The organism is Streptomyces sp. NPDC048751, assembly GCF_043198595.1.
In the GTDB taxonomy this organism is placed as follows: Bacteria; Actinomycetota; Actinomycetes; order Streptomycetales; family Streptomycetaceae; genus Streptomyces.
On sequence record NZ_JBICUX010000028.1, the window covers coordinates 1 to 55,799 of the forward strand.

At 69.9% G+C, this 55,799-nt stretch carries 51 protein-coding genes and 7 pseudogenes (1 of these 58 running past the window's edge); 27 read left to right on the plus strand and 31 right to left on the minus strand.

The annotated features are described in order from the left end of the window. Window positions 1–359 precede the first annotated feature (359 nt). Window positions 360–1,607, plus strand: coding sequence for an erythromycin esterase family protein (locus tag ACGFNV_RS44590; RefSeq protein WP_393631166.1), 1,248 nt, complete (start codon window positions 360–362; stop codon window positions 1,605–1,607). A gap of 40 nt (window positions 1,608–1,647) precedes the next feature. On the opposite strand, the gene ACGFNV_RS44595 is transcribed toward ACGFNV_RS44590, so the two are convergent. Beyond that, on the minus strand, window positions 1,648–2,136 hold the full coding sequence (locus tag ACGFNV_RS44595; RefSeq protein ID WP_393631168.1) for a hypothetical protein: 489 nt from the start codon (window positions 2,134–2,136) through the stop codon (window positions 1,648–1,650). Between the two features lie 184 nt (window positions 2,137–2,320). Between ACGFNV_RS44595 and ACGFNV_RS44600 the strand changes: the two genes are divergently transcribed. Further along, a complete protein-coding gene (locus ACGFNV_RS44600) occupies window positions 2,321–2,728 on the plus strand; it encodes a DUF6234 family protein (RefSeq protein WP_393631169.1) in 408 nt (135 codons plus the stop codon). A 54-nt stretch (window positions 2,729–2,782) separates the two neighbouring features. Here ACGFNV_RS44600 and ACGFNV_RS44605 read toward each other — a convergent pair. After that, window positions 2,783–3,302, minus strand: a pseudogene (locus ACGFNV_RS44605) (phosphotransferase). A 78-nt stretch (window positions 3,303–3,380) separates the two neighbouring features. Between ACGFNV_RS44605 and ACGFNV_RS44610 the strand changes: the two are divergent. Next, complete coding sequence (locus tag ACGFNV_RS44610; RefSeq protein WP_393631171.1) at window positions 3,381–4,292, plus strand: hypothetical protein; 912 nt, start codon at window positions 3,381–3,383, stop codon at window positions 4,290–4,292. Window positions 4,293–4,311: 19 nt separating this feature from the next. On the opposite strand, the gene ACGFNV_RS44615 is transcribed toward ACGFNV_RS44610, so the two are convergent. Together ACGFNV_RS44615 and ACGFNV_RS44620 are read right to left on the minus strand one after the other, a co-directional pair. Beyond that, window positions 4,312–5,847: an isocitrate lyase/phosphoenolpyruvate mutase family protein gene (locus tag ACGFNV_RS44615; RefSeq protein ID WP_393631173.1), complete on the minus strand. Its 1,536-nt coding sequence runs from the start codon at window positions 5,845–5,847 to the stop codon at window positions 4,312–4,314. 130 nt (window positions 5,848–5,977) lie between these two features. Next, window positions 5,978–6,916, minus strand: a complete 939-nt coding sequence (locus ACGFNV_RS44620) for a LysR family transcriptional regulator (protein WP_393631175.1) — start codon at window positions 6,914–6,916, stop codon at window positions 5,978–5,980. Window positions 6,917–7,005: 89 nt separating this feature from the next. On the opposite strand from ACGFNV_RS44620, the gene ACGFNV_RS44625 reads away from it, so the two are divergent. The 6 genes and pseudogenes from ACGFNV_RS44625 to ACGFNV_RS44650 all read left to right on the plus strand — a co-directional run bounded on the left by ACGFNV_RS44625 (window position 7,006) and on the right by ACGFNV_RS44650 (window position 11,228). Then, window positions 7,006–7,926: a zinc-binding dehydrogenase gene (locus ACGFNV_RS44625; RefSeq protein ID WP_393631177.1), complete on the plus strand. Its 921-nt coding sequence runs from the start codon at window positions 7,006–7,008 to the stop codon at window positions 7,924–7,926. Next, a complete protein-coding gene (locus ACGFNV_RS44630) occupies window positions 7,923–8,915 on the plus strand; it encodes an alpha/beta hydrolase family protein (protein WP_393631179.1) in 993 nt (330 codons plus the stop codon). The genes ACGFNV_RS44625 and ACGFNV_RS44630 overlap by 4 nt, the downstream gene beginning before the upstream one ends. A 66-nt stretch (window positions 8,916–8,981) precedes the next feature. Then, a pseudogene (locus tag ACGFNV_RS44635) lies at window positions 8,982–9,406 on the plus strand (FCD domain-containing protein). Window positions 9,407–9,527: 121 nt separating this feature from the next. Continuing rightward, complete coding sequence (locus tag ACGFNV_RS44640; RefSeq protein ID WP_393631269.1) at window positions 9,528–10,424, plus strand: DMT family transporter; 897 nt, start codon at window positions 9,528–9,530, stop codon at window positions 10,422–10,424. 133 nt (window positions 10,425–10,557) lie between these two features. Beyond that, a pseudogene (locus tag ACGFNV_RS44645) lies at window positions 10,558–10,890 on the plus strand (helix-turn-helix domain-containing protein); the annotation flags it as partial. Window positions 10,891–10,991: 101 nt separating this feature from the next. Next, window positions 10,992–11,228: a hypothetical protein gene (locus tag ACGFNV_RS44650; RefSeq protein WP_393631181.1), complete on the plus strand. Its 237-nt coding sequence runs from the start codon at window positions 10,992–10,994 to the stop codon at window positions 11,226–11,228. 141 nt (window positions 11,229–11,369) lie between these two features. Here the strand turns inward: ACGFNV_RS44650 and ACGFNV_RS44655 are convergent, their stop codons facing one another. Next, window positions 11,370–11,810, minus strand: a complete 441-nt coding sequence (locus ACGFNV_RS44655) for a glutaredoxin domain-containing protein (RefSeq protein WP_393631183.1) — start codon at window positions 11,808–11,810, stop codon at window positions 11,370–11,372. Between the two features lie 31 nt (window positions 11,811–11,841). Next, complete coding sequence (locus tag ACGFNV_RS44660) at window positions 11,842–13,329, minus strand: long-chain fatty acid--CoA ligase (protein WP_393631185.1); 1,488 nt, start codon at window positions 13,327–13,329, stop codon at window positions 11,842–11,844. 151 nt (window positions 13,330–13,480) lie between these two features. Between ACGFNV_RS44660 and ACGFNV_RS44665 the strand changes: the two genes are divergently transcribed. After that, window positions 13,481–14,671 carry a PucR family transcriptional regulator gene (locus ACGFNV_RS44665; RefSeq protein WP_393631186.1) on the plus strand — a complete coding sequence of 397 codons (1,191 nt, stop codon included), beginning with the start codon at window positions 13,481–13,483 and terminating at the stop codon, window positions 14,669–14,671. A 124-nt stretch (window positions 14,672–14,795) separates the two neighbouring features. Here the strand turns inward: ACGFNV_RS44665 and ACGFNV_RS44670 are convergent, their stop codons facing one another. Further along, window positions 14,796–15,557 (minus strand): SDR family NAD(P)-dependent oxidoreductase, encoded by a 762-nt coding sequence (locus ACGFNV_RS44670; protein WP_393631188.1) that lies wholly within the window; start codon window positions 15,555–15,557, stop codon window positions 14,796–14,798. A gap of 45 nt (window positions 15,558–15,602) precedes the next feature. Beyond that, entirely contained in the window at window positions 15,603–16,742 is a 1,140-nt protein-coding gene (locus tag ACGFNV_RS44675) for an acyl-CoA dehydrogenase family protein (RefSeq protein WP_393631190.1), read from the minus strand. Between the two features lie 89 nt (window positions 16,743–16,831). Between ACGFNV_RS44675 and ACGFNV_RS44680 the strand changes: the two genes are divergently transcribed. Continuing rightward, entirely contained in the window at window positions 16,832–17,434 is a 603-nt protein-coding gene (locus ACGFNV_RS44680; RefSeq protein WP_393631192.1) for a TetR/AcrR family transcriptional regulator, read from the plus strand. Window positions 17,435–17,663: 229 nt separating this feature from the next. Here ACGFNV_RS44680 and ACGFNV_RS44685 read toward each other — a convergent pair whose 3' ends face one another. Further along, window positions 17,664–18,146, minus strand: a complete 483-nt coding sequence (locus ACGFNV_RS44685) for a MarR family winged helix-turn-helix transcriptional regulator (RefSeq protein WP_393631194.1) — start codon at window positions 18,144–18,146, stop codon at window positions 17,664–17,666. Window positions 18,147–18,320: 174 nt separating this feature from the next. On the opposite strand from ACGFNV_RS44685, the gene ACGFNV_RS44690 reads away from it, so the two are divergent. The 7 genes from ACGFNV_RS44690 to ACGFNV_RS44720 all read left to right on the plus strand — a co-directional run bounded on the left by ACGFNV_RS44690 (window position 18,321) and on the right by ACGFNV_RS44720 (window position 25,252). Then, complete coding sequence (locus ACGFNV_RS44690; protein ID WP_393631195.1) at window positions 18,321–19,706, plus strand: pyridoxal phosphate-dependent decarboxylase family protein; 1,386 nt, start codon at window positions 18,321–18,323, stop codon at window positions 19,704–19,706. A 214-nt stretch (window positions 19,707–19,920) separates the two neighbouring features. Next, window positions 19,921–20,232 (plus strand): hypothetical protein, encoded by a 312-nt coding sequence (locus tag ACGFNV_RS44695; protein ID WP_393631197.1) that lies wholly within the window; start codon window positions 19,921–19,923, stop codon window positions 20,230–20,232. Continuing rightward, entirely contained in the window at window positions 20,225–21,238 is a 1,014-nt protein-coding gene (locus ACGFNV_RS44700) for a 2-ketoarginine methyltransferase (RefSeq protein ID WP_393631198.1), read from the plus strand. The genes ACGFNV_RS44695 and ACGFNV_RS44700 overlap by 8 nt, the downstream gene beginning before the upstream one ends. After that, entirely contained in the window at window positions 21,235–22,338 is a 1,104-nt protein-coding gene (locus ACGFNV_RS44705; protein WP_393631200.1) for a beta-methylarginine biosynthesis bifunctional aminotransferase, read from the plus strand. Before ACGFNV_RS44700 ends, ACGFNV_RS44705 begins: the two co-directional genes overlap by 4 nt. Before the next feature lie 23 nt (window positions 22,339–22,361). Further along, on the plus strand, window positions 22,362–23,000 hold the full coding sequence (locus ACGFNV_RS44710) for a class I SAM-dependent methyltransferase (protein WP_393631202.1): 639 nt from the start codon (window positions 22,362–22,364) through the stop codon (window positions 22,998–23,000). Between the two features lie 17 nt (window positions 23,001–23,017). Beyond that, a complete protein-coding gene (locus ACGFNV_RS44715) occupies window positions 23,018–23,212 on the plus strand; it encodes a hypothetical protein (RefSeq protein WP_133931230.1) in 195 nt (64 codons plus the stop codon). 177 nt (window positions 23,213–23,389) lie between these two features. After that, the gene (locus tag ACGFNV_RS44720) at window positions 23,390–25,252 is read left to right on the plus strand and encodes a hypothetical protein (protein WP_393631204.1); all 1,863 of its coding nucleotides are present in this window, start codon (window positions 23,390–23,392) and stop codon (window positions 25,250–25,252) included. A gap of 74 nt (window positions 25,253–25,326) precedes the next feature. Here the strand turns inward: ACGFNV_RS44720 and ACGFNV_RS44725 are convergent, their stop codons facing one another. The 7 genes from ACGFNV_RS44725 to ACGFNV_RS44755 form a co-directional block, all read right to left on the minus strand. Continuing rightward, on the minus strand, window positions 25,327–26,586 hold the full coding sequence (locus ACGFNV_RS44725) for an ATP-grasp domain-containing protein (RefSeq protein ID WP_393631205.1): 1,260 nt from the start codon (window positions 26,584–26,586) through the stop codon (window positions 25,327–25,329). Window positions 26,587–26,626: 40 nt separating this feature from the next. Beyond that, window positions 26,627–27,862: an MFS transporter gene (locus ACGFNV_RS44730; protein ID WP_393631207.1), complete on the minus strand. Its 1,236-nt coding sequence runs from the start codon at window positions 27,860–27,862 to the stop codon at window positions 26,627–26,629. A 57-nt stretch (window positions 27,863–27,919) separates the two neighbouring features. After that, window positions 27,920–29,083 (minus strand): DegT/DnrJ/EryC1/StrS family aminotransferase, encoded by a 1,164-nt coding sequence (locus ACGFNV_RS44735; RefSeq protein WP_393631209.1) that lies wholly within the window; start codon window positions 29,081–29,083, stop codon window positions 27,920–27,922. 70 nt (window positions 29,084–29,153) lie between these two features. Further along, window positions 29,154–30,128 carry a CGA synthase-related protein gene (blsF, locus tag ACGFNV_RS44740; RefSeq protein WP_393631211.1) on the minus strand — a complete coding sequence of 325 codons (975 nt, stop codon included), beginning with the start codon at window positions 30,126–30,128 and terminating at the stop codon, window positions 29,154–29,156. 3 nt (window positions 30,129–30,131) lie between these two features. After that, window positions 30,132–31,127: a cytosylglucuronate decarboxylase gene (gene blsE, locus ACGFNV_RS44745; RefSeq protein WP_393631213.1), complete on the minus strand. Its 996-nt coding sequence runs from the start codon at window positions 31,125–31,127 to the stop codon at window positions 30,132–30,134. Window positions 31,128–31,140: 13 nt separating this feature from the next. Continuing rightward, complete coding sequence (locus tag ACGFNV_RS44750) at window positions 31,141–32,346, minus strand: hydroxymethylcytosylglucuronate/cytosylglucuronate synthase (protein WP_393631215.1); 1,206 nt, start codon at window positions 32,344–32,346, stop codon at window positions 31,141–31,143. Next, window positions 32,339–32,782 carry a hypothetical protein gene (locus ACGFNV_RS44755; RefSeq protein WP_393631217.1) on the minus strand — a complete coding sequence of 148 codons (444 nt, stop codon included), beginning with the start codon at window positions 32,780–32,782 and terminating at the stop codon, window positions 32,339–32,341. Before ACGFNV_RS44755 ends, ACGFNV_RS44750 begins: the two co-directional genes overlap by 8 nt. A 484-nt stretch (window positions 32,783–33,266) precedes the next feature. On the opposite strand from ACGFNV_RS44755, the gene ACGFNV_RS44760 reads away from it, so the two are divergent. After that, window positions 33,267–34,040 (plus strand): LuxR C-terminal-related transcriptional regulator, encoded by a 774-nt coding sequence (locus tag ACGFNV_RS44760; RefSeq protein ID WP_393631219.1) that lies wholly within the window; start codon window positions 33,267–33,269, stop codon window positions 34,038–34,040. Between the two features lie 103 nt (window positions 34,041–34,143). Here the strand turns inward: ACGFNV_RS44760 and ACGFNV_RS44765 are convergent. Beyond that, window positions 34,144–34,947, minus strand: a pseudogene (locus ACGFNV_RS44765) (ATP-binding cassette domain-containing protein); the annotation flags it as partial. A gap of 42 nt (window positions 34,948–34,989) precedes the next feature. Between ACGFNV_RS44765 and ACGFNV_RS44770 the strand changes: the two are divergent. After that, complete coding sequence (locus tag ACGFNV_RS44770; protein WP_393631220.1) at window positions 34,990–36,258, plus strand: MFS transporter; 1,269 nt, start codon at window positions 34,990–34,992, stop codon at window positions 36,256–36,258. 79 nt (window positions 36,259–36,337) lie between these two features. Here the strand turns inward: ACGFNV_RS44770 and ACGFNV_RS44775 are convergent, their stop codons facing one another. The 6 genes from ACGFNV_RS44775 to ACGFNV_RS44800 all read right to left on the minus strand — a co-directional run bounded on the left by ACGFNV_RS44775 (window position 36,338) and on the right by ACGFNV_RS44800 (window position 44,483). Beyond that, window positions 36,338–38,191 (minus strand): RICIN domain-containing protein, encoded by a 1,854-nt coding sequence (locus ACGFNV_RS44775; protein ID WP_393631222.1) that lies wholly within the window; start codon window positions 38,189–38,191, stop codon window positions 36,338–36,340. A 71-nt stretch (window positions 38,192–38,262) separates the two neighbouring features. Then, the gene (locus ACGFNV_RS44780; protein WP_393631223.1) at window positions 38,263–39,999 is read right to left on the minus strand and encodes an amylo-alpha-1,6-glucosidase; all 1,737 of its coding nucleotides are present in this window, start codon (window positions 39,997–39,999) and stop codon (window positions 38,263–38,265) included. A gap of 134 nt (window positions 40,000–40,133) precedes the next feature. Beyond that, window positions 40,134–40,964, minus strand: a complete 831-nt coding sequence (locus ACGFNV_RS44785) for a carbohydrate ABC transporter permease (RefSeq protein WP_393631224.1) — start codon at window positions 40,962–40,964, stop codon at window positions 40,134–40,136. Then, the gene (locus ACGFNV_RS44790) at window positions 40,961–41,944 is read right to left on the minus strand and encodes a carbohydrate ABC transporter permease (protein ID WP_393631226.1); all 984 of its coding nucleotides are present in this window, start codon (window positions 41,942–41,944) and stop codon (window positions 40,961–40,963) included. Before ACGFNV_RS44790 ends, ACGFNV_RS44785 begins: the two co-directional genes overlap by 4 nt. Window positions 41,945–41,965: 21 nt before the next feature. Further along, entirely contained in the window at window positions 41,966–43,207 is a 1,242-nt protein-coding gene (locus tag ACGFNV_RS44795; RefSeq protein ID WP_393631228.1) for an extracellular solute-binding protein, read from the minus strand. Window positions 43,208–43,427: 220 nt separating this feature from the next. Then, a complete protein-coding gene (locus ACGFNV_RS44800) occupies window positions 43,428–44,483 on the minus strand; it encodes a LacI family DNA-binding transcriptional regulator (protein WP_393631230.1) in 1,056 nt (351 codons plus the stop codon). A gap of 355 nt (window positions 44,484–44,838) precedes the next feature. On the opposite strand from ACGFNV_RS44800, the gene ACGFNV_RS44805 reads away from it, so the two are divergent. Next, window positions 44,839–45,372 carry a putative immunity protein gene (locus ACGFNV_RS44805; protein WP_393631232.1) on the plus strand — a complete coding sequence of 178 codons (534 nt, stop codon included), beginning with the start codon at window positions 44,839–44,841 and terminating at the stop codon, window positions 45,370–45,372. Between the two features lie 28 nt (window positions 45,373–45,400). On the opposite strand, the gene ACGFNV_RS44810 is transcribed toward ACGFNV_RS44805, so the two are convergent. Next, window positions 45,401–45,943, minus strand: a complete 543-nt coding sequence (locus ACGFNV_RS44810; RefSeq protein WP_393631234.1) for a MarR family winged helix-turn-helix transcriptional regulator — start codon at window positions 45,941–45,943, stop codon at window positions 45,401–45,403. A gap of 65 nt (window positions 45,944–46,008) precedes the next feature. Here ACGFNV_RS44810 and ACGFNV_RS44815 point away from each other — a divergent pair, with 65 nt between their 5' ends. The 4 genes and pseudogenes from ACGFNV_RS44815 to ACGFNV_RS44830 all read left to right on the plus strand — a co-directional run bounded on the left by ACGFNV_RS44815 (window position 46,009) and on the right by ACGFNV_RS44830 (window position 49,587). Next, entirely contained in the window at window positions 46,009–46,725 is a 717-nt protein-coding gene (locus ACGFNV_RS44815) for an SDR family NAD(P)-dependent oxidoreductase (RefSeq protein ID WP_393631236.1), read from the plus strand. A gap of 299 nt (window positions 46,726–47,024) precedes the next feature. Beyond that, window positions 47,025–47,746: pseudogene (locus ACGFNV_RS44820) on the plus strand (FadR/GntR family transcriptional regulator). A 170-nt stretch (window positions 47,747–47,916) separates the two neighbouring features. Next, the gene (locus ACGFNV_RS44825) at window positions 47,917–48,339 is read left to right on the plus strand and encodes a DUF350 domain-containing protein (protein WP_393631238.1); all 423 of its coding nucleotides are present in this window, start codon (window positions 47,917–47,919) and stop codon (window positions 48,337–48,339) included. Window positions 48,340–48,753: 414 nt separating this feature from the next. Then, window positions 48,754–49,587 carry a CAP domain-containing protein gene (locus tag ACGFNV_RS44830; protein WP_393631240.1) on the plus strand — a complete coding sequence of 278 codons (834 nt, stop codon included), beginning with the start codon at window positions 48,754–48,756 and terminating at the stop codon, window positions 49,585–49,587. 25 nt (window positions 49,588–49,612) lie between these two features. Here ACGFNV_RS44830 and ACGFNV_RS44835 read toward each other — a convergent pair whose 3' ends face one another. Continuing rightward, complete coding sequence (locus tag ACGFNV_RS44835; protein ID WP_393631242.1) at window positions 49,613–50,692, minus strand: GDSL-type esterase/lipase family protein; 1,080 nt, start codon at window positions 50,690–50,692, stop codon at window positions 49,613–49,615. Window positions 50,693–51,197: 505 nt separating this feature from the next. Between ACGFNV_RS44835 and ACGFNV_RS44840 the strand changes: the two genes are divergently transcribed. Next, the gene (locus ACGFNV_RS44840) at window positions 51,198–51,455 is read left to right on the plus strand and encodes a hypothetical protein (RefSeq protein WP_393631244.1); all 258 of its coding nucleotides are present in this window, start codon (window positions 51,198–51,200) and stop codon (window positions 51,453–51,455) included. 152 nt (window positions 51,456–51,607) lie between these two features. Here ACGFNV_RS44840 and ACGFNV_RS44845 read toward each other — a convergent pair whose 3' ends face one another. The 6 genes and pseudogenes from ACGFNV_RS44845 to ACGFNV_RS44870 form a co-directional block, all read right to left on the minus strand. Continuing rightward, window positions 51,608–52,345 carry a dienelactone hydrolase family protein gene (locus ACGFNV_RS44845; protein WP_392359908.1) on the minus strand — a complete coding sequence of 246 codons (738 nt, stop codon included), beginning with the start codon at window positions 52,343–52,345 and terminating at the stop codon, window positions 51,608–51,610. Window positions 52,346–52,365: 20 nt separating this feature from the next. Next, window positions 52,366–52,731 (minus strand): annotated as a pseudogene (locus tag ACGFNV_RS44850) (transposase); the annotation flags it as partial. 268 nt (window positions 52,732–52,999) lie between these two features. After that, complete coding sequence (locus ACGFNV_RS44855; RefSeq protein ID WP_393631246.1) at window positions 53,000–54,220, minus strand: esterase/lipase family protein; 1,221 nt, start codon at window positions 54,218–54,220, stop codon at window positions 53,000–53,002. Between the two features lie 216 nt (window positions 54,221–54,436). Then, window positions 54,437–54,556 (minus strand): annotated as a pseudogene (locus ACGFNV_RS44860) (RbsD/FucU domain-containing protein); the annotation flags it as partial. A gap of 228 nt (window positions 54,557–54,784) precedes the next feature. Further along, a complete protein-coding gene (locus ACGFNV_RS44865) occupies window positions 54,785–55,153 on the minus strand; it encodes an MmcQ/YjbR family DNA-binding protein (protein ID WP_393631248.1) in 369 nt (122 codons plus the stop codon). Then, window positions 55,150–55,545, minus strand: a complete 396-nt coding sequence (locus tag ACGFNV_RS44870; RefSeq protein WP_393631250.1) for an MmcQ/YjbR family DNA-binding protein — start codon at window positions 55,543–55,545, stop codon at window positions 55,150–55,152. Before ACGFNV_RS44870 ends, ACGFNV_RS44865 begins: the two co-directional genes overlap by 4 nt. A gap of 249 nt (window positions 55,546–55,794) precedes the next feature. On the opposite strand from ACGFNV_RS44870, the gene ACGFNV_RS44875 reads away from it, so the two are divergent. Beyond that, on the plus strand, window positions 55,795–55,799 hold the 5' end (the start) of the coding sequence (locus tag ACGFNV_RS44875) for a helix-turn-helix domain-containing protein (RefSeq protein ID WP_393631252.1). 826 nt of this gene lie beyond the right edge of the window; only the first 5 of its 831 coding nucleotides appear in the window; the start codon lies at window positions 55,795–55,797; its stop codon lies off the right edge, out of view.

Sequence of the window (55,799 nt, forward strand, 5' to 3'; positions counted from 1 at the left end):
CGGCTTCGCCGCCATGCAGGCCGAAGGCTTCGTCAACCTCGCCCTCCCCATGCCCCGCTTCCTGCGCCGCCGCAAAGCCACCCCACGCGCATGCGCCCATAGCGTCGCTGACGGCGTGTCCGCGCCGCCTGGGCCGTGACATCGAACACCGCGAGCGCGTGGTGCAGCGGGATACCCGCCTCTCCGGCGCTTACGACACCGGGTGGGCCCGGCGGTTGCGTTGTAGGGGGCCCGGTCGGCGTGGGCCGCCATGGTGGCGAGCGACGGCCGGATCGTAGGCCTGCCCGCTCCAGGAAGAAGGTGATCACCCGGGGCATGGGTAACCTCTGCGGACACGGCGGCGACAGAGGGGGATTCACGTGTCGGACGAGGTGACGGGCTGGTTGGCCCGGAGCGCTTTACCGTTGAGCGGCCTGACGGCAGGAGGGTCCACCACTGATCTCCAGCCGCTGAAGAAGGTCCTCGAGGGCGTGCGGATCGTGGGCTTGGGGGAAGCCACGCACGGGACGCGTGAGTTCTTCCAACTCAAGCACCGGCTCCTGGAGTTCCTCGTGACGGAGCTGGGGTTCTCGGTCCTGGCCATGGAGGCCGGCGCGTCGGCCGGCCCAGCCGTCGACGCCCATGTCCGCCACGGCGAGGGCGATGCCGCGAAGGTGCTTGCCGGGCTGGGGTTCTGGACCTGGCGCACCCATGAGGTCCTCGCGATGATCGAGTGGATGCGCGACTACAACCGGGGACGCCCGGAAGAGCGGAAGGTGCGTTTCGTAGGCATCGACCCGCAGCTGTGCGGTGCCTCTCTGGCGGCGCTCGACTCCTTCCTGAGCGAGGTGGCTCCGGAGCACGTGGCAGGGCTCCTCTCCCCGCTCCGCGTACTCGACATGGCACACCCCGGATCGCGACCCGACCCTCAGCGGCGCCTGGTGCGCGCCGCGGAGGAACTGCGGGAGTTCCTCCACCGCCTCGGCCCCGGCCCAGATGCAGCCGACGCGCTCCGGCACGCCCGGATCCTGGTCCGGGCCGCCGACGTCGTGACGCGCCCCAGACAGCACACGGACCCGGAACAGACGGCCTTCGCGGCACGCGACCGGTACATGGCCGAGGCCGTCCGGGAGCTGGCCCACGATCCGTCCACCAAGATCGCCCTCTGGGCACACAACGGGCACATCACCAAGAGCCGCTACGGCGGCGGAACACCGGCACTGGGGCAGCACCTGCACACCTGGTACGGCAACGCCTACTACGCACTCGGCCTGCTGTTCGGCAGCGGTTCCTTCCGCGCTCGTCGGATGTGGCCCGGCCCCTGGTCCCGCCCCCGGCCCGGCGCGCTCGTCAGCAACCGCGTCGGCCCCGCCCACCCCGGCACCGTGGAAGCCCGGCTCGCCACCGCCAACCCGGGCGATCATCTCGTGGACCTGCGCGGCGCGGTCGACGCACCGACGGCCGTACGGGAGTGGATCAGCGGCCGGCATCTCACACGAAGCTTCGGCGCCGTGGTGCCGCGCTGGACCTATCACTTCAACCACAGCCCCGCCTGCCCGGCCGAGGAGTACGACGGGCTGGCCTACGTCGCGGTCTCGACCGACTCCCAGCCCCTGCCCATCTCATGAACGGGCCCCGGACAACCACCGCTTGAGAACTCCAGGCCGGTCACCGTCGGGCCTCCGCCGCGAAAGCGTCGAGGAGCTTGGTCGCGGCCTCCGCCACCTCGGGATCCACGGACTCCGTCAGCCCCTGGACGAGCTGACGACCGGCCAGTACGGCCCGGTGCGCATCGGCCTCCCACTGGGCCTTGCGGACGTAGTTGCCCGTGTACCGGGGGCCGGCGGCCGCCAATGCCTGGCTCCACACGTGTGACACGTAGATGTTCCTCAGGAGGTTGAGCACTTCCGCCTTGCATTGCACATGGGGGGCGCCCGCCAGCTCCAGAAGGAAGGGCACGGTGGGAGCGGTGGCCTCGGCGATGACGAACCCGAGTTCGCACACGAGGTCGGCCACATAGTCCAGGGCCAGATCACCGGCCTCACGGTCCCCCCAGGCCGCCTTGGCCAACAGCGTGGGAATGTCCTTCGCCGAGCCCCGAACCACCTGTAGGTCTCCCCACGGCACCCGCTGGAGCCCCCGTAAGATACTCCCCATACCGCCTCCCCCGTCCCCGAACGTGCCGCCGACGCCCAACCGGTCCAGGATGCGCCGAGACTGATCGCAGAGCCACTGGAATTCCCAGCGTCCCAGCGGGGCTTGCCGCTCTGACGGATGCCGAGCACGGCGTTGAGTACCCGTACTCATGCGCCCGTCCCCTCGCGCAGGCAAGGTGGCGGGCATGGATCTGCCCATGGCGCCGCCGGCCGTCGACACCACCACCGGCCGCGAGCAACGCGCCCACGCCGACCGGGGTGCGGACATCGGAGCCGGCTGTGGTCTGGTGCTTCTTGAACTGATCAGCTTGGTGGTGATTTTCGGGCTCTGGTTCCTGTCCGGGGTCACCCTCGATCCGGGCACGGCCGTCGAGACGGACTCGTTGTGGGGCTACTTGGCCGCCGCCGGCGGAGTCGGTGTCCTCGCCGTCGTGTCGGCCGCGATCGCCGCCCGCGTCGGGGCGACGGTGACGGTTGTCAGCCAGGGCGTCATGGCCGCCCTGATCTGTCTCCTGGTCTTCGGCGGGGCCACGGTGCAGTCCCACGAGGACGCGACGTGCCGTGCCACCCCGGCGGCGGGATGCGACGGCTGACCGTGTGGGAGGCACTGATCAGCCGGGGCCGGCGGTCGCTGCCCTCCCGGTCGTTCAGCGGGCCGTTGCGACGAGTCGTCGCAGCGTGGCCTGCCCTGGTGGGCCCCAAGTGGCCTTGCCGCCGACGCGGCCGTGGACGCCGGCGTCGCCGATGAGGATGCCGCTGAGGGCTCTCAGCACCGCCCAGCTGCGGACGCGGCGCGGGGTCCCAGGGCGTCGGCCGCCTCCGCACCTCTCGTGGCGGGGGCACGGTCGGCGCGCGCCCCGCACCCAGGTGGTGACGATCCAGGGGCGCGGAAACCTCTCGGGGGCTCGCCGAGCCGCTGCGGGACGGGGACGGGCAACGGAAGGCGCGGGGCGAGGGAGGGCAGCCAGGCGTGTTCCTTGCGCAGCAGCGCGTCCGCGGACTGCGTCGTCCCGGGCAACCGGACGGCGAGGTCGTTGCCGTGCCTCCACAAGTGGTTGTTCCAGCCACGCGCGCCAAGACTCACAGGACATCGGCCAGGTCCGGGTGCTGGTCGACGAGCAGTTCCCGGACCAGCTCCGCGATGATCTCGATTTCGGCGTGCGTCATGCGGAGCAACGGTGGCCAAGGCCACAGTGCAGTAGTCCCCGAACGGTCTGACCGGCCGCATCGTTAGGCTCCTTGCTCATGCGCATAGCAACTTGCGGACCCGCCCGCGTCGCCGTCGCTCTCACCGCTGCCTGTCTGACCGCTGCCACCGGCTGTTCGTCCAACTCCGGTGACAGCGACAGCGATTCGAAGGTGCTGAGGCAGCTGGCAATCCTGGCCGACGGCAACGGCACGGGCCAGGTGACCTACCTGGACGTCGCCACGGCACGGAAGCTGGACAAGGAGAAACCGAAGCGGTTCGGTGCCGTCGGGCAGCCCGGTACCAGCCTGCTGACCTCGTACCGGCCCGGGCCGTGGGGACAGCACCTCGAAGTCACCCAGATCGACACCACCGTCGACAGCGCGAAGGCGGGTCGTTGGGAGGGCTCGTTCGACGTGGCGGCGATCACCAAGTCGATGAAGGCGAACGGCTACGCGCAAAGCGAGAAGGACGGCAAGACGATCTGGACGGCGTCTGACGACTCGGGAGTGTCGTTCCAGATCTCGAAGGACGAGATCACCTACTCCCAGGGAGCTCCGGCCATGTCGGGGGTCAAGCCGAAAGAGGGCGCCTCGCTGGCCGACAAGGAGGAGTACCAGCGCGCGGCAGAGTGTCTGGGCGATGTCTACCGCGCCGACTTCGCCCCACTCACCTCCGCCAAGCCCAAGCCCGTGCGGCTGTCCGTCCTCGGCCAGCGGGCCGACTCCGCCGCCGAGAACACCGAGGTGTTGTGCTTCGTGACCAAGGACGAAGCGACCGCCAAGCGTCTCGCGGCCGAGCTGCGCTCGGTCGTCCGTGACAAGTCGCCACGGTACGACGGCGCCAAGGTGACCGTGGGGAACGGCGATATGCCCTTCGTACGAGCAGCCGTCCCGGACACCGCGACGCAGCGTCCCGGCCGACTCGCGACCCACAACGTCGACCTGTGGATGGCGATGCATGATCTTTGACAGGGCGGGGCGCAAAAGTCTACCGGCGTACTTCAGGTGCTCCCAGCGCCTGTACCTCGGCGTAGGAGAGGGGCCCGAAGTCCGTCGGCCGGCCGTCGCGGATGGTGGTCGCGGTGGTCACGGCCGCCGCCAGGGCGCTGCGGTAGAGCAGCGAGCCGAGGCTGATCCTGCGCACACCCAGCGCGGCCAGCTCGGCGACGGTGGGGCCGTTCGGCGTGTACAGGATGTTCAGCGGGACGACGAGGGTTGCCGTCAGGGCGGCGATCGCGTGCTGATCCGACAGCCCCGGCACGAACACCCCGTCCGCACCGGCCTGTTCGTAGAGCGCGAGGCGGACAGCGGTCTCGTCCTCCCGGCTGCCCAGCCAGTGGGTGTCGGTGCGTGCGTTCACGAAAAGCCCCGGCACGGCGGCCTTGACGGCGGCGATCTTCGCGGCGTGCCGTTCCACGGGGGCGAGTGTGCCGTCCGGGCGGCCGTCCTCGAGGTTGATGCCCGCCGCGCCCGCGTCGTGCAACTGCCGGGCCAGTCGAGCCACCTCGTCCGGGTCGTCGCTGAAGCCCCCCTCGGCGTCGACGGTGAACAGGACGGAGCTCCGTCCGAGTCGGCGGGCCAGCGCCAGCGTCGCTGCGGCGGTCGCGGCCGCGCCGTCGGGCAGGCCGGCGGCCGCGGCCACGCCCAGGCTGGTGGTGCCGATCGCCGGGAAGCCCTGTGCCGCGAGAAGGGCCGCGGAGGCGTGGTCCCAGGCGTTGGGGAGCAGCAGGGGTGCGGCCTGGTGGTGCAGGCGGGCGAAGTCGGTCAGCGGGCGCCGGAGCACGCCGTGGGCCAGGGCGAGGGCATGGGCCCGGCCGGGACAGACCCGTGGCGGTGCGCCGAAGGTGAGGGGCACAGGGTGCACGCGATGGGCTTTCGCCATGTCCAGGAGCACGACATCGCCCTCGGCGATGTCCCGACCGGCGACCCGGGTGGCCTTCGCAGCGACCCGGCGCATGATCCGCACCGGCGGATCGTCCCGGAGCACCCGCGCCAACGGAACGTCGCCGCCCGCCGCGGCCTCCACCAGCGCACCCGTCGCCTCGCATGCCTGCACCAACAGCCCGATGCGGTTGGCGACGGACTCCAGCGCGGCCTCATCCGCGCGTTCCGGCGCCAGTTGCGCCACCAGCCGGGCCACCGCCTCGTCCGCGGCCTCGTCCTCACCCCCGAAGTAGGCTCCCGCCACCACGGTCACGGCCTCGGCGACCGAACCGGGGTCCGGCATCCCGAGTCCTTCGGCGAGGGTACGCACCACCCGCACCCGAGCCTCCTGCTCGGGCCCTGCCGCCGCTGCCCGCCACAGCGAGGCGGGCTCCAGTCGGGCCAACTCCGCTTCCACCACCGCCCGCCTCCGCCGATGCGGCTCACCGGAACTGAACCGGGCCACAGTGGCACGCAGCCAGGCGACACTCGCTCCGGCCGGGCCGTCTTCCGCAGCCGGAAGCTCCGGAACGAGCGCCTGGTCGGCAAGCGCCGCCCGCACGTCCTCGTAACGGTCGAACTCATGCATCGTGTGCGTCATGGCCCTGACGTTAGAGCCGGAACAGTTCGGTACCGCCCGAACCATTCCCGCGGCATCACGTGGGCATGGGATGCCCCTTGGCCCCCACCCCTTCGGCCAGCTGCCCAGGCGCTGCCACTCGAAGCCGGCCCTAGTGCCGCTCGCTGGACGCAGCAGGCGGTTCGGGCAGCCAGTCGCGTGCCGGGTCGTACTCCAGCCATCGGCTTCGGCCCGCTTCCGCGGCGCAGGCGGCGGTGAGGGCATCCAGTCCGGGGTGCCGGTCGCCGGTGTGCCACAGCAGTGACCAGGCGTAGAGCGGGGTGGGGTCGACCAGTGGGATCGAACGCAGCCCGGGGACGTCCGGCAGCGGCACGTCGGCCGGCAGCAGCGAGAAACGTCGCGGATCGTCCGCGACCTCTTCGAGGAAGTGAGTGAGCCCCAGGTTGACGCCTGCGGCCCGGTCCCGGATGTCGAATCGGTCGGCGAACTGGTGGAGGAAGTCGAGCCGGTCCAGCGCACCGGGTGCCCACAGCATGCTGCCGCGCAACTGGTCGGGCCGTAGCGCCGGTTCGGCTGCGCAGGGATGGTGCGCGCTCAGGACCGCGTCGACCGGTTCGAGGCGGACCAGGCGGTGTGACAGGCCTGCGTGCAGCGGGGGGTGAACCCGTCCGAAGGCCGCGTCGATGTCACCGTGCAGCAGCGCGTCCGTCACTGATGGCAGATCGCGCCCGTGCCCGAGCACCAGGTTCCCGGCCCGTCCCGCGACCTGGGCCAGCGTCCGCAAAGGCGCGTAGAGGTGCCCCCAGACGTCGACACGCAGCGGGCGGTCCTTCCCGAGAGCCGCCGCGACCGCGGTGTCGGCGGCGGTCAGGGTCTGCCGGGCCGGCGGGAGGAAACGTTGTCCGGCTTCCGTGAGGCGAACCCCGGTGCCGCCGCGCTGGAACAGCTTGACGCCGAGCAGGTTTTCCAGTCGCGCGATCCTCTTGGACAGCGCCTGCTGTGAGATGGCGAGTGTTCCGGCCGCCCGCCCGAAGTGCAGTTCCTCGGCGGCGCGTACGAAGGCACGTACCTGCGCCACGTCGAAATCCATGGCCCTCACCATAGGCGACAACCAGAAGTTGTCGGCCTTGCTTGTCGGTTGTTGGATCACCGGATGGCCGTGCGGGTTGCATGCTTGGCATGCAGAGACTGATTCCCACGGGGGAAGCGGCGCGTCCGGTCGCCTTCGCCGAGGCCCCCCAGCCCGTCCCGGAGCCCGGTGAGGCACTGATCAAAGTCGAGGCGTTCGCGCCGAACCGGGGTGAGACGTTCCTCCTCGAACACCCCCACCCAGGGGTGCTGCCGGGCAAGGACATCGCAGGACTCGTCGTACAGGCCGCAGCCGACGGCACGGGCCCCGGCATCGGCACCCGCGTGGTCGGGCATCCGGCGCAAGGCGGCTGGGCCGAGTACGCCGCCGTGCCCACGCACTCGCTCGCGGTGCTCCCGGACAGCATCGACAGCGTCCGGGCCGCGGCCCTGCCCCTGGCGGGGATCACCGCCCTGCGCCTGCTGCGTACGGCCGGTTCCCTGGTCGGCCGACGGGTGCTGCTGACCGGTGCCTCGGGCGGGGTCGGCCACTACGTCACCGAACTGGCCGTGCGGGCCGGAGCCGAGCTGACCGCGGTGACGGCCACACCGGAACGCGGGGAGCGGCTAGCGGAGTTGGGCGCCGAGGTGGTGCACGAGGTCGCGGGGACTCACGGGCCGTTCGACGTCGTGCTGGAATCCACGGGCGGGCCGGACCTGCCACTCGCCCTCGCCAAGACGCGCCCGGGAGGCACCCTCGTCTGGTTCGGCCAGGCGAGCCGCACCCCGGTCACCCTCGACTTCTTCCAACTGCTCGGTGGCCCCGAACGCGCCACGATCCGGCACTTCCACTACGCCGGCGCCCCGTACGGCTCTGATCTGGAGGTTCTGGTGAGCCTCGTGCAACGGGGGCGGCTGCACCCGGAGATCGGCCGGATCGCCGACTGGGCGGAGACCGCCGGCACTCTGGTCGACCTGCGGGAGCGCCGGATCCGCGGCAAGGCCGTCCTTCTGATTGGAGGAGCGCGATGAGCGTCTCCGCATTCGCCGCCGCCCAGTGGACACGCGCCACCGGCGCGGGCGTCGACCCCCACGAGTACCGGCGCGTCACCGATGGGCTCAGCTCCGTCGCCGACTGGGGGCCTTCCTTCCTGCGCACCGGGCACGGCTACCTCGAGCGCGCGCAGGACGCGGGATCGTCCGTCTCGGCCGGTGCCTACCTGTTGATGGCAGCGCGATGGTTCCACCTCGCCACGCTCGCGCCGTACGCTGAGGCACCGCGTGCCGCCGCCGAGGCGGACCACGCCTTGGGCAGGGCGCTCACCGTGCTGGAGCCCGGTGCCCGGCGCGTGAGCGGCGAGGGATTCACCGGCTGGCTGCGCGGCCCCGTCGACGCGCCCGGCACCGTGGTCGTCGTCCCTGGCCTGGACTCGGCCAAGGAGGAGTTCCTCGATCTGGTGTCCGCGCTGCTGGCCAGGGGTATTGCCGTGTTCGCCATGGACGGCCCCGGGCAGGGCGTGCTCGCGGCCACGACGACCCTCAGGCCGGACTACGAGGAGGTCGTGGGCCGGGTCATCGACGCCCTCGGTGTCGCACGCGTCGGGCTCGTCGGCCTCAGTCTGGGCGGCTACTTCGCGGCCCGGGCCGCGGCGCTGGAGCCGCGCGTGGCGGCGGTCGCCACCGTCAGCGGCCCCTTCCATCTCGACTGGGAGGAACTGCCCCCGCCGGTGCGGGACATCATGGCCCGACGCGCCGGAGGCCCCGACGCCGCCCGCGAGTTCGCCCACCACGTGGACCTCGCCGCCCTGGCACCCCGCATCGCAGCCCCCCTCCTGGTCGCGGACGGAGGCCAGGACGTCATCCCCGGCGTGACGAACGGCGAGCCCCTGGCCCGTCTGGCACCGCACGGCACGTACCTGTCCGTCCCCCACGGCGACCACCTCCTCGGCAACGCACGGCCCGACTGGCTACTCCACGTCTCCGACCACTTCACGCACACCCTGCCGGAAACACAGACATGAACCGCTTCACCGGTCGGCATGTTCGTCGCCGTGCCGTCGCGGCGCGAGCTCACCGAGCTGTTCCAGATGAAGGAGCTGCTGGAGGGCGCCGCGGCCCGACTGCCGGCCTTCCGCGGCAACGTGCCCGAGGTGGAACGGATGCGGACCAACATGCGCGAGGCCGACGAGGCCGTCCGCACGGGCAGCGCGGGCAGCGCGGAGCGGTACGCCGAGCTGGTCCACGACTTCACGACCTGATCGTGACCGGCGCGGACAACACCGAGCTGGAGGCGTACTACCGCACGCTCATGAACCAGCTGGCCTACGCCCGACTCGTCCGCACCTCGCCGGCCCGGCCCGGCCGCCTCAGCGAGTCCGACACCGAGCACCACCGGGTCATCGACCTCATCCTCGCCAAGGACGGCGACGGCACGGAACAGGTCATGCGCGAGCACGTCCGCCGCAGCCACCAGGCCCTGATGGCCGGCATGGACGAGCGGCGGGAACAGTAGCCGACGGAGCGGTCAACGCTCCGCGCCCCCGGACTCCGATCGCGCCCGCACCCCGTCCGGGCCACCATGGCAGGAGGAGCCACCCGGCGTCACACGCCCTCCGATCCGGGAGGTGGCAACGCTGCACACCCTGCTCCCCGTCGTCTTCGCGCTCTGCGCGGCCTTCAGCAACGCCGTCGCGACGGTGCTGCAACGCAAGGCGGCGCTCACCGTGCCCCGCTCCGAGGGTTTCCGGGCCGGGCTGATGCTCGATCTGCTGCGGCGGCGCGTCTGGTTGGCCGGCATCCTCGCAGTGATCGCCGCCGCCGTCTGCCAGGCGCTGGCCCTGGCGACCGGGCCGCTGACGATCGTGCAGCCGCTGTTCGTGCTGGAGCTGCCGCTCACCCTCGTCGTCGCCTCACTGCTGATGCACCGGCATCTGCCGGGCGCCGGCTGGCTGGCCGTGACGGTGGTGGTGGCCGGGCTCGCGGTCGGGCTCGCCGCCGCGTCCCCCACCGGCAACCGCACCCATGTGGCGCTGGACCGCTGGATTCCCGCGCTCGCCGTGTGCGCGGGAATCGTCGCGGCCCTCGCCGTCGCGGCCCTCCGGTGCCCGGAGGGCCGGGCCCGGGCAGCCTGTCTGGGGTCCGCGACGGCGATCAGTTACGCGGTGACCGCGGCCCTGATGAAGGCGTCCATGCACATCCTCGACGACCAGGGACTCGTGGGCTTCTTCTCCGCCTGGCAGACGTACGCGTTCGCCTCCACCGGCGTATGTGCGCTGTTCCTGCTGGAGAACGCGATGCAGGCCGGTCCCCTGGTCGCCTCCCAGCCCGCGCTCACCCTCGGCGACGCGATGGTGAGCCTCGCCCTCGGCATCACCCTGTACGAGGAGGAGATCCGCTCCGGGTGGTGGCTCCTGCCCCAACTGTGCGGGGTCGCGCTGATCGCCGCCGGGGTCCTCGCGCTGGCGCGGATTCCACTCAACCAGTCGCTGGTGGCACCGGACGAGAAGCGCGCGACGACCGGGGCGCGCTGAGTCAGGGGGCCCGGCAGGCACCGGGACTCGCCGTGCCGGCGAACCTCAGCGTCGCCGGATGACTGTCGCTCCGATGTCGTCCACCGTCGCCCCAATGGGCCCGGTGAGCCAGACGTACCGGGGACCGCGTATGGCCGGAATCGGACATTACACCCGATTCCGCGACGAACTCGAACACTCCCACCCCACCGTCCGTCGCGCCGAGGAGTACGCCGCCCGGCTCGGCTACACCGTGAAGACCCTCACCCGCGCCTGCCTGGCGGCCACGGGGCACCCCGTGAAGCACGTCATCGACACCCGCGTGGCCCTGGAGGCACAGCGCCTCCTCGCCCACACCGACGACCCCGTCGCCACCGTCGCCCGCCGACTCGGCTTCAGCGAACCCACCAACTTCGGCAAGTTCTTCACCCGCCTCACGGGCACCACCCCGGGCGACTTCCGCCGCATACACCGGGGCGGGGACTGACGCGTCACAGTTACCTTCCAGCGCGCCGGGACGTTGATGGGTGCTCAAAGGATCTTGATCCGCCCGGGCAACCACACCGCGCATAGGGAAGGACGAAGTCGATGCGAAACCCCACCCCCGTCCGGCAGGCCGTGACACGTTCTGCCACCACCGTCGTGCTCACCTCGGGGCTGCTGGCCATGGGTGTCGCCGGCGCCCACGCTGTCGAAGCTCCCGGAGCGAGTTCTGCCCCTGCGGGCAAGGTCGACGTTCTCGGCGGCCTGGTCTCCCACATGCAAGGGATGCTCAGCGGCGGCGCTCTCCACACCGTCCTGCCAGGCGGCATTCTGGGAGGTTGACAGCCTTCCCGCTGCCACCGACGTCCTGGGAGGCCGGCCATGTCGTAGCGGTCTCCGCGGCCCGGCTCGTCATTCATCCAGCCGGCGTGCCCTGGTGAAAGTACATGCGCCGGCCCGTCTCCGTCCTGCGCCACAGGAGGCTCAACCGCGCAACCGGGAGAGTTGCTCGCGCACCCATGCGGGATCGGGGTTGGTGTGCGGCCGGCCGGCCACGATGACGGTCGGCACGGTCTCGTTGCCGTCGTTGGCCGCCCTCACCGCAGCGGCTCCGGCCGGGTCACGCCATATGTCGACCCAGTGCAGCTTGCGGGCGCTGCGGCCCAGCCGGATGCGCAGTCGCACGCAGTACTGACATCCCGGTCGCCAGAAGACGACCGGCCGGCCGTCGACCGCGCTGCGGCGTTGTGCCTCCAGCGCGTCGATCGACTTCGGGAAGATCAGAGGCGAGTTCACGCCTGCGAGCAGCACAAAGGCCAGCAGGAGCGCTGCGGCCGCGCCGGGCGTCCCATCGACGGTCAGCCCGGCCGCGAGGGCTGAGCCGCAGAACACCAGCAGTATCGGCAGGATCCAAGCGCGTGTCATGAGGACGAAGGCTAGCTCCGGTGAGGTCGCGTCAGCCGGTCGGGGCGGTGATCTCCCGCTTGAGGATCTTGCCGCTGGGGCCGGTGGGCAGTTGGTCCACGAGCCATATCTTGCGGGGGTACTTGTACGCGGCCACCCGGTCCTTGACGAACTCGCGCAGTTCGTCGGGGGTGGCGTGGGCACCCGGGCGCAGGACGACCGCGGCCGCGATCTCCTCGCCCAGGTGGGAGTCGGCCACACCCACCACGGCGGCGAGGGCGACGGCCGGGTGCTCGTGGAGCACCTCCTCGATCTCGCGCGGGTAGACGTTGTAGCCGCCGCGGATGATCATGTCCTTCTTGCGGTCGACGATGTAGAGGTAGCCGTCCTCGTCCTGTCGCGCGAGGTCGCCGGAGCGCAGCCAGCCGTCCGGGATCGTGGCCGCCGTCTCCTCCGGGCGGTTCCAGTACCCCTTCATGACGTTGGGCCCGCGCACCGCCAGCTCCCCGATCTCCCCGGGGGCCACGTCCTGGCCCTTGTCGTCCACCAGTCGCACCTCCACGTCCCGGATCGGGGTGCCGATGGACCCGGCCTTGCGTGGCCGGTCGGGGTGGTTGAAGGAGACCACCGGACTGGTCTCGGACATGCCGAAGCCCTCCAGCACGGCGCAGCCGAAGCGCCGCTCGAAGCCGTGCAGGACCTCCACCGGCAGGGAGGCCCCGCCGGAGACGCACATGCGCAGCGTCGACACGTCCGCTGCGGCGGGGTGCTGGAGCAGGGCGGCGTACATGGTCGGCACGCCCTCGAAGACGGTGGCCCGGTCGCGGGCGATGGCGTCCAGCACGGTCTGCGGGTCGAAGCGGGGGACGAGGGTGAGGGAGGCACCGGCGCGGACGGCCACGCTCATGGTGCAGATCTGGCCGAAGATGTGGAACAGCGGAAGACAGCCGACCACCACGTCCTGTGCGGTCATCTGCTGCACATGCACCGTGTTGACCTCGGTGTTGTGGCGCAGCCCGCCGTGGGTGAGCGCGGCGCCCTTGGGGCGACCGGTGGTGCCGGAGGTGTACAGCAGTACGGCCACCTCGTCGTCGGCCGGCTCCGCGACGTCGGACAGCGGCTCGTGTCCGGCCAGCAGTCCGGCGAAGGCGACGGGCTCGACGGCCACGTGCCGTACCCCGGCGGCGGCCGCGCCCTGGGCGCCCTCGCCCGGCGCCTGATGCCACTCGAACAGCAGCCGTGCCCCGGAGTCGCCGAGGTGGTATTCGGTCTCCCGCGCCTTCAGCAGAGGGTTCATCGGTACGACGATGCCGCCGGCGCGCAGTACGCCGTAGTAGAGGACGACGAACTCGGGCACGTTGGGCAGCATCAGGGCCACGCGATCGCCGGGCCGCACACCTTCGGCCCGTAGCAGCGCCGCGGCGCGGGCACTGCGTTCGTCCAGCTCCGCGTAGGAGGTGACCTGGCCGCCCAGGCGCAGTGCCGGACGCTCCGGCTGTCGCTGGGCCGTCTGCACGAGGAACTCCGCCAGATTGGCCATGGTCCGCCCTTCATGAATGTCGCCGTCGAAATCCGCCGTTCACGTGGACGACATGGTGCTGCCGTCCCTGACGACGGCCTATGGGCTGTGGCACAGCGTCTGTCCGTCCGGGTTGTTCCTGGGAACAAGACGGGTGGAATAAGCTGCGGTGATGGATCTCTCAGGTGTGGTCTCGGCACTCCATGAGCGGCTGCCGGAGCTGGGCGAGCGGATGGCGCAGCGCATCCGTGCCGACGTCGAGGCGTACCAGGACGAGTCGCTGATCCCCTTCGAGTCCCTGCGCCGCTCGTGCACCGCCAACGCCGACCTCGTCCTGAGCCACTTCCACAGCGCGGACGCCCCGGAACCGAGCCCGGCCCGTGAGACCGGGCGCATACGCGCCGAGCAGGGCATGCCGCTGGCCGACACCCTGCACGCCTATCGGATCGGCTTCGAACTGCTCTGGTCGGAGATCGTCGAGGAGGCGCGCACCCACCCCGAGGTCACCGACGCCCAACTGGTGTCCCAGTCGGCCGAGATCTGGGCGCTGTTCGGCCGCTACGCGGAGGCCGTCGCAGCGGCCCACCGGGAGACCTCGGCCGAGTTGACGCTGCAACGTGAGGCGCGGCGATCGGCCCTGGTGGAGGCGCTGTTCACCGGTGTCCTCTCGGATCGCACCACGTTGTGGGAGGCAGCTCGCGAACTGGGTCTGCCCGAACACGGCCCCTACGCGGTCGCCGTGGCGGTGGCGGGCGCTCCCGGTGAGGAGCCCCTGGCAGGTATCGAGGCCGCGCTGCGTCAGGCCCAACTCCCCTCGGCCTGGCGCCTGTTGCCCGACCAGCAGATCGGTGTGATCGCCCTGGCCACACCCACGTCGGAGCACACCTGTCTGCGCACCCTGCGCCACACCCGCGCCCGGGTGGGCGTGAGCCCTACCTTCCCCTCCCTGCGGGACACGCCGCGGGCCCTGCGCTTCGCCCGGCTGGCCCTGGCGGGCCTTCCGGGCACCCAACCCGGTGTCGCGCGGTTCGACGACAACCTGCTGGCGATGGTCGTGGCCGCCGCTCCGACCGAAGCCGCGCATCTGACGGAGGTGGTCTTCCGGCCGCTCCTCGACCTACCGGCCGCGGAACGCGCCCGGCTGCTGGCCACTCTGGAACACTGGTTCACCGCCGCCGGCTCGGCCGCGGACGCGGCCCGGACCCTCTTCGTCCACCCCAACACCGTCCGCTACCGGCTCCGCCGCATCGAGGAACTGACCGGCCGCCCCCTCTCCGACCCACGGGCCGTGGCAGACCTCCGTGCCGCGCTCCTGGCGGTACGCGACTCCGGTGTGGAGCAGGGCGGGCCACTACGGGCCTGACCCGTCCGACGCAGCAACGAGCGCACTGCTCGGCGTGCCGGCCCTCGGTACGGATCCGACTCCGCCCGGGTCGCAGGCACAGCGACTCAGGCGGGAACGTCGCGTGCTCGTCCCGAGTCGCAGCTCAGCGGACCGACATCCTCAGGGCGCCGTCCATGCGGATGGTCTCGCCGTTCAGGTAGTCGTGCTCGGCGATCATGGTGACCAGGCGCGCGAACTCGTCGGGCTGGGCGAGGCGCTGGGGGAAGGGGACGCTCGCGGCGAGGCCGGCCCGGACCTCGTCGCCGAAGCCGGCCATCATGGGGGTGTCCACGATGCCGGGGGCGACGGTGACCACGCGGATGCCGTGCTGGGCCAGGTCACGGGCGGCGGTCAGGGTCATGCCCGCGACGCCGGCCTTGGAAGCGGAGTAGGCGATCTGGCCGACCTGCCCCTCGAACGCGGCGATCGACGCGGTGTTGACGATGACTCCGCGCTGCCCGTTGCCGTCCGGCTGGTGCCGGGCGATCGACTCGGCGGCCAGGCGCAGGACGTTGAAGGTGCCCAGCAGGTTGACCTTCAGCACGGCGTGGAACAGGTCGAGGTCGTGTGGCCCGGAGCGGCCCAGGATGCGGGCGGACGGGGCGATGCCGGCGCAGTTGACGGTGAGCCGCAGTTCCGCGCCGTCGGCGTCCACGCGGGCCAGCGCCTCGCGGACCGGTGCCTCTTCGGTGACGTCCGCGGCGAGCAGGGTGACGCCGTCGGGCTGCGGTCCCGCGGCGGACACCGCCTTGTCCAGGTCGAGGCCGTAGACGGTGGCACCGCGCGCGGCGAGGGCGGCCGCGGTCGCCGCGCCCAGGCCCGAGGCCGCTCCGGTGACCAGCGCTGCGGTTCCGGCAAGGTTCATGGTTCTCCTCGGTGGTGGTCCGTGATGCTGGAGTGGGACGGGGTGTCAGGCGGCGAGATGGCGGCTGATGACCAGCCGCTGGATCTGGTTGGTCCCCTCGAAGATCTGCATGATCTTCGCCTCCCGCATGTAGCGCTCGACGGGGAAGTCCCGGGTGTAGCCGTAGCCCCCCAGTACCTGCACCGCGTCGGTGGTGACCTTCATCGCCGCGTCCGTCGCCACCAGCTTGGCGACGCTGGCCTGGCGGCTGAAGGGGCGGCCCAGGTCGCGGCGGCGGGCCGCGTCCAGGTAGGTGGCGCGGGCGGAGTCCACCGCGGCGGCCATGTCGGCGAGGAGGAAACCCAGCCCCTGGTGGTCGACGATCCTGCGGCCGAAGGTGGTGCGCTCGTTGGCGTAGGCGACGGCCGTGTCCAGGGCGGCCTGGGCGAGCCCGGTGGCGCAGGCGGCGATGCCCAGTCGGCCGCTGTCCAGGGCGCTGAACGCGATCTCCAGGCCCTGGCCCTCCGCGCCGATCAGCCGGTCGGCGTCAATGACCGCGCCGTCCCACATGGCCGAGGTGGTCGGGATGGCGTGCAGACCCATCTTGCGTTCGGGCCTGCCGAAGCTGAGCCCCTCGGTCGCACCGGGGGCCAGGAAGCAGGAGATGCCTCGGCTGCCCGGCGCGGTGCGGGCGAAGAGGGCGTAGAAGTCGGCCTTGCCCCCGTGGGTGATCCACGCCTTGGTCCCGGTGACGCGGTAGCCGTCCTCGACGCGTTCGGCCTTGCAGGTCAGGGCCGCCGCGTCCGAGCCGGCCTGGGGCTCGGACAGGCTGTAGCCGCCGAGGAGCTCACCGGCCAGCATGCGGGGCAGCCAGCGCTCCCGCTGTGCAGGAGTGCCGAAGGCGTGCAGGGGGTGGCAGGCCAGGGTGTGCACGCTGGTGGCCACGGCGACCGCGGCCCACTGGCTCGCCAGTTCCTCCAGGACCTGGAGGTACACCTCGTACGGCTGACCCCCGCCACCGTGCTCCTCCGGGTACGGCAGGCCCAGCAGCCCGGCCCGGCCGAGCAGCGCGAACAGGTCCTCCGGGTAGGTCTCGTCGGCCTCGTGCTCCTCGACCCGCTTGCCGAGTTCCTTTTCGGCGAGTTCGCGGGTCAGGGCGATCAGGTCCTCGGCCTCCTGGGTGGGAAGCATGCGGTCGACCGTCATCGTAGCTCCAAGTGGTACTCAAAGCGGTACGTCAGTACCGCTTACCGTAGCGTATATGGAGATGATGTGACGCCTGGGATACTGGCCGGATGATCAAGGCCTCCGCTCCCATCAGCCCGAAGCTCACGGGCCGGGGTGCCGCCCGGCGCTCCGAGCTGTTCGAGGCGCTCGTGGCGCTGCTCACCGAGGAAGGCTTCGCCCGCTTCACCCTGGACGACCTGGCCGCGCGCCTGCACTGCTCCAAGCGCACCCTGTACGGGCTGGCCGACAGCAAGGAGCAACTGGTCCGGGCGGTGGTGGTGCACTTCTTCAGGGGTGCCACCGAACGCGTCGAGGCCGCCCTGGCCGCCGAGGGTGATCCGGCCGCACGGCTGGCGGCCTACCTTCACGCCGTGGCGGCGGAGCTCGGCCCGCTGTCTCCGCGGTTCTTCGACGATGTGGCCGGTTTCGAGCCCGCCGCGGAGGTCTACGAGCGCAACACGCGGGCGGCCGCCCGCCGCGTGGAGCAGCTGATCGAGGAAGGCGTCGCGGCGGGCGTGTTCCACGCCGTCCACGTGGCGTTCGCCGCCGACGTCATCACCTCGGTGATGGTCCGCATCCAACAGCGCCAGGTCACCGCCGCCACGGGCCTCGGCGACGCGGAGGCCTACGCCCAGCTCTCGGAACTCCTGCTGCGCGGTCTGGCCCGCTAGAGCCTGTCCGGCGGACCGGGCCTGAGGAAACGAGCAGTGGTACAGCCCCCCACCCGCGCGGCCGCACCCAACACCGGCATGGAGGGGCACTACCAGCAGGACCTGGAGACCTTCCAGTTCGGGCCTCTGCCTGGACGCCTCGAGCGCGGCGACCGCCAACGGCACCAAGCTGATCCCGTGGACCTGCAACGGCCAGGCCAACCAGAAGTGTCCGGAGACGCTCGTTCACTCAGTCGTCGCGCAAGGCCTTCTGGATCTCGCTCAGCGAGTCGGTGAACCGTCCGTAGTCGTCCGGGGCCACCGGCGCGACGAAGTACCGTTCGACGACTCGCGCGTGGACGGCGGCGGCCCGCAGGAACACCGCACGGCCGTGGTCGGTGGATTCGACCAGGACGCTTCTGCGATCCCCGGGGGCCGGCACGCGCCGGACCAGATCCGCCCCCTCCATGCGGTCGATCAGACGGGTGATGCCGCTGCTGGTGAGCGTGAGGTCGTCGGCGAGCCGGCGCTGCGAGACCTCCTCGTCCGGCTGTCGGCCGAGCCTGATGAGGACCTCGAACATCGTGTGGCTGAGCTCGCACTCCTGCCGCAGGGCAGTGTCGATCCGCTGTTCCAGCAGGGTGGCGGCCTTGATCAGCAGCCCGAAGTCGCGAACGAGCCGGCTGTTGGCGGCGCGGGCGGTCTCGTCACCCCGCCGAGTCGCGGCATCCACCTGTCTGCGTCCTCCCGTGCCGTTGGGGCCCCTGCCCAGGACCGCCCGCCGAGTTTACTGCTTCCTCACCTACGAACGTCTCAATTACTGAGCAATCAATTGCTGAGCAGTCAACGAAATCCTATAGTGCGGCCAGTACCCCCGCCGGAGAGGGTCGGAGAGAGGAAGAGATCAGTGGACCTGCAGCACTGGCTCGGCCGGGCCAACCACGCGATACAGGAGTGGGCCGACACCTTCGGGCCCTACGAGCGGCACCCGTCCCTCCTCGTCGAGGACGACCGCTTCGGCGCCGCCTTCGAGGAGTTCACCGGGCGGCTGAAGGACAACTACCCCTTCTTCCACCCGCACTACGCGGGGCAGATGCTCAAGCCCCCGCACCCGGCCGCCGTCGTCGGCTACCTCACCGCCATGCTGATCAACCCCAACAACCACGCCCTGGACGGCGGCCCCGCCACCGCCCGCATGGAACGCGAGGCCGTCGCACAGCTCGCCGCGATGTTCGGCTACGACACCCACCTCGGCCACCTCACCACCAGCGGCACGATCGCCAACCTCGAGGCCCTGTTCGTCGCGCGGGAGCTCCACCCCGGCCGAGGCGTCGCCTACAGCGCCGACGCCCACTACACCCACGGCCGTATGTGCCATGTCCTCGGCATGAAGGGCCACCCCGTCCCGACCGACGACCGCGGCCGCATGAGCCTCGACGCGCTGGAGGACGTCCTTCGGACCGGAGACGTCGGTACGGTCGTCCTCACCGCCGGGACAACCGGTCTCGGGGCCATCGATCCGATCGACGCCGCCCTCGCCCTCAGGGACCGTTACGGTGTCCGGCTCCACGTCGACGCGGCATACGGCGGCTTCTTCACCCTGCTGGCCGGCGGCGACGGCCCGGAGGGGCTCCCCCCGGAGCCCTGGCGGGCGATCGCCCACTGCGACTCGATCGTCATCGACCCGCACAAGCACGGACTCCAGCCCTACGGCTGCGGCGCCGTCCTCTTCCGCGATCCGGAGGTGGGCCGGTTCTACCTCCACGACTCGCCGTACACCTACTTCACCTCCAGCGAGCTCCACCTCGGCGAGATCAGCCTGGAATGCTCCCGCGCCGGTGCCTCGGCCGCCGCCCTGTGGCTGACCTTCCAGCTCGTCCCGCCCACGCCCGACGGCCTCGGCCGTGTCCTGGGTGCCGGCCGACGGGCCGCCCTGCGCTGGTCGGAGCTGATCGCCGCGTCCGACGCCCTGGAGCTGTACCAGCAGCCCGAGTTGGACATCGTCGGCTACTTCCCGGCGGTGGAACCCGCCACCCTGTCCGCCGTCGACGCCGCATCGGCGCGGGTGCTGGCGGACGGCATGACAGCTGCTGATCCGGTGTTCCTGAGCACCCTCAAGGCCGACCGCGCGGCGTTCACCGCACGCCACCCGAAACTCACCGCGGACGCCGACGGCGCACGCATCCTGCGCAGCGTCCTGATGAAGCCTGAATCCGAGCATCACGTGGAACGCCTCCACGACCGGGTCGAACAGCTCGCCTCCCGCCCGATATATTCCACTTACACCGAGTAAATTACCTCTTGCCACCTCTTCATGATTCGGCAGTGCAGATCCTTCCCATTTCTTCATCGACCATCGGGGACCCACCCCTGATAGCGTCAACGCGTCACAAGAGGCGAGATGACGAAATGGGGAATCGCGTGGTTAACCTTTTCTCAGCAGCCGGAATCCTCGTGACAGTTTTTGGCGGACTGTCGATCCATTTGAATGACTCCGCCTGGGGGCGATGACTGCGATGCCGACGATAGAGTTCTTCGGCATGCACCGCGAGGAACGCGACACGCTGGAGAAGCAGGTTCGCGAACTCCTGACGGAAGAAGAGTTCCGCGAGGATTGTGTCTTCGTCACGGCGGCGGATTCCCGCGTTCTCGACTGGACGGGCCACAGACGCCCGTTCATCCGCGTCAGTACACGATCCGAGCATCGCGCCGACCGCTTCCGAAATCTACTGCAGCACATCTGCGATCTCGAAATCGTGCGTATCGACTTCCAACCCATGGCCGGCAGTTCATCGGATGAGGGACAGCACAATGGATGAGGGATTCGAGCTGCGGCTCATCGAGGCACTTCAGCCCGTCCGTGGTTTCGCGCTGGCGCAGGGCATCCACCACCTGTTCAACAGCGGCCTGTACGAACGTATGGCGGACGGCCCGCAGGATGTCCCCGGCATGGCCGCGTCCCTGGGCCTCGACGCGTCGCGGACCAGCGGATTCCTGCGTTACCTCGCCAACGAGAACTATGTGTCGCTCAGCGACGACACGGCGGCCCTGACGGAGAAGGGACGCACCCTCGGCCCGTACCGGCCCTGGTACGAGCTGCTCGTCGGCGGCTACGCGGAAACGTTCCAGCAGATCACGGACGTCCTCCACGGCAAGGGCTACGCGACCCGCGACGGCAGGCGTGTGGGCATCGGCAGCTGCGGAATGAGCGCGTACGACGCGCTGCCGCTCGTCCGCGACCTGATGTCCGACCTGCCGGCCGCGCCGACCTCCGTCGTGGACCTCGGCTGCGGTGACGGCACCTTCCTCGCCGGACTGATCGGTGACCTCGGCACGGTCACCGGCATCGGAATCGACCCGTACGCCCCCGAGGAGCCGGCAGCGGAAGGGCTGCGGTTCGTCCGCGCCGGCGCCACCGACTACCTCCGGGAGGCGGTCGCACCGGAGGCGGGGCCGGATTCCTCCCAGCTGTGTCTCGCCGCGTTCCTGCTCCAGGAGGTGCTGGAGCAGGAGGGACGGGGCGCGGTGGTGGAACTGGTGCGCGCCGCCCTGCGCCGCTCGGGGCACCTCGCCGTCGTCGAGGTGGACCACCGGCCGGCCGACCCGCTGGTCATGCGGCACGGCCTCGGTCTGGCCTACTACAACCCGTACTACCTCCTGCACGTCCTCACCGAACAGCGGCTGGAGACCGACGCGTTCTGGCGGGAGCTGTTCCGGGAGGCCGGCGCCCGGGTGGTGAACCGGCGGGTGGCCGACCCGCGCGTCGACTCCACCGGTCTGGAGGTCGGATACCTGCTGACCCGGCAGGAAGGTGCGCCACAGTGAGCCTGACGCCGCTGGGACAGCGCCTCGCGGTGGTCGCGGCCTCCCCACAGGAGCCGTGGGAGATCCTGGCCGAGAACGTGCCCGTCTGGCCCGAACCACCCCGTCTGCAGGCCGTCGGCTGGGAACTGGACGCCCAGTACGCCCCGAGCCAGGGCACGGACGAGCTGCTGGAGGCGCTGCGGCTGAGGCAGCGCGAGCAGGGCGTCGACGTGGGCGCGGAGTCGCTGCTGGTGACCAACGGGGCCTTCGACGGGCTCGGGCTGATCGCCCGCCATCTCGCCGGAAGCGGCGTGCGGCGCGCCGTGTGCGGCGGGCCCGTCCTGCTGAGCGTCGCCGATCTGCTGCGGGAGGTCGGGCTCGGCATACAGGTGCTGGACTGGCCGGACCTGGTCGAGGCGCGTGCCTGGTCGGCGCTCGGCCCCAGAGACCTGCTCTTCGTCAACTCCCCGCACAACCCGACCGGTTCCTGCCTGGACGAGGCGACGGCACGCGATCTGTTCGCCGCCCAGCGCCGCCTGGGCTTCACGCTGGTCCTCGACCTGGTCTACGACGCCTTCGTCCAGGATCCCGCCGCCCTCGCCGCGCCGCTGGCGCTGGTCGAGGACTGGCGCGGCGTCTACGGGCTGAACAGTTTCTCCAAGAACTACGGCGCCCCCGGGCTGCGGGTCGGCTGGATCACCGCGGACCCTCAGGAGGTCGAGCGGCTCACCGCGCGCATGGAGTGGGAACGCATCGCCGTGTCGACGCGGGCCCAGAGCCACGCCGCCCAGCTCTGCAAGCTGGGCAACCAGCCGCTGACGGAACGGGTGCGGGCGGGTCATCGGCTGGTGCTCGACTGGGCGCGGGCGAACGGCATGCGGGTCTCGCCTCCGCAGGGCGGTACCCATGTGTGGGTGGAGCCCGGGGTGCCGGACACGGAGGCGCTGGCGGACGCGTTGATGGCGGAGCACCGGCTCGTCGTCACCACGAGTGCCCACTACCATCCCGCGGGCTCCCGCCACATCCGTGTCCCGACGGGTGTGGAACCCGCTTTCCTCACCCGGTCCCTGGAGGCCGTCTCCGCGGTCAGCGAGCGGCTGCGCGGTTCATTCAACCAGTGATTCTCGACAGGTAAGGATAGATCGTGAAGCATCCTGCACAGCCCACTGCGCCGGATATCGCAGTCAAGAAGTCCGAGTCCGGGGAGAAGACCCTCTACATCGACGGATCACAGGCCATGCAGCAGTGGGAAGCGCCTTTGATGCGGCGCTCGGCCGAGATCCTGTGCCGGGGCGGGGGCGAATTCCTGGAGTGCGGGCTCGGCTTCGGGCTCTCCGCCGTGGCCATCGCCGAACAGCCGAACGTGAAGAAGCACACCGTCGTCGAGGTCTACGACGAGGTGATCCAGGACTTCAAGAAGTCGGCCCCCGACCTCCCCGACAATCTCGACATCGTCCGGGCCGACTTCTTCGAGTACATCGAGAAGATTCCCTCCGGGAGCATCGACGGCATCATGCTGGACCCGTGGCTCCCGAAGGACATGCGGGACGACGCGGACTGGTGGGACACGCTGATGCGCGAGCAGATCACGCGCGTCCTCGCCCCGGGAGGCCGCTTCATGTCCTTCTTCGTGACCGAACCGAAGATCGAACCGCGCTGGGAGCCGTACTTCGACGAGGTCCTCATCGAGCGGCACGCCTACGACAGCTACGCGACCACCAGCTATCTGGAGGGCAAGCCCGTCGGCATGGCCTACCTCCAGTGCTTCAGCAACCGCCACTGATCCGGAAGGAAAAATACATGCCGCTCCACTTCACCGGCGTAGCCGGCGACGTCGAGGTCAACATCGGTGGCAAGGCGAGGTACCGCGTGCTCGCCGTTTCCTGGGACGACGAGAAGAACCTCCAGCGGTACCTGATCATCGGCAAGGAACGGCCGATCTGGGTGCCGGAAGGCGACGTCACGGCGTTCTTCCCGGCCCCCGTGACCGACTGACGGCCGGGGCCGGACTTCGGCCGGTCGGCCCGTTCTCCCACGGGTCGACGTCATGAGATGCGCGGCGGGGGCGGTGAGCAGGCGCCCTCGCCGCATTCATGTGCGTGACCGGTCCGCCGCGCTCACCGCACTCGCCCGTTCCGGGAGGCGCCCGACTCCACGAGGAACTGACCAACCATGCCAAGCACTCCGAGTACTTCGACCGAGGTTTCCACGACCCTGTTCACCCCGATCGACAAGGAAACCGAATTCGCTGGCGCCGTCGAGCGCTTCCTCGCGTCCCCCTGCCCGCAATCCGTCCCGGTGTGGGTGGACGGCCGCGCCGATCTGCTCTCCGCCCTGCAGTTGGCAGCCGGGGTCTACGGCGGCATCGCGCGGCCGACGCCGTACGCGCGAGGCGTGCTCCTGGGCGGCGACGAACTCCCGGCGGGTCTGCGGTCGTTGACCGAACCGCTGGCGCGCCGGTGGCTGGACGAGAAGGAACTGAACGGGCGGCTCCTCGACGAGGACACGTCCGACGCGCGGTCCCTGCTGGTCGTCGGCGTGTACCCGCGCCTGACCTCGGACCCGGTCCTGGAGCTCGTGCGGCAGGCCCATCGCGGCGGCGGTCGGCAGGTGGTCTTCCTGACCGGCCGGGACGCCGCGTCCATGGCGTGGTTCACCGCCAAGCAGTTCTGTGTGCCGGATCCCGCGGTCGACGCAACGGGCCTGTTCACCTCCACGGACCGCCCCGATGCCCTGGGAAAGGTGCAGGTCTACGACGACCGCGCTCTGGAGCGCCAGGACATCGGCGCCCGGCTCCTCGAAGGACGTTGGCGACGGCTGCTCCTGCAGGGGCACGGTCGTGACGACTCGGTCAACCTCGCGGACTTCACCATCTGCGGACTCAACCCCGCGGCGCCCCGCCGTCCGGAGCTGCTGGGACCGCGCTGCGCCTACGGGCCCGACTGCTACAAGCCCCGGGAGAAGCTGATCCCCCTGAACCGGGTCCAGGCCGTCGAGGTGGTGCTCAGCTCGTGCAACAACGGTCCGTTCGCCGACGCCGTCGCCTACGACCCCAAGTACCAGTTGCTGCTCAACGCCATCGACGGCGCGGCCCGGGACGTCGTGGCCGCCCCGACCGTGCACGACTCTGCCCGCCCCGAGAACACGATCTGGATGCGGGCGGCCGAGGCGGAAGCGCCCTCCGCGACAAGCCTCAACGCCACGATCACCGGCGCACAGCCGGATCCCGCCTACTGGCACTTCGGCATGGCCGACGACCGGGGAGCCCGCCCCGAGCCCGCGCCGCAGGTGCCCGACCCGCTGGTGCTGTCCACGTCCTCGCGGCTGACCGCGTACCTCGCCGGCGGCCTGCTTCCGGGGTCCCATCCGTTGCGTCCGCGGCTGACCCGGCTCGCGGGCAAGACCGAGCGCTGGGTGACCCGGCAGGCCACGGCCGCGGAGGGCGAGTCGGCGATCCTGCGCGGCCTGTCCGCCGACCTCCAGTCGCTGGATCACGCGATCGCCGCGCAGATCGTGGAGAACCCGGAAACCGAATTCACCGACTGCCACTCCTATTTCGGCCAGCGCAGCACTGTCGACCCGGAGTCCGTCTCCGACGTGCTGTGTGACTGCGGTCTGGCCGCCCGGCAGTTCGTGAAACGGGCTCTGGTGCCCACGGCGCTGGACACGGTCTGCACCGTCTGCGTCCGGTGCGGTGACATGGCCTACCGGCTCGCCGACTCGCCCGAACTGCACGTCGAGGCCGCGCAGGAGGTGCCCGCGGGAGGGACGCTGCACGCGCGCGTGCGGGTGCGCGCCGAACGGCGCGGGCCCGTGCGGCTCGGGATGTTCGTGCCCCGTCACCTGCGCTCGGACTGCACCGTGACTCCGGCGCAGCACAAGGTCCGCGCTGTCGGCGGGCAGTGGCACGAGGTGGAGTTCTCCCTCGTGATCGATACCGGGGCGCACCCGCAGGCGTACTACTTCACGGCCTTCGCCGTTCAGGACCTCGGGCTCTCGGTGGCCCGCTGGGACTTCGGCGTGCTCCCGGCGTGACGTGGTGAAAGCGTGAGCAGGGGCGTCACGGAGGCCGGCCCGGCTTCCGTGACGCCCCTGCGTCGGCCCCAGGGCTACGGCTCCACAGGCTCGGTCTCCAGCACGAAGTGGTCCAGCACGTCCCGCATCCGCTGCTCGACCTCCGCGGCCGTGCGGCCGGTGACGTGCAGGTATCCCGAGGACGCGTGGGAGGCGCGCGGGGGCTCGGCGATGTCCCCGACAGCCAGCTTCAGGTGGACGGAGAGGACACCGGGCAGCCGGAGCAGTTCCTCCTCGGTGCTGATGCGCACGACCCGCCCCGGTGTCACCGGCAGCAGCAGGTCGCCGACGGCCCGGTCCTCCGAGTACTCGATCACGGGTGTGCGTCCGAGATAGGTGTCGAGCGTGGCCCGGTGGATGTCGAAGCCACGGGAGAGGCCGTGGTTCGCCGGCACCTCGCAGCCGGTGATCCGGGCGGCGGCCTCGCCCACGCACAGCGTGCCGTCGCGCATCAGGAAGCACTCCGCGTGGAAGTAGCCGTGGTCCAGGCCGAAGCCGTCCACGAGGTCCTGGCACACCGAGCGTACGTCCACCGGCAGTTCCTCTCCGGGGGCGTAGGTGATGTTGGCGTTGAGCGCCCCGTCGAGCACCTCCAGGATCGGCACCGGGTTCAACGACAGATAGGAGTCGACGACCTTGCCGCCCGAGACGAGCGCGCACAGCTGGTACTCCGTGCCTTCGATGAACTCCTCCACCATCCAGCGGCGTGCCGGGTCCGGCTCCGGGACGTTCGCCAGGTCGTCCGGCCCGTCGATCCGGTACGTCCCGATGCAGGCGAAGGAGTCTATGAGCTTGAGGACGACCGGCCAGCCCTGCTCATCGGCGAACCGGGCCACGTCCTCGAGCGATTCGACCGTGCGGTAGGCGGCGCACCTCAGCCCGAGCTCCATGAACCTGTCCTTCATCGCCGTCTTGTGCCGGACCCAGGCGACCTGCTCGCGCGTGAGATGCGGCAGCCCCACCAACTCGGCGAACGGCTGGGCCACTTCCTGATGCGGCTCCTGCGGATTGCAGAAGTAGGTGGGCACGTGTTCCAGCGTGCCCACCCACTCCAGGTAGCGCTCCGCCTCCTCGGCGAGGTTCTCGTCCTGGGCGACGAACACGGGCAGGTGGGCCGTGAGGTCCAGGTATTCCTGCGGGAGGTCCTTGATGGCCGAGGCGAACCGCAGCAGCACGATGCGCACGTCGTCCCTTCGCAACGCGTTGCGCACGAAGGTGGACGGCCTGCCGTCGACCAGCAGCACCACCGGAAGGTCGGATGTCCCGGCGGCCGGGGTCGTCATGTGGGTCGTCATGAGGAAACTCCAGTGATCGAGGACGGGTGGGGTGACCGGCTCATGGGTGCTCCGCGACCGAGTCCGGGGCGCGGGACGCACTCTCCTCGGTCGCGGCCACCAGACGACGGCTCACGGCGAAGGCCAGTAACGTCGCGCAGCACCCGCTGAGCACTCCCAGCACGAATCCGGCGGACCAGCCGAATCGGCCGATCAGTGCTCCGGCCAGCTGCGATCCCACCGCTCCGCCGGTGGTGGTGGCGGTCAGCACCCAGGTGAAGGCTTCGGAGACGGTGCCCGGCAGAGCGGCCGAGCCGACCAGGTCGTAGAGGATGGCGGTCAGGGGGGCGATCGAGGAGCCCTGCATCGCCATGGCCACCGCCATCGACCAGAAGTCCCAGGCCAGCAGGGGAGCCGCGGCGGCCAGGGTGAAGGCGGCGCAGGCGACGGGGAGTTGGCGGCCTTTCGGGGAAGTGCCGGACCGGCTGCCGAACCACAGCCCGCCGATCGCCCCGCCGACGCCCGAGGCACCGAGCAGGAGGCCCACGTCGCCCGCCGAGCCGTGGTCCTCGACGAAGGCCGCGAGTGCCAGGTTGAGCACCCCCAGGCAGAGGGCGGACAGGGTAAGCAGCGCCAGCAGGATCAGGAGAGGCCGTGAGCGCAGGGCGCCCAGCAGATCGCGCCGCGCCACGGGCTCGGCCTTCCACTGGCGGGAGGCTCGCGTGGTGGCCAGGCCCAGGCCGCCGAGGCCGGACAGGACTCCGCCCACCACGGCGGCGGTGCCGGAGTCCCCGAGCGCCAGCAGGACGCTGAGCAGCAACGGGCCCCCGATGACGAAGAGTTCCGCGAAGACGGACTCCAGCGAGTACGCGGTGGAGCGTTCGTCCCTGCTCAGCGGAAGGGTGCTCCACAGCGCCCTGATCACCTGGCTGACCGGGGGGATCGAGCCGCCGGCCACGAAGGTCAGCGCCAGCAGCGCCAGCCGCGGGCCGGACGTCGCGTACACCGCTCCCGCGAGTGCCAGGGGATGCACGACGGCCGTCAGGACGAGCATCGGCGGCTGGCCGTGCCGGTCGATACGGCGGGCGATCACCGGACCGAGCGTGGCCGTGCCCAGGGTGTAGGCGGCGAGCACGAGCCCGGCCGACGCGTAGCTCAGCCCTTCGTCCAGCAGGTGGAGGGTCAGCGCCAGACTCACGAGATACAGCGGCAGCCGGCCGATCAGGCCCCAGAGCACGGGCCCCTGTACGAAGCGATGGCGCAGCAGATCGGTGAACCGGGATACGCCAGAGGACACGGCTCTTCCTTCGAGGGGGATGCGGCGGGGGTGCGGTCGGCCAGGGCGCAACGCCTCCTAGAGCGCGGCCAGCGTGGCTGCCACTTCCTTGGCCGCCTGGGCCTGGCCTGTCGCGTCCAGCTCCGGGGCCAGGGGCAGACAGAGGGTTCGCCCGAGCAGCTGGCGGGTGGTCCGGAAGCCGTCACGGCTGCGGGGACGGTAGCGCTCCGAGCCGTCGTCGAGGTTCCACGGGAAGCCGTCGGCGTAGACGGACGCGCGGCCCCGCACCACGGGATGTTCGGGCAGGAAGTACTTGTCCAGCGTCCAGCACGGCAGGCCACGGTCGGTCAGTTCGGTCAGCGCGCGGTCCCGCAGTTCGCGGGACTCCAGCTCGATCCGCACGCTCACCTTCACGTCCCCGTCGGTACGGGCCACTTGGCGCAGGTCCGGACGGTCGGGCAGCTCCGCGGAGAGCATCCGGTGATGCCGCTCCAGGCTCGCCAGGATGTCGTCGAGGTGCCGGAACTGCTGGAGCTGGACCGCGGCCACCGCCTCGTTGGCGCAGAAGTTCTCACCGTAGAAGGCGCCTTCGCGCCAGACGGGGTATTTGCCGTGCTCCCGGTCGGATCCGTGGTCGTGGTAGGAGCGCAGCAGTTCCCAGTCGTCGGGGTCCCGGACGACGACGAGTCCGCCCTCGCCCGAGGTGAGCACCTTCGCGTGGTGGAAGCTGAAGGTTCCCGCGTACCCGACCGTGCCGGCGTGGCGGCCGTCGGCGTGCCGACCGCCCATGGCCTGGGCGGAGTCCTCGATCAGGTAGGGAACGCCCTGTGGGAGGGGCCCGACCATGCCTTCCATGTGTGCGACGATCACGCGCTGCGCGTCCGCCGGCAGCAACGTCGAGTCCAGGGCGCACCGTTCGTCCACGTCCACCGGCACCGGCACGAGGCCGCAGGAGAGCACCGCGCCCGCGACGGCGACGAAGGTGACCGCCGGTATGTGCACGGGATCGCCCGCGCGGGGGCGGGTGCCCATGAGGGCGAGGCGCAGTGCCTCGGTTCCGTTGTGCACGGCCAGGGCCCTGGTGGCGCCCAGCCGTTCCTGGACCAGTTGCTCCAGTCGGCTGGAGACGCTTTCGCCGGTGGAGATGTAGCGGAAGAGCGACTTGTCCTCGATGGCGCCGCGAAGCTCCGGCATCTCCTCCCACCGCAGGTAGTTCGCTCCGTAGGGCAGTCTGCGCAGCATGGGGGCTCCAAGCGATCGGTGGGGGCGCCGCGTTGCCGCGGCACGTCGACTGATCTGGGTCTGATCCGGGTCACATGGGGGCGAGCAGCAGTTGGCGGACCTTGCGGGCGACGCGCTGGGCCCCGCGCCGGTCGTCGCCGGCGGCCTGTTGGGCGGTGTCGGCCCAGTGCGCCAGTTCGTGCGGCGCGTCGAGGGCGCGGCGCAGTGCCTCGGCCTCGTGCGTCCGGTGGGCGCGGTCACCGCTGAGCACGGTCAGGGGTGCGTCCGTGGAGTCGAGCACGGCCGTGGCCTGCCGCTGGTGCGCGCCGAGCGGGGGCAGCAGGGCGAGCGGGAGCCGCGCCGTCTGGGCCAGCGTCACGCTCGTCAGGGAAGGCGAGGAGACCAGCAGGGACGCGTCGGAGAGTGCCCGTTCGGCCGCGGGATCGCGGTCCTGGTACACGGCGGCTCCCGGCACCAGCGCCGAGACCGCTTCGGTGGCCCGCGCGCTCCCCGGCCCGTACAGGTGTACGGCGAAGACCGGGCAGTCGGCGACTTCCGCGAGCACGTTCTGTGCCGTACGGAGGAGGCGGGTGCTGTCCGCCGTCCCGCCGGGCGCCGCCACTCCCCCGGGCTCCGGCACGGCCAGGCGGATCAGGGCCCCGCGACCGTTCCGGGCCCGGGCCGCTCGGGGCGGGGCGACCGTTCCGGCCTGGTGGACGCCCTGGTGCCGTACGGCCGGAAGCCAGCCGGGACGGTGCAGGCTTCGGATCCGGGCGGTGGGCCAGCCCTTCGTGGGCGGAACACCGGTGGTGGACACGAAGACCACCGGTGTGCCGGTGAGTTCGGTCTGCTCCGCGAGGGCGGTGTCGTCACAGATGACGGCGACACGGGCCTGCCCGCCCGGCCCCTCGGCGCCGGTGCTCCCCGGCGCCTGGCCCGGCACCAGTTCGACTTCGGTCAGGTGGGCGCAGATCCAGCCGAGTACGGTCTGCGATTCGGGATCGTCCGGCAGGGCGGCCACCAGGACCGTCAGGTCCGTCTGTACGGAGCCGGGCTGTGTCCCCATGGGTCAGTAGCTCCATTCCGGGACGGCGCCCAGCCGGGCGAGGTCGTCGCTGTACCCGGCCGCGGTGGCGGAGCAGCCGTTGCACAGGGTGGGTCCGTTCGCCTTGAACGCGTCGGCGTGCTCGCGGAAGACGGGGCCTGCCAGGTCCACCTTGCCGGAGGAGTCGCGCAGCGGGGCGCCCCCGGGGCCGGAGTCGTCCTCCGCGTGCGGGAGGCAACTGCACGAGAAGGCACGGCCGTTCTTGCCGTCGAGGTAGATGACGTCGTCGGTCACCAGGCACAGCGGCCCGGAGGGCCGGGGCGTGATCGATTCCTCGAAGTACAGCTTCTGTTCCTCGGCGGTGTCTCCGTAGAACCGCTTTCCCAGCGGAACGAGGGTCGTCTCCGGGTCGGCCCGGTAGATGGGCTCGCACGCGGCCAGGACGTCGGCGGGATCCGGGTAGGTGATGTCCCGGCCGAGCTTGATGGCCGACAGCTCCCACTGCTGGACGCCCACCTCGGTGAGCACGCCCTGCAGTTCGGCCATCTGCCCGTAATTGTGCGGGCCGACCACGGTGTTGACCCGGGGGACGATTCCCAGCTCCTTGGCCCGCCGCAGGCCTTCCAAACCGGCTGCGAACATTCCCGGGGAACGGCGGTACACGTCGTGGGTCTCCCCCGAGGAGCCGTCGAGGCTCACGATCACCTGGGCGAGACCGGCCTCGGCGAGGCGGTCCACAAATCGTGGCAGGAACATGCCATTGGTGATGAGGGACATCTTCATCCCGTGTTCGGCGCCCATGCGCACGAGTTCCAGGATCTCGCGGTGCATCAGCGGCTCGCCGCCGGTGAACCGTACGTATCCCACTCCGGCCGAGACCGCCTCCGGAAGCAACTCGGCGAAATCCTCGGGCGAGAACCGGTACGTGTCTCGCGAGAGGGCGTACTCGCACATGAAGCAGTCGGCGTTGCACGCTTCGAGGATGCGAATGAACAGGTATTTGTTCCTGGTGTTCGTCATGGTTCCCCACATTTCAAGCAACGGCGGTCGCGGGCACGCGGGACAGAATCTCTGCCGCGACACGCTCGGCACCGTCGAAGTCCTGGGCGATGCGAGCGAAGGACGGGGCACCGTTCGCCAGCAGGTCGAGCCCCTTGTCGAGGCCGGTGGTCAGTTCGCGCGTGACGACCTCGCGCAGGTGCTCGGCGCAGGCGTCGGCGATGTGGGCCCGCATGCGCTCGACGGCGTACTCCTCGCCCTGACGGTGCCAGGTGTCGATGCTCGCGCGTGTGAGCACCTGGCCGGGCCAGGAGGTGCGCAGCCGTGCGGAGCAGGCCTGCTCGACCAGATCTCCGTTGAGCACCTGGCTGAGGTTCTGGGGTGGCAGCAGTACCGCGTTCCGGTCGATGGCGGCGATCTCCAGCAGGGTGGTCAGCCCCGGTGACGTCATGATCCGTCCGGCCCTCAGCAGCAGGTCGACGAAGTCGCCGTGGGCACACTTGCGGGCTTCCACGGTCATCGCGCCGGTCCGGGGCAGCACGGCGTCCGGCGGCAGGTTTCCGGTGATCACCACCCGTTCGGCTCCCGCCCGGGACAGGGCGTCGAGAGCGGGCTTCAGGACCAGCCGCTGATACGAGTCGTCGGTGCCGCCGGTGAACGGGGAGTGCAGGCCGCCGAGGTTGAGGACGGCGAGCCCGGCGTCCCGGCCCACCGCACCGCTCTCGGCCCGTGACGCCGCCCGGGCCAGACCGGCGGAGTCGGGGACGATGGGCGGGACCCACGTCAGGTTCCTCACCCGGCCGAGGGCCGACTCGGCGGCGGGCGGCAGGGGCAGTGTGCGCTGGGCGCAGTACAGCTCGACGTCGACGGGCAAGGGGTCGTGCTCGGTCCACAGGAACGGCAGGCTGTCGACGTAGATCACCGGACAGCCGGCGCCCTGGAGTGCCGTGGCCAGTGCGGGGTCCAGGATCACCAGCGCCAGATCCGGCGCCAGTTCGGCGACCAGCGCGTCCACCTGGGCCGCGTCCGACGCGTCGACGGTTCGCCAGCGTGTGATGCCGAGGTCGGCCAGGACCGGCCGCCCCAGCTCGGTGCCGATTCCGGTGACCTCCAGGTCCGTTCGGGAGCGCAGGGCGCCGAGCACGCTGGAGAGTTTGCCGGCGCTCCCCCAGCCGAAGTTCACCCCCGAGACCAGGATCCGCAGCGGACGCGAGCCTGCGCGCACCTGGTGGTCAGACATGGCCGATGGGCTGCTCGGCCGCCTCGTATCCGTACGGGAGCGACGTCTTCGGATAGCCGGCGACCGGCTCGGTCAGCCGCGGAGTCCGCTGGGCGGAAGCGGCCTTCTCCACCGCCGTCAGGATGTCGGCGAGGCTTTCCTCGGTGAGCTCCTGCGGGAGACGGCACCGCGTGGTGCTGGTGACTTCGTGGATCCCGGCCAGCAGGGCCGGGAGGGAATCGCCTTCCTGGAGCAGAACGATCGGAACGCCCAGGGCGGACGCCCATCCGATCTCGACCATCACGCCGGGGGACGGCGGATCCCCGGCGATGACGCACATCACATCCGCGTTGGACATGGCGAGGAAGTCCGCGGGTGTGCAGACCTCGGGCGCGAGCCAGCCCCTGCCCCACTGTTCGTTCTGATGTGCGTTGAATACCGCGTGCCCGCGGTCCATGAATGCCTGTCGAAGCGTCTGAAGGTAAGTCCTGCGGCCGGGATCCAGCTCTCCGGTAGACCAATCCATCCACTGTGTGTATGGGGCAGCGAGAAAGACATACGACATGTGCCTGAACACCTCGGTCCGTTTCTGCCGGCGTTCGCGGAGTGATCAGAACACCGCGTGATGCGTGCTGGATACAAGGGGCCCATGCGAGCATGAACTTACGGGGCAGAACATGAAGAGGGAACACATGTGTAAGAATTGCAACACAACAGAAAAAACGGACAGGGTCGAACTCTGCGAACGAGGGCTGAAAGCCTACGAATCCGCGATCTGCGAGGGGAGCATCTCGGGGGACATTCCCCCGTGCTTACTGGAGCTCGACCTGCTCCGCCCCGATCCCGAATCCACTGAGGATTTCCTCGCCGTATCACCGGACGTCGCCTACGCCAAAACGGCGCGCCCGATCGAACGCGAGATAGAACATCATCAGAAAGCCTTGACCGATGCGCTGCTCGCCATTGACGGGATACGCCCCATCTACGACAAGGCGAATCGGCAGCGCCTGGCACCGGTGGAGACCCTGAACGATCCGGCTGTGATCGCCTCCATGCTGGAACAGGAAGTCCAGTCCTGCCAGGTGGAGCTGCTCACCGCCCAGCCCGGTGGGGGACGATCTCCCCAGTTGCTCGAGCAGGCTCTGCAGCGGGACCGGGAGCTGAACGAACGGGGCGTCACCCAGCGGACGCTGTACGGGCACACCGTGCGGGACCACGGCCCCACGATGGCGTACATCGAGCGGGTGGCCGAGGCGGGCGCACAGGTCAGGACGCTGGACGAGGTGTTCGACCGTGTCATCATCTGCGACCGCAGAATCGCGTTCGTCCCGGGCGAGGGCGACCGCAGCACCTCGGCGCTCACGGTGCGGCACCCGGGCCTGGTGAACTACCTGGCCAACATGTTCGAGTACATGTGGGCGCGGGCCCGGCCCGTCGACCCGAAGGCCGTGTCGCAACGGTCCCCACGCATCAGCAACGAGACGCGCAGAGCCGTACTCCGCCTCATGGTGGACGGTTGCACGGACGAGGCCATCGCCAAACGGCTGGGCATGAGCGTCCGCACCGTGGCCACACACATCAAGAAGACCTCGGACGAGCTGGGCAGCCGCAGCCGGCCCCAACTCGCCTACCTCATCGGCACGACCGGCCTGCTGTCCGCCCCCGCCAACTCCCTGGCCCCGGGTGGAGGGACGGGCAGCGCCGTGACGGCGTAGGTCCCGGAAGGGCGCACCGGGGCCGCGTCCACGCGCGCGGTGTGCCGTGTGGACGCGGCTCCCGGCGAGCCGCCGCGCAGACGGGCGCGCCCCCCCCCTGCGCCTACCGGCGGCGGGCGACCCGGCCCTCGTCCCACACCGGTTCCGGCGTCTCGCGGACCTGCCCGTCCTCGCTGAAGAGCAGATAGCGGTCGAAACTCTTCGCGAACCACCGGTCGTGCGTGACCGCCAGGACGGTGCCCTCGTAGGCACTGAGCCCTGCCTGCAGCGCCTCCGCGCTTTCCAGGTCCAGGTTGTCCGTGGGCTCGTCGAGGAACAGCGCCGTGGTGCCCTGGAGTTCGAGGAGCAGGATCTGGAAGCGCGCCGGCTGCCCGCCGGACAGCCGGTCGAAAGGCTGCTCGCCCTGCGCGCTGAGCTCATAGCGGCGCAGCGCGGAGGTCGCGGCACCGCGGTCGAGCGCGTGTTCCTTCCAGAGGATGTCGAGCAGTTCGCGGCCCGTCAGTTCCGGGTGGTCGTGCGTCTGCGCGAAGTGTCCCGGCACGACACGCGCGCCCAGCTTCCACTCCCCGGAGTGGTCGACCCCCTCCCCCGCGAGCAGCCGCAGGAAATGGGACTTCCCGGAGCCGTTGGCGCCCAGTACGGCCACCCGCTCGCCGTAGAAGATCTCCAGGCCGAAGGGCTTCATCAGGTCGGTCAGCAGCAGATTCCGGCAGGTGATGGCCCGCACGCCGGTGCGGCCGCCGCCCAGCCGCATCGTGATCTTCTGCGGCCGCGGGGGATGCGTCGGCGGCCCGGCCTCCTCGAACTTCCGCAGCCGGGTCCGGGCCGCGTGGTACCGCGACGCCATCACGTCACTGCGGGCGGCGTACTGCTGCATGTCCAGTACCAGCCGCTTCAGTTGCGCGGAGGAATTGCTGCACCTCGCACGCATCGTGCACAGTCAGGAATCATGGAAGCAATGCCGAACGGGCTGGCCCGTCGTCTCTTCGCCCTGCTCACACGTCGTCATGTCGCGGGCCCCGCCTGGTGGAGCGTGGTGTCCCGGTTACCGGTCTACCTGATGTCCCTCGCCATGGTGCTCGTCGTGCGCGAGCAGGGCGGCAGTTACGCGCAGGCCGGTCTGGTCTCCGGGCTCTACACCGTCGGCATGGCGCTGGGCAGCCCGCTCATCGCGCGCTGGGTCGACCGGCGGGGCCGCAGAACCGTGCTGCTGGCGACCGGTGTCCTCTACCCGTCGTCGCTGGCCGCGCTGGTGTGGACGACCGGGCCGGGTGACTGGGCGCAGCCGGTGCTCGCTGTGCTGGCCGGTGTCGTGCTGCCCCCGGCGAACGCCTGCATGCGGTCGTTGTGGGCACGCCTGCCGCTGCGCGACGACGAGCGGGACACCGCCTACCTGTGGGAGGCGCTGCTCACCGAAGTGCTGGTGATCGGGGCGCCGTTGATGCTGGCGGCGCTGATGCTGACGGGCTCCGCCGGGAGGGCGCTGACCGTCGTCGCGGTGATCGGCGGCGTCGGCGCGACGGGGCTGGGTCTGGTCCGGGTGCCGGAGGACATGGACGGCGCGGCGAAAGCCGAGGCATCCGGAGGTTCGGGCGACGGCACCAGCCGTGGCGGCCTGCTGGGCCCGCTGCGGTCGCGGCCGATGCTCGCGCTGACCGGCACGATGGTGCTCTGCGCCGTACCCATCGGGCTGATGACGCTGGCCATTCCCGCCTTCGTCGACGCACACGGCTCACGGGACAGCACCGGCCTGGTGTACGCCTGCTGGGGCGTGGGCAGCGCCGTGGGCGCCCTGTGGCTGGGACGCTCCCAGTCGCAGGTCGCGGTGCATCTGCGCTTCCCGCGCCTGGTCCTGGCCTTCGCTCTCGGCACGGCACTGCCGCTGCTCGCGATCTCCCCTCTGACACTGGGGCTCGCGCTGGCGGTGGGCAGCGTGCCCATCGCGCTGATGGCCGCGAGTGAGATGACCCTGGTCAGTACGGTGGCGGACAGCCGGTCCCTGACCGAGGCGTTCACCTGGGCGTCGGTGGCCACCGTCGTGGGCGACGCGCTCGGCCAGCAGACGGGCGGTCTGCTCATGGCACCGGCCGGCCCGCGCGGCGTCTTCGCCCTCGGCTTCGGCATGGCGCTGGTCGCCGCCGCCGTCGCCTTCGCCTGCCGCGGCCTGCTGGGCCGTACGGCCGAGGTCCCGGAGTCCGCCGAAGCGGGAGGCCGGTGACCGGACCGGTCCCCCTGCGCACCCGTACAGCGGTGCGGCCTCCCACAGGGGAGGCCGCCGGCCGGCTCCGGGAACGTGTCTAGCTCTTGCCGAGGAGACGCCAGATCTGGTTCTTCTTGGTGCCGAGCGCGCTCGCGGGGTCGCAGGTCCACTGGTGGATCTTCGCGCCTGCCGTGGTCGAGACGTTGCTGACGTCGACGCACTTGCCACTGTGGACGGCGACCAGTTGGTAGTCCTGGCTGTTGCCGAGCGCGGTGACCGGGTTGAGGGTGAACTGCTGGTTGGTGCCGCCGTTGCAGGTGTACTGGATGACGGCGGCGCCGTCGGCGGTGGACGCGCCGGACACGTCGAGGCACTTGCCGCTGAGCTCGTCGACCAGGGTGTACGTGTTGGCCTTGCCGCTCACCGGCTTCAGGTCGAGCATCTGCTGATAGCCGCCCTCGCAGTAGTACTGCTGGTACTGCGTGCCGTTGGCGGTGCTGAGGTCGGTGTCGTCCAGGCACTGGCCGCTGTTCTGGCTGACGGCGACCGTCGAGATGGTGGTGTTGGACGGCGGCAGCAGGGTGACGGTGTAGCCGTCCTTGGCGTTGGTCAGGGGGATGCTCACCGACGCGGCGTTGTTGCTGACGTTCAGGGTGGTGTCGGAGATGGTGACCGGGCCGGTGACGGCGGCGCCGCCGTTGTAGGGGACGCGTTGGACGACCGCGCGGACCCTGCTGTTCTCCACGACCGAGGTGGTGTTCAGGCCGTTCAGGTTGACGGTGACGTTGCCGGTGTTGCCGCTGCTGCCGAGCAGGATCTTGGCGTTCTTCGCGGTGTTGTCCTTGGTGGCCAGACCGTCGGTGCCGGTGCCGGGGACGAAGTTGACGATGTTGCCGGTCTGCGAGCCGTAGTAGCGGTACATGAACCACTCGCCCAGCGGCAGGTACTGGCCGGCGCTGTTCTTGGTGAGCAGGTTGGCCTCGTTGTCATGCAGTCCGGTGCCAGAGGCCCAGTTCCCGCGCAGTCCGTCGGCGCCTGCCCGCTCCAGACGGCCGATGAACCAGGCGCCGCCGCCCGGTGACTGCATCGACAGGGTGGCGTACTCGTTGATCTGGTACGGGCGGGTGTTGGTCAACCCGGCCGCCGCCAGCGTGGAGTTGGCGCGGCCGACGTCGACCGCCGGGTCACCGGGTTCGTCATGCCAGCTGTAGATGTCGGGGGCGACGTTGTTGGCCTTGACGTAGTTCAGGTACGTGGTCCACCAGGCGTTGGAGGAGTTCGGCTGGCCGGCGATGCTGGGGCCGACGATGAGCTGGCCGGGGAAGGCCGCCCGGACCCGGGCGTAGAAGCGCGACCACATCTGCAGGTACTGCGCCTGCGACGGCTTCCAGAAGTTGCTGCCGTCGGGCTCGTTCCACAGGTCCCACTGAACCGTCATGTTGTTGGCCTTGACGTCGTTGATGAGCTGGGTGACGAAGTTGTCGAACTGCGTCCAGTCACCGTTGTCACCGGGCCACCCCTGGGTGGTGGTTCCGTCCGCGCCCCACAGGTCGTGCGGAAGCAGGACGAAGGTACCGCCGAGGGCGACGGTCCGCTTGTACTGGGCCAGGGTCGAGTTCCAGCGGGTCTGGTAGTCGGCGAGACTGGTCGCGTAGCCACCGCTGTTGAGCTGGGCGCCGCCCGCCCGCATGAAGTGCCACTTGATGTCCTTGAAGAAGTGGTCCTGCGGCAGCGTGCCGTCCGGGGTCATCCCGTAGATCATTCCGGAGGCGCGGTAGGCGGGTGCGCCACCGGCGGTCGCGAAGTCGACGGTGACGCTGGTGTCGGCGGCCTGCGACGGGCCCGCGGGTATCAACGTCGTGGCCAGGGCGGCCAGGAGGACGGCGCAGGACGAGACCGCCCGGCGTCCGGTGCGGGTTCTGCGTAGGGCGAGCGTTCGGGACGACTTCATGGTGCGGCTCCTGGAGGAGTGGTGTCTGACCGGGGCCCGAACGGTCCCGGGGCTCGGGGGTGATCGGCCGATCAGCGGCCGACTCGGTGTGCGTGCGCTTCGGCGAGGAGGAGGTAGCTGCTGGCGGTCCAGGTGTAGGCACGGTCGCGCAGGCCCGTACCGGTGAGGGCGTCGAAGTTCTCCGCGAAGCCGTGGTCTTCGCACAGGGCGCGGAAGCGTCCGCTGATGTCGTCCGCCAGTCGGTGATGGCCGGCACGGCGCAGGCCGTCCTCGATCAGGACGGTCGCGGGGGCCCAGATCGGGCCACGCCAGTAGCCGTCGGCGAGGTAGTGCGGGGAGGTGGGGAGTTCGGTGGCGAGGCCGTACGGGGTCAGGTGGGCCTCGATGTGGTCGGCCAGCCGGCCGGTGACATCGCCGGGCAGATGCTCGCCCAGAACGATGGGCATCAGGTCGAGGAGGCTGGAACTGCCCCAGGTGTCCCCGGACTCGACTCCTCGGGCCACGAATCTCTCCCCGGTCCAGAGCTGGTCGAGAAGCGCCGCCTGGGCCTCCTCGGCGGCTCGCCGCCACCGACGCGCCTCGATGGGGCGGTCCAACTGGTCTGCCAGGTTGGCGAGTTCGAGCATCTGGAGGATGAGGAAGGCGGCCAGGTCGGCTGTGACGACGACACGCTCGGGGTCGAAGGTGGTCGCGTTGTCCCAGCCGCTGTCGTTGCCGTGCTGGTAGTGCGCCAGTCCGGCCCCTGGCGCTCGCCGTGCGGTGAGCCAGAAGTCGGTCCAGCGTGCCAACCGGTCGTACGTCTCGGCCAGTTCGGCGTGGCTCGGCGGCGCCGACAGCCGACGGCGCAGGTGGCCGAAGGCCCAGCCGTGGATGGGCGGTTTGACGAAGTTGTAGAGCACCTCCGAGTGGGTGACGGAGTCCGGCAGGGCGCCGCTGCCGTCCTGGTGGTCGAAGGGCAGCGCGAACTGGTCCAGAGCCAGTTCGGGCACCCCGGGGGCCAGGGCGAGGGCGTTGAAGCAGTGGTCCCAGCTCCAGACCTTGTCCATCCAGTGCTTGGACATCAGCACGGCGGGCCGGGTGACGAGGGATGCCGGGCGGACCGTGGCCGACCACAGGACGTACGCGGCGAGTTCGGCGGCCGGAGTGGCCGACGAGCGCCAGGGGGCCACGGTGTCGACGAAGTCCGCGAAGGCTGTCTGCGCGGACTCCGCGATCTTGCGGAAGGTCGCCGAGGACGTGTACGGCGGGCGGGAGGTGTCGAGTTCCTCGATCGCGATCTCCCAGTTGCTGTCCGCCGGCGCGGCCAGCGCGAGACCGCGGTCACCGCTGCCGAGGGCCTGAGTTCCGGCCGTGTCGGTGACGGTCCCGGACAGCACGGTGACGCGGTAACGGCGTCCGGTCTCGTACGAGGTGAACACATACGCGTCCGCCGCCGGGTCGTGGAAGAAGTACGTTCCGCTGAACGGGGTCAGGGCGCGCGCGGCCGCGCAGACGCCGATTCCCATACCGCTGCCCCTGAGGCGTACGGTGTCCGGCGACTCGTAGGCGAGGTCGACGCGCCCGCCCGCGCCGGTCCAGCTGAGCAGACCCGGTGTCGCCTCGACACGCGTCTCGGCGCGGTCGCCCGTCTCCGGGTCCAAGGGGGTCAGGCGCAGAACGGCGTGCATGCCGTTCTGGTGCGAGACGAGGTGGAGGTCTTCGGCGTACGTCTTCTCCGCCACCACGGGTGAGATGTCGAACCAGGACCCGTGCGTGCTGAACGGGATGTCGTGGAGGGAGAAGGCCGGGCCGGATCGGGCGGCGGTCATGAAGGGGGACTCGATTCTCGAGCAGGGAGCATCGGCCGGCTGACGGGCAGACGGGCAGTCGGGGGAAACCGGGCGACGCGGGAGGGGCAGTCGTGCGAGCGAGGGTCAGTCGTGCGAGGGGGCAGTTGTGGAAATCAGTCCTTGACGGCTCCGGCGGTCACGCCGGCGGCGACGTAACGCTGGGCGAGGACGAGGATCACCGCGGCCGGCAGTGACGCCACGACGGCGGTGGCCATGATGGCGTTCCACTCCTGGTTGTTGTTGCCTATGTAGTGGTAGATCCCGAGCGTGATCGGTTCGTGCGCACCGCCGTTGGCGAGGGTGCTGGCGAAGACGAAGTCGGACCAGGACCACAAGAACGCGAACAGCGACACCGTCACCACCGCGTTGCGGCTCATCGGCAGCACGATCGACCGGAACGTGCGCCACGGCCCCGCTCCGTCGGTCTTCGCGGCCTGGAGCAGTTCGCCGGGGATACCGGACATGAACGCGGTGAAGATCAGTACCGCGAACGGCACGGCCAGCGTGGAGTCCGCGACGATCAGGCCGGGCACCGACTGCAGCAGGCCCAGGTTGAGATAGATGGCGTAGAAGCCCATCGCCATGATGATGCCGGGGATCATCTGAGCGACCAGGAAGAGGAAACTCAGCAGCCCTCCACCTCGCGGACGCAGCTTGGCCAGCGCGTAACCGGCGGGTGCGGCCAGCGCCACGGTGAGGGCCACGGTGCCCAGGCCGATGACGAGACTGGTTCCGAGGTAGGGCAACTGCTCGCTCAGGACGGTTCGGTAGCCGGCCAGCGTGCCGTGGATCGGCAGCAGGTCCGGCGGGCTCTTGCGCATGTCCTGGTCGCGGGTGAAGGACACATTCAGCATCCAGTACACCGGGAAGAGCATGAGCGCGGTCAGCAGCAGACCAAGCGCGGTCTTCCACCCCGAACTGCGGCGCCGGTGCGCGTAGTTCATGACTGCACCTGCTTTCGCTGGACCCTGAGATAGACCAGGCCGAACACCAGGGCGGCGACGACCAGCAGGTTCCCCACTGCCGCCCCCGGGCCGAAGGCGGGCAGAAGATTGCCGAAACCGAGCCGGTAGGACCAGGTGGCGAACGTGGTGGACGAGTCCGCCGGACCACCCTTCGTCATGATCCAGATGATGTCGAAAACCTTCAGCGTGTACACCAGACCCAACAGCAAAGTGATCGCGGAGACCGGCCGCAGCAGCGGAAAGGTGATACGGCGAAAACGCACCCACGCATTCGCACCGTCGAGAGCCGCCGCCTCGTACAAACTGTTCGGGATCGACTGCAGACCGCTGTAGAGCACGACCAGGTTGAACGGCACACCGATCCAGATATTCGCGATGATCACCGAAGTCAGCGACCACTGCGGTGACGTCAGCCAGTTCACCGGATCGATCCCCACCCCGCTCAACAGGGAGTTGACGATCCCAGAATCGCTGTTCAGCATCCACGACCAGGTGGAAGCCGACACGATCAACGGCAACAGCCACGGCACCAGGAACAACGCCCGCAAGGTCGCCGACAGCCGGAAATGCTGGTTGAAGAAGACCGCCAGCGCCAGACCGATGACGTACTGGAAGAACAGACACACAGCAGTGAACACCACCGTATGCACCAGCGCCGGACCGAAAGTCGGGTCCTGGAACACGGTGTCGTAGTTCTTCAACCCCGTGAACGGCGCGTTGCCCTGCACGAAGGAACGGACCGTGTAATGGCGCAGGCTCAGATCGAGGTTGCGGTAGAGCGGATAGGCGTAGAAGAGGACGAGGTACAGGGTCACCGGGGTCAGGAAGGCCCAGGCGGCCCACTGCTGGGAGGTCGGACGTCGTCGTGGTCGCGCGTGAGCCGGGGGCGGGGCGGCGGTGGCCGCCCCGGCCCGGTCGCGCAGGGATCGGCGCTCCGACAACTGCGTCGTGTGGTTCATCTCTTGTCCAGGCAATCCTGGCTACTTCGCGGCGGACTGGGCCGCGCTCAGCGCGTCCTTGGGGGACTTGGCTCCGCTGAGGGCTGTCTGGACGGCCTTCCACATCTGCTCGGAGATCTTGGGGTACTTGGTGCCCAGGTCGTCACTGGTGCGCCCCTTGGCCGCCTTGACGGCGTCGACCCACGGCTTCAGCTTGGGGTTCGCTGTCACCTGCTTGTCCTGGACCTCGCTGGTGGGGGCCACGTAGGACAGGGTCGTGTCGGTGTTGTACAGGTTCTCGGTGCTGGTCAGGCACGACACCAGCTTCTGCGAGGTGGCGTAGCGGCCGGTGTCGTCCTGCACCGGGACGGTGACGAACTCACCACCGGTCGGAGCCGAGGCGTTGCCCCCGTCGGCGCCGGGAACGGGCAGGACACCGTAGTCGAAGCCCGCCTTGTCGGCATTGGCCAGCTGCCACGTACCGTTCTCGGCGAACGCGTAGTCCCCGCTCGCGAACTCCTGCCAGCTGGTCGTCTGGGTGTTGTTGATGACCGAGTTGGGGGCGTAGCCCTTCTTCAGCCAGCCACTCCACAAGGACAGCGCCGACACACCCTGAGCGGAGTCGAGTTCGGTCAGCTTCGCACCCGAGCCCCAGAACCACGGCAGGAACTGGAAGCTGCCCTCCTCCGTACCGATGGCGGAGAAGGTGATCCCCTTCTTGCCCGCCTTCTTCACCTTCCCCAGCGCCGCCGACAGCGACTTCCAGTCCTTGACCGACGCGACGTCGACACCGGCCTCCTTCAGCACCTTCTTGTTGTAGTAGAGCGCGAGCGTATTCGCACCGATCGGGGTGCCGTACGTCTTGCCGCCCGACTGACCGGCCGCCAGCAGGTTCGGATCGACCTTGGAGGTGTCCAGCTTGTTGTCGTCGGTCGTGGTGAGCACGCCCGCCTCCGCCAGCGTCGAGACCACCGGGTTGTCCACGATCAGCACGTCCGGGGAGTTGCCCTGCTGCGCCGCCAGCAGCGTCTTGTTGGCGAGGTCGCTGGTGTCGAAGCCGGTCCGCTTGATCTTCACACCGGCCGCGGTGCCGCACTTGTCCAGCAGCGTCGTCCAGGCGGAGCCCTTGGCGAACTGCGGGTACGGGTCCCAGATGGTGTAGGTGCCGCTGCCCGCGCCCTTGGCGTCGGTGCTGCCCGAGTCGGAGGAGCAGGCCGTGCCGACAGTGGCGACGACGGTCGAGATGGCCACGGCGGCGAGGAGCCGTCTGGAGGAGATGCGCATAGCGGGTCCTTCGGGACTTGGCACAGCTGTGCCGTGGGAGGGGCGACAGGGGGGAAGTGGGCACACGGGCACGCCGAACGGCGACGGTGAGGGGACGGGTGCCCGGTGTTGTGAGGAGAGGACGGCGCGGGGGCCGTAATCTGCGGTCGGAGACGCGGGGGCGGCCACGGGGGCCGTGGTGTGTGGTTGAGGGAGGACGGCAGAGGGCCGTGAGCTCCGGTCAGTAACGCGGGTCGCGGCCCGGGGCCGGGGCTTCGGCGGTGGATGTGCCGGCGGCGGGTCCGGTGCTGGACCGCAACGAGATCGGTGGTGCGAGCAGGTGGTGCCGGGCGGGCGCGTCGGGGTGATCGAGGCGCTCGACGAGGAGGTCGACGGCGCGACGGCCCATCTCTTCCGCCGGTACGTCCGCGGCGGTGAGCTGTGGGGTCACCGTCTCCGCCCACCGGCCGGCCACGACCCCGGTGACGGAGAAGTCGCGCGGCACATGACGGCCCGCCTCGGCGAGCCCTCGATACAGGCCGCCCAGCGCGGCCTCGTTCAGCGTGACCAGGCCCGTGGTGGCCGGGTCGTCGTGCAGGATCCGCGCCAGGCACGCCTGGCCGGAGGCGGCATCGTCCCCGCAGGTGTACGTGCGGACGGTGAGCCCGCGCTCGGCTGCGGCCTTGGTGAACCCGTCCAGTCCCCGGTGTGCGGACTCGTAGCCCGCCCGCAGGAGCTGCTCGGGCCGGTTGACGAAAGCGACCCTGCGGTGCCCGAGGTCCGCGAGATGGTGGACGCACGCCGCCGCCAGGGCGGTGTGGTCCAGGCCCACCCACCAGCCGCCCTCGGGGTGGGCGGTGCGGCCGATGGCCACGGAGGGGAAGCCCAGCTCGGCCAGGTGATCGACCCGGTCGTCGTGGAGCCTGATCTCCATCAGGATCGCGCCGTCGACCCGCCGCTCCCCCAGCAGCCGCTGGAACGAACGGTCGCTGTCCACGCCGCTGGGTGACAGCAGCACGTCGTAGTCGTACGCCGCGGCGGCCTCCACCACGCTGCCGATGAAGTCCAGCTGCATCCCGGTGTAGTGGTTGCCGGCCGGGGGGAACACCAGGCCGATCGTGCTGGTCCGGCCGTTGGCCAGGGCACGTGCGCTGGCGTTCGGCCGGTAGCCCAGCTCGTCGATGACCTCCTGGATCCTCCGGCGCGTCTCGTCCGACACGGGGCGCTTGCCGCTCAGCGCGTAGGACACGGTGCTCCGCGAGACACCGGCCCGCTTGGCGATCTCACCGATGTTCACGATGGACTCCTTGCTCGAACCGGTTCGATGCTTCGCAAGGTAGCAGGCGGCCGGTCGTATGAGTACAGAGACGATGATGGAGCGTGAAGCCGGTTGTCGAACCGGTTCGCGTGAAGTGAAGGTAGGAACAAGCGGGGTAGCTGTCAACACCTTCTCCCGCACTTCTCCCGAACGGACCCGAAGTCATGAAGAGGCCAATGAATGACCGCTGGATGGACCGCCCTGCCTCGTTGCGCACGGGGTATTGCCGGGGGATTACGCCGGTGCTAGTTTCCCTCGAACCGGTTCGAATCCGCAGCGGCACAAAGACCTGGTGCCACGGCGCCCGATCGCCGATCTGAGGCAGGATGGGGCCGTGCCGACTACATCGGAAAAGATCGAGCTGAGCGAACACGAAATTCGTGAGATCACCGGCTACGCGGCTGACTGCGCGCGCAGGACACTGGCGATCTTCGAACAGCGTCTTCCCGCTGACCCACGTCCACGCGACGCCATCGACGCGGCCGACGCCTTCGCCGGCGGCGGTCGGCGCACGGCGGTTCTGCGGCAGACCGCGTGGGCGGCGTACCGAGCGGCCCGAGAAGCCGCTTTCCCCGCCGCGGTCGACGCGGCACGGGCGGCAAGCCACGCTGCCGCCGCCGCATACCTTCATCCCCTCGCGGACGCCCATCAGGTGAAGCACGTTCTCGGTGCGGCGGCACATGCGGCGCGAGCAGAAGAGCTGGCATCCGCGGAAGACGAGCGCGTCACCCCGGGGACCCTTGAATGGGCGCGCCATCACGCACCACCGGCAGTCACGGCCGTACTCGGCCGGCTGCCCGCCGCACCTCCCGGTGGCGGACGCGTGGGAGAACTCATGCGCGACCTCGACACGGCACTGCGCACCTGAGGCGTTCCGGAGACCGGGCCCCCGGAGCTCAGTCCTCGGGGGCCGTACGCTGCCGGACGTCGGCCATCAGTTTGTCCAGCAGCGCGATGAGCGATGTGCGTTCCTGCTCCGACAGGCCGCCGACGAGCGCGGCCTCGCGGCCGAGCACGATGTCGACGGATCCCTCGATGAGCGCGTGCCCTTCCGCTGTGAGCTGCACCAGGACGGTCCGGCGCCCGGTGGTGCCCTGTGTTCGCTGGACCAGGCCGTCGCGTTCGGCGCGGGCGACGCGCTGGGAAATGGCTCCGGCGGTGAGGAGCGTGCGCCGGGTGAGTTCGCGGGTGGTGAGGGCGTAGGGCGGTCCGGAGCGGCGGATGACGGACAGCAGGTCGAGGGTGGCCGCGTCGATCCCCGCCTCACGCAGGGCCCGGCCACGGTCGTCCGCGAAGAGTTTCGCCAGCCACCAGATGGGGGTGACGATCTCGATCGACTCCGTCGGGGTGCCAGGCCGTTCCCGCCGCCAGGCCTCGGCGATCGCGGCGGCGGAATGGGCGGGCCCGGGCCCTCTTGACGGGGTGACGGGTTCGGCCACAGCGCGATCCTTTGCTAACGTCGACTACGTTTAGGTCTAAACGTAGCAGTTGGGCAGGAGGATCCATGACTCGCACGGTTCTCGTCACCGGAGGCTCCAGCGGCATCGGCCGCGCCATCGCCGAGAGGTTCGCCGCCGACCAGGCAGAGGTCTTCATCACCGGACGCACCCCCGACACCGTCGAACGGACCGCCAAGGAACTGGGCGTCCACGGCGTCGCCTGCGACGCGGGCGACCCCGGACAGGTCACGGCGCTCACCGCCCGGCTCGACGGGCTGGACGTTCTGGTCAACGCCGCCGGCGGCCTGTCCCAGGCAACGTCCGATGACGGCTCGAACCTGGACGCCCTGCTCGCCCAGTGGCACGCCCACCTGGAGCAGAACCTGCTCACCGCGGTGCTGACCACGGCCTCGGTCCAGGACAGGCTCACCAGCGGCAGCTCCGTCATCAGCATCGGCTCGATCGGCGCCGAGCGCCGCGGCGGCTCCTACGGAGCGGCCAAGGCCGCTCTGGGCGCGTGGAACGCCTCGCTGTCCGCCGAGCTGGCCCCCAAGGGTGTCACCTGCAACGTCATCTCCGCGGGATTCATCGACGGCACCAACTTCTTCCACGGTCAGCTGAGCAACGAACGTCGTCGCACGCTCGTGGAGGAGACCCACAACAAGCGATCGGGCACGGTCGACGACATCGCCCAGACGGCCCACTTCCTCGCTTCCCCAGGAGCCCGGCACATCACCGGCCAGACCCTCCACGTCAACGGAGGCGCTTTCACCACGCGGTGACCGCCCTGCCTCATCGAGGCCCTTCAGAGCATCCCCGCAGCACCGTGCCGACGAGTACTTCCGCTCCCTGAGCGCGGCAGGCCGACGGCGACCCCCGCGTCGGCCTGCCGTCATCGACTTCACGCACACGCACCCCAGCAGCATCAATGTCACCCCGGGCATGCGGAACCCGGCGCAGGTCATACGTAACGTGGGACTCCCCCATCAGCACATCCCCAAAAACCTCTGTGCCGATCTTCGCGCCCAAGGACTCTCAGGGCGGACGTGCCGTTGGCGAGCACGCGAGCAAGGGGTTCACGGTGTCCCTGTCGGACAAGGCGATCGAGCAGATCCGTGAGCTGATCCGCGTCGGGGCGCTGCCTCCGGGTCGAAGCTCCCGCCGGAGCCGGACCTGGCCGCCCAGCTGGGCCTGTCCCGCAACCTCGCCCGGGGAGCCGTCAAGGCGCCGGCCGTCGCGCGGGCCCTGGAGGTCCGGCGGGGCGACGGCACGTACGTGACCAGTCTGCAGCCGAGCCTCCTCCTGGAAGGGCTCGGCGGAGCGGTGGATCTGCTGCAGGGCGACTCCGCCGCCCTGCAGGACCTCATGGAGGTTGGGCGGGTCCTGGAACCGATCGCCATGGCCCTTGCCGCCACCCAGATCTCCGACGACCAACTGGCCGACGTTGAGAGGCACTTGGACGCCATGCGCGAGGCCCTCGACGATGTCGAGCAACTCAACGCCCATGACACCGCCTTCCACCGCGCCGTGATCACGGCCACCGGGAACGAAACACTGCTCACCCTCCTGGAAGGCATCTCCGGCCGCACCCTGCGCGCCCGCATCTGGCGCGGCCTCGTCGACGACCGGGCCGCGGGCCGCACCCTCGCCGAACACGTAGCGATCTGCACGGCTCCGTCCCACCGCGACGCAGCCCTCAGCCAGGCCGCCGCCCTGCTGCACGTGGGCAACACCGAGCAGTGGCTGAAGGGACACCTGCGCGACAACGCGTCCCTGCCCCTCGGAAGCGCCGACGGGAAGTGACGACACGGCCCCTCATGCAAAGCCGACGCACACCGGGAACGTGGCCAACTGACCGCAGAACAGGGCCGGATGGCCGGTCTCCGATCAACGAGCCGAACGCGTGCGCTAGATTTTGCCTCGCTTTGACCGCGATCATTCACGATCTCTCACGCTACGGAGTCGGCAACCCCATGAGCGACATCGTCAACGGACTCGGGCGGGCCATCGCGTACGGCGGCCTGGGACTGGTCCTACTCGTCCTCGGTATCGTCCTGGTCGACGTGCTGACACCCGGAAAGCTCGGCCGCCAGATCTGGGAGCAGCGCAATCGCAACGCCGCCGCGGTGCTCAGCTCCGCGCTGCTCGGCATCGGCGGCATCGTGTTCACCTCCATCTGGACGACGTACGAGAACTTCGGCAAGGGATTGGTGTCGACCGCGGCGTTCGGGCTGCTGGGTCTGGCGATGATGGCCGTGGCGTTCCTGGTGGTGGACCTGATCACGCCGGGGCGCCTCGGTGCGACGCTCGTCGAGTCGGAACCTCATCCCGCGGTCTGGGTGACGGTGTCCTGCAACCTCGCGGTGTCCGCCATCGTTTCGGCCTCCATCGCCTGAAGCGGCCGCTCCACGTGACATCGGTCACACCGAATACGGGAACTAAGCATCCCGGATAGTAGATGCCACTCCGGTGACATATGGGATTTGTCTGACTTGATACAGGCGTGCGTCACGTCAGGCCTTACGCATGCCACCCTCTCGGCCTTCCCCCTCCACCCTCGCGGAGGGGGTGGCTCCTGACGGAGCGACAGAAGTCGTCGATGTCGGCGGAAGCCGCATCAGCACGCGCCCGCGTCCATGGCAAGGGCCGTGCGGATCTACGAGGCGACGTAGTAGGCAGCACCTTTGCCCCACACGCGAACCCGTCCTAAGAATGACGACCCCGCCGGGCATCTCCGCAGCTCAGGAGCCGAGTCTGCGTAGACCCAGCCGCACAAGGGGCGCTCGGCGATTACCGAGTGAGGTCATTTCATGGGCAAGCACCGTAGAAGAGGGCATTACCGTCGAATAGTCATCGTTGCCGTCGGCGTGGGCACCGTGGGCCTGCCGTCCGTCGCGCTGGCCTGCACCGACTGGCAGGACAGCGGAGGGGCCCAGCATTACAGCGCCGAGAACACGGCCGCCAAGGACTGGTGGAAGGAACGGGCCCAGGATCGCCCCCGACACGGCGACTGGAGCCACCACTGGAACGGCACCGAGCACGGCCGGCCCAGCTCCGCGGCGTCGAAGACGCCGACCGCCGCCGCGAGCACGCCGAAGACCACGGCGCCAAAGACCACGGCGCCGAAACCGAAGACCAGCGCGCCGCCGAGCACAGCGAAGAACACGGCTCCCGCACCGAAGGCCACCCCGCCCACCAGCACTCCGAAGACCACCCCCGCGGCAACTCCGACATCGCCCAGCTCCCCGAAGACCGCCGCCCCGGCGTCCGGGGTCGCCGCTCGCATCGTGCAACTCGTCAACGCCGAGCGCAGCAAGGTCGGTTGCTCACCCGTGACGCTGAACGCGGTGCTGACCAAGGCCGCCCAGGCCCACAGCGCGGACATGGCAGCCCACCAGAACATGTCGCACACCGGGTCCGACGGGTCCTCCCCCGGTGACCGGATCACGCGTGCGGGCTACATCTGGAGCACCTACGGCGAGAACGTCGCCTACGGGTACGCCACACCCGAGCAGGTCATGGCGGGCTGGATGTCCAGCCCCGGCCACAAGGCGAACATCCTCAACTGCGCGTTCAAGGAAATCGGAGTCGGACTGGCACAGCCCAACAGCTACTGGACGCAAGACTTCGGGACTGCCCGGTAAATGGTACAGAACGCAGGAAAACGGGTCAGGAGGTGGCGGCCCCCGCCGTGCAACTGACGGCAGCCGAGGGCGTACCGGACGAGTTCGGGGTGGCGGCGATGTAGCCGAAGGTGGCGCTCGCCCCCGGGGCGAGGGCGCCGTTCCACGCCGCGTTGGTGACGGTGGCCTTGCCGTCGGCGGTCGCGGTGAGGGTGCCGTTCCAGACCTGGGTGAGGCGTACGCCGTCGGACGGTACGACCGTCGCCGTCCAGCCCGAGACGCGGGCGCCGGAGGCGTTGGTCACCGTCACCTCGCCCTGGTAGCCGCCCTGCCAGGAGGACACGGCCCGGAAAGTGGCCGTGCAGGCGGGCTCCTCGCCGCCGGGGCCAGGGTCCTCGGGGACGCCCTTGTCGAGGAGGGCGGCGAGGGCCGGGTACCAGCGGGCGGCGATCTTCTCGTCGCCGGAGGCGGACGGGTGCACGCCGTCGTAGGTGTCGGTGGCGGTGCTGAATCCCGTCCACTGGTCGACCACGGTCACGGGGGAACGGCTGGTGCTCGTCGCCCGGGCCCACTCGGGGATCCGCGCGTTGAAGTCGACGACCCGTTGGCTGCAGCCGGTGCAGTTCGACGGGTTCATCGGGATGAGCTGTGCGACGAGGATCCGCATGTCCGGGTTCGACGCCCGCATCTGCTCCACCAGCTTGGTGTAGGCGGCGAGGATGCGGTCGGGGGCGATGCTGCTCCACACGTCGTTCGTGCCGAAGTGCATCACGACGATGTCAGGGCGCGTGGCCGCGAGCCGCGCGGGAAGCAGGTTCTGGTCCGCCACGTTGGTCGCCAACTCACCGCCGTGACCTTCGTTGTCGCCGTCGTGCGCCTGGGCGCAGCCCTGGTGGCTGAGGGTGCCGACGAAGTCGATGTTCGTGTATCCGGTGCTCTGCAGGCGGTTCCACAGCAGAGCCCGCCAGCAACCCGGCGAGCCGGTGATCGAGTCACCCAGCGGCATGACGCGGACGGGAGCCACGGCGGAGGCGGCCACGGCCGGCGGGGCGAGTGCCACGCCCAGGGACATCAGCAGCGTGACCAGAAGGATCCGCAAGAACGGTAAGTGTCGGGTGTTGCGCATGGTGGTCCCTTCCCTGAGTAGGTGGGAGCGCTCCCATGAACATCAAGCCACCTTTGTCACTTACACGTCAAGAGACGCGGACCGATGACCCGCTCGGGGTCACACCTCGCCGGCGGCCCTTCCCATGACGTCGTAGACCTGTTGCTGCGTCAGAGGTCCGACCGGCCGTGACCGACGGGCGGATTCGGTCCGCAGACCGTCAAGCAGAAGCAGAAGGAGACCGCCGTATGTCCGTCTCCCCGGCGCGCGTGCCGTGGCGGTACGACCCGCCGGGAGGAACAGCCGATGAGCGCGCAGCCCGGCCACGCACCCGTCACGCCGTACGCCCCCGCGCCGGGAGCTCCGGCCGAACTACGTCCTCGCCTCCGACCGGGACGAGACCGGGTTCGTGGACCTGGAGGAGATCCGGAGCGGGCGCCGGTGAGCGGACAGCATCCGTACGCGGTCCGCCTCTCCGCGCAGGGCCGCGAAGGCGCTCGCCGCCCTGCCTGAGCACGCGGAGCAGATGGCCTGGGACGTCCTGGACGCGGCGGCCGGCGCCCCGTGGGGCTTCCCGCAATGGGACGCCGGTGGCCCGGAGGGCGAGGACGTGCGTATCGCCTCCGTCGGCCAGCTGTCCGTCATCTACTTCGCCAACCGCGCGCTGCGCCACCTGTCCGTTCCGGACATCGTCTGGCTCGGACAGCCATCTGGTGACAACGCTCCGTCCCCGCCATTCCAGCGGCACCGTTGGCGAATTTCCTGTGGCAACGGAGGTTGGTGATCACTAGTGCCGTATCAAGCAACGTTGGCCCTGGTTGTCGCCCGGCGGTGTCGGCTCGATCGAGCCGATGCAGCAGATGGGTGGCGCCCATCCGGCTCCGGCGAGGACCTCTTCGGCGTCGATGTCTCGTTACAGATCCATGCCTGCCTGGGTCATGCTCCCAGGTCCTCCGTCACGGGCAGGCACTCGGCGAGCAGGTCGACGACGTCACGCCAGGCTCGCTGCGCGTGCTGTGGGTGGTAGCCGACACCGGGGACCACGGGGTGGTCGACCGGCGGGTGGTGGAAGGCGTGCAAGGCGCCGCCATAGATCGCGAGGCGCCAGTCGACGCCCGCGGCCTGCATCTCAGCGGTGAACGCGTTTCGTTGCGCGGGCGGCATGATCGGGTCTTCCGATCCGACCCCAGCCCACACCGGGCAGCGGATGCGCGCTGCCTCGCCCGGTCGGCCCGTGGTAGTTGCGTTGACTGTCCCGATCGCGCGCAGGTTGACGCCGCCTCGCCCGAGTTCCAGCGCGATGGCGCCCCCGGTGCCGTAGCCAATGGCGGCGATCCGGTCGGGGTCGGTCCGGGGCTCGGTGCGCAACTCGTCGAGTGCCGCGTGGCCGATTCGCCGCATCCGGTCGGGATCAGCGAGCAGTGGCATGCAACGGGCCAGCATCTCTTCGGGGTCACCCAAATAGCGCCCGCCGTGAAGGTCGAAGGCCAGCGCTACATATCCCAGCTCGGCGAGAGCATCGGCCCGGCGGCGCTCGACGTCGCTGAGCCCCATGCCCTCTGGTCCGAGCAGCACAGCGGGCCGGCGGTCGACACCGGCCGGGAGCGCGAGGTGCCCGATCATCGTCAAACCGTCGGCCGGGTACTCGACCGTACGCGTCGTAATCGTCGTCATGAGACTGGACTGTAGTGATCGTCGAGCCCGGTCCGGCCGCTGTTCTGCCGCTGGCACAACTCGGTGAGCACTGAGTGGTCGAAGCCCGGGTCGGCCAGCTCCAGCCCCAGCAAGTACTTCCAGTCCAGCCGCCCGCGCACCGCGTCCGCGGCCTGACAGTCCGACAGGCCCTCGGCGAACTGCATGACCGAGACGAGCGCCAGCCTGCCCGGTGACCACGTCGGCTTTCCCCTGCTCGGATACAGCCCGGCGAAGTCCGCGTCCGAGAACAGCCCGCCCAACTCGTCACGGATCCGCATCGCCAAGCTGCCCTTCGGGAACGCAGCCCGTGTCACCCGGGCCGTCTCCGCTGGAACCCCGTCGATCCTCTTGGCGCGCAACGACACCGACACCCTCCCCAAACACAACATCGGCCTTCACGACCACAACGGGTCATGAAGGCCGACGTCACGTTCAGCTCTGGATTCGCCAACGGTGTCTTCCAGCTGTCGGGGACGGAGCCGTTGCCGATCACGGTCGTCAGGCCCACCTCGAAGTGGCCACGCGGCCCGTACCGTGCAGATATTCCACTGCGGCGCTTGGAGCCGACTGCCCGCCGGAGGGCCGACCGCGCTTCGCTGGGTTACTGTCCGTCGGATGGGGTGCCGGGGTTGGCTAGAACCGGTCCATCAGCCAGGTGCACAGCTCCTCGGTCGGGAGGGTGTGCGGGGTCGTCGTGGACGAGCAGTGGAACTCGTCCAGGCCGCTCTGGGCAGGGTCCAGGCCGTCGACCCTGGCGTACAGGTCCTCCTGGCGCGCGAAGTCCAGGATGTCGACCGCGCTGACCGACGGGACGAAGCACACGTGCGGATACCGCAGGTCGGCCTCGCCGCCGGCCTCGATCATCGAGTCGGCGAGGATCTGGTACGTCGCGAGCGTGCCGCCGGGTGCGCCGTCCAGCTCCGGGAAGCCGTTGGTGGTGATGGTCCGCTCGGTGGCCGGGAACGCCCGCTTCAGGTAGGCGACCGTCACGTCGTCACCCTGCGCCTGGGCGTAGAAGGTGGTGCCGGGGTAGCGGACGTCGAGCCGCAGCGCGACCTCGCCGGGCTCGATGTCGGGCAGCCCGATGCTGTCGCCGCGGCCGTTGGCGACGCCCAGCTTGCGCGGGATCCGCGGCCACTGTCCGACCCGGTCCAACTCGTTGAGCAGCGCGGTGCGTTCGGGGGCCACTCCGATCTTCTGGGTGGTCTTGTCGTAGTGCTGCCATAGCATCTGTCGCGCAGCCGGGCTGTTCATCTGCTGCTCGAAGGGGTGGGGCTTGAGGTTCAGGCCGTACGGAAGCAGGTACGCGAACGCCTGGACGCCGACGGGGATGGAGGCACCGCGGTGCGGGGTGTCGAACGAGAAGTACACGCCCGTCTGGTGCTCGTCCTCGTGGAAGTCGGTCTCCATCCTGGCGAGGGTGTAGCGCGCGATGAGGCCGCCCATGCTGAAGCCGCCGACGATCAGCCGCTCGCTGCCGGTACGGCGGCCGATGGCTTCGCGGATGGCCCCCTCGACCGCCTTCGAGTTGGCCAGGATGGAGTCGGTGCGGTTGTCGAAGCCGAGCAGGATCACGTCCTTGCCGCGCCGGCGGAGTTCGCTGATGAAGGGGTAGTCCTCGCCTTCGAGGAACTCGTAGAGCTCCTTGAGCTTGCTCTTGCCGTGGTTGAAGCCGTCGGCGATGATCACCGGCCGGGTGAGGGTGGAGTTGCCCTCTCCGTAGAAAACCCAGGTGAATCCCCCGGCGACGGTCCACGCATCGTCGAAGTCCGGTACCTCGACCGGGTGGGAGGGAGAGTCGAGCGGGTCACCGATGCTGAACGGCGTGACGGGGGCCTCGGTTGTTTCGGACACGGTTGCACTCCTCGCGGGAGGGGGAGGGGGACGAAAAACATCATGTCGCACATTTCGGGCAAGCGAGCCACGCAACCCTTCCCGGCCCTCGCGAGCCGTACACGGCGGCAGGGCCTGGAGAAAGAGCCGGGGCGCGGGGGCCAGAACAATCAGAGACACAGACCGAGGGGCCGGTCGGTCGACCGGCCCCTCGCAGCATTTCCGCAGCTCAGCGGTTTAGAAGAACACCCCACACCGCAGCCGTACATTCGCGTACGGCCGCGCCTCGCCCGTGCCCATCACCAGCCCCGCGCCCGCAGACAGCTCCTTCAATTCCTCGTGCGAGACATAGGCCAGCCGGGTGAAGCCTCCAGTCATGCTCGCCGACCCCAAGCACTTCTACCGCTCCTGCATCACCCGGGAGATCCCGCTCCTGCATCACCCGGGAGATCGACCGGCTCATGACCCGAAACAGGATGAATTGCATCAGCCGCAACAGTTCGTACGCCTTCGCCTTGGTCGTTGCTGCTGATCAGAGCCCCTGACGCAAGAACGCCCGGCCTCCCCTTGACCAACTGACGGCGCTCATCGGGCGGCGGGGCGGTCGCTTCGCGGCAGCCGCTCGACGACCAGGTTGTAGGAATCCTCGACCGCGTCGGTGATCAGCCGCTCGGTGACACCGGGGCCCGGCCCCAGTGAGATCCAGTGCCTCTTGTCGAGATAGCGGCCCGGGGTGATCGAGGCGTATCCGCGCTCCAGTGCCCGCGCGTGCTCGGGCTCGCACTTGACCGTGATGATCTGATCGTCCGGGTCGTCGGTGACGATCAGGAACACCTTGCCCGCGACCTTGTACACGTCGAGTCCCGGGGTGAAGGGGTATCCGTGGCTGACGTCGGGGAGGGCCAGGGCCGCCTTGCGGGCGGTGTCCTGGAGCCGGTCACCGGCCGCGCTCACCGGGCCGCCCGCGTGCCGGTGCCGTAGGTGTGCGGGTCGACGGGCCGCTCGGCCTTGGGCAGGTGGGCGACGACGAGCCGATAGGAGTCGGTGACGAGCTCCCTGACGAGCTCCTTGTCGACGCCTTCTCCGCTCTCCAGGGTGATCCAGTGCTTCTTGTTCATGTGGTAGCCGGGGGTGATGTGGCTGTACTGCTCCCGCAGGGCGAGGGCCTCGCCGGGGTCCGCCTTGAGGATCACGACGGGACGCCCCGGGACTTCGGTCATCAGCATGAACACCTTGCCGCCTACCTTGTAGACCTCCCAGGCGGGGCCGAAAGGATGCTCCAGCCGGGCTCCGGGCAGTTCCTCCGCGCAGTCGGCGGCGGTCGTGTGCAGGGCCGATCCGTTCATGGGGCGTTGCCTTCCTCAGGTGGTGACGGACTATGGCATCGAAGGTCTCGGAGGGCGCGCGGTCGCGAAGGGCGCACGGTCGCGGCGGTACGTCCCATCCTTCCGTCGAAGCCGACCAGAAGGGCTGTAGGCTGCGGACACGTGATGGTCGACAAGCGACACCCCGACCTGAGCGGAACCCCGGCCGGACCAGCTGCGGTTCCGCTCTACGGTTTCCAGCCCCCGGTCGGTACTCCCTACGGCCTTGAGGTGAG

Coding starts and splice junctions, on each gene's coding strand:
- ACGFNV_RS44595 (WP_393631168.1), bottom strand. CDS start 2,136: ATGGGGAGTATCTTACGGGGGCTCCAGCGGGTGCCGTGGGGAGACCTA.
- ACGFNV_RS44600 (WP_393631169.1), top strand. CDS start 2,321: ATGGATCTGCCCATGGCGCCGCCGGCCGTCGACACCACCACCGGCCGC.
- ACGFNV_RS44610 (WP_393631171.1), top strand. CDS start 3,381: ATGCGCATAGCAACTTGCGGACCCGCCCGCGTCGCCGTCGCTCTCACC.
- ACGFNV_RS44615 (WP_393631173.1), bottom strand. CDS start 5,847: ATGACGCACACGATGCATGAGTTCGACCGTTACGAGGACGTGCGGGCG.
- ACGFNV_RS44620 (WP_393631175.1), bottom strand. CDS start 6,916: ATGGATTTCGACGTGGCGCAGGTACGTGCCTTCGTACGCGCCGCCGAG.
- ACGFNV_RS44625 (WP_393631177.1), top strand. CDS start 7,006: ATGCAGAGACTGATTCCCACGGGGGAAGCGGCGCGTCCGGTCGCCTTC.
- ACGFNV_RS44630 (WP_393631179.1), top strand. CDS start 7,923: ATGAGCGTCTCCGCATTCGCCGCCGCCCAGTGGACACGCGCCACCGGC.
- ACGFNV_RS44650 (WP_393631181.1), top strand. CDS start 10,992: ATGCGAAACCCCACCCCCGTCCGGCAGGCCGTGACACGTTCTGCCACC.
- ACGFNV_RS44655 (WP_393631183.1), bottom strand. CDS start 11,810: ATGACACGCGCTTGGATCCTGCCGATACTGCTGGTGTTCTGCGGCTCA.
- ACGFNV_RS44660 (WP_393631185.1), bottom strand. CDS start 13,329: ATGGCCAATCTGGCGGAGTTCCTCGTGCAGACGGCCCAGCGACAGCCG.
- ACGFNV_RS44665 (WP_393631186.1), top strand. CDS start 13,481: ATGGATCTCTCAGGTGTGGTCTCGGCACTCCATGAGCGGCTGCCGGAG.
- ACGFNV_RS44670 (WP_393631188.1), bottom strand. CDS start 15,557: ATGAACCTTGCCGGAACCGCAGCGCTGGTCACCGGAGCGGCCTCGGGC.
- ACGFNV_RS44675 (WP_393631190.1), bottom strand. CDS start 16,742: ATGACGGTCGACCGCATGCTTCCCACCCAGGAGGCCGAGGACCTGATC.
- ACGFNV_RS44680 (WP_393631192.1), top strand. CDS start 16,832: ATGATCAAGGCCTCCGCTCCCATCAGCCCGAAGCTCACGGGCCGGGGT.
- ACGFNV_RS44695 (WP_393631197.1), top strand. CDS start 19,921: ATGACTGCGATGCCGACGATAGAGTTCTTCGGCATGCACCGCGAGGAA.
- ACGFNV_RS44700 (WP_393631198.1), top strand. CDS start 20,225: ATGGATGAGGGATTCGAGCTGCGGCTCATCGAGGCACTTCAGCCCGTC.
- ACGFNV_RS44715 (WP_133931230.1), top strand. CDS start 23,018: ATGCCGCTCCACTTCACCGGCGTAGCCGGCGACGTCGAGGTCAACATC.
- ACGFNV_RS44720 (WP_393631204.1), top strand. CDS start 23,390: ATGCCAAGCACTCCGAGTACTTCGACCGAGGTTTCCACGACCCTGTTC.
- ACGFNV_RS44725 (WP_393631205.1), bottom strand. CDS start 26,586: ATGACGACCCACATGACGACCCCGGCCGCCGGGACATCCGACCTTCCG.
- ACGFNV_RS44735 (WP_393631209.1), bottom strand. CDS start 29,083: ATGCTGCGCAGACTGCCCTACGGAGCGAACTACCTGCGGTGGGAGGAG.
- blsF (WP_393631211.1), bottom strand. CDS start 30,128: ATGGGGACACAGCCCGGCTCCGTACAGACGGACCTGACGGTCCTGGTG.
- blsE (WP_393631213.1), bottom strand. CDS start 31,127: ATGACGAACACCAGGAACAAATACCTGTTCATTCGCATCCTCGAAGCG.
- ACGFNV_RS44750 (WP_393631215.1), bottom strand. CDS start 32,346: ATGTCTGACCACCAGGTGCGCGCAGGCTCGCGTCCGCTGCGGATCCTG.
- ACGFNV_RS44755 (WP_393631217.1), bottom strand. CDS start 32,782: ATGGACCGCGGGCACGCGGTATTCAACGCACATCAGAACGAACAGTGG.
- ACGFNV_RS44770 (WP_393631220.1), top strand. CDS start 34,990: ATGGAAGCAATGCCGAACGGGCTGGCCCGTCGTCTCTTCGCCCTGCTC.
- ACGFNV_RS44775 (WP_393631222.1), bottom strand. CDS start 38,191: ATGAAGTCGTCCCGAACGCTCGCCCTACGCAGAACCCGCACCGGACGC.
- ACGFNV_RS44780 (WP_393631223.1), bottom strand. CDS start 39,999: ATGACCGCCGCCCGATCCGGCCCGGCCTTCTCCCTCCACGACATCCCG.
- ACGFNV_RS44785 (WP_393631224.1), bottom strand. CDS start 40,964: ATGAACTACGCGCACCGGCGCCGCAGTTCGGGGTGGAAGACCGCGCTT.
- ACGFNV_RS44790 (WP_393631226.1), bottom strand. CDS start 41,944: ATGAACCACACGACGCAGTTGTCGGAGCGCCGATCCCTGCGCGACCGG.
- ACGFNV_RS44795 (WP_393631228.1), bottom strand. CDS start 43,207: ATGCGCATCTCCTCCAGACGGCTCCTCGCCGCCGTGGCCATCTCGACC.
- ACGFNV_RS44815 (WP_393631236.1), top strand. CDS start 46,009: ATGACTCGCACGGTTCTCGTCACCGGAGGCTCCAGCGGCATCGGCCGC.
- ACGFNV_RS44825 (WP_393631238.1), top strand. CDS start 47,917: ATGAGCGACATCGTCAACGGACTCGGGCGGGCCATCGCGTACGGCGGC.
- ACGFNV_RS44830 (WP_393631240.1), top strand. CDS start 48,754: ATGGGCAAGCACCGTAGAAGAGGGCATTACCGTCGAATAGTCATCGTT.
- ACGFNV_RS44835 (WP_393631242.1), bottom strand. CDS start 50,692: ATGCGCAACACCCGACACTTACCGTTCTTGCGGATCCTTCTGGTCACG.
- ACGFNV_RS44840 (WP_393631244.1), top strand. CDS start 51,198: ATGGCCTGGGACGTCCTGGACGCGGCGGCCGGCGCCCCGTGGGGCTTC.
- ACGFNV_RS44845 (WP_392359908.1), bottom strand. CDS start 52,345: ATGACGACGATTACGACGCGTACGGTCGAGTACCCGGCCGACGGTTTG.
- ACGFNV_RS44870 (WP_393631250.1), bottom strand. CDS start 55,545: ATGAACGGATCGGCCCTGCACACGACCGCCGCCGACTGCGCGGAGGAA.